The organism is Buttiauxella cochleicola (genome assembly GCF_021282405.1).
Taxonomy (GTDB): Bacteria; Pseudomonadota; Gammaproteobacteria; order Enterobacterales; family Enterobacteriaceae; genus Buttiauxella; species Buttiauxella massiliensis.
This window is the reverse complement of sequence record NZ_JAJSOU010000007.1, coordinates 171,155-227,244: the sequence shown is the minus strand read 5'-3', so window position 1 is coordinate 227,244 and position 56,090 is coordinate 171,155. Positions and strand designations below refer to the sequence as shown.

The 56,090-nt window shown below is 50.3% G+C and carries 58 protein-coding genes and 1 riboswitch (2 of these 59 running past the window's edge); of the genes, 33 read left to right on the top strand and 25 right to left on the bottom strand.

From position 1 onward, the window contains the following. The 4 genes from mgtE to modC form a co-directional block, all read left to right on the top strand. Positions 1-1,341, top strand: the 3' portion of a protein-coding gene (gene mgtE, locus LVQ79_RS12020) for a magnesium transporter (RefSeq protein ID WP_232865110.1). It extends 87 nt beyond the left edge of the window; the window shows 1,341 of its 1,428 coding nt (coding positions 88-1,428); its start codon lies off the left edge, out of view; its stop codon occupies positions 1,339-1,341. A 122-nt stretch (positions 1,342-1,463) separates the two neighbouring features. Further along, positions 1,464-2,240 carry a molybdate ABC transporter substrate-binding protein gene (gene modA, locus LVQ79_RS12015; RefSeq protein ID WP_232865109.1) on the top strand — a complete coding sequence of 259 codons (777 nt, stop codon included), beginning with the start codon at positions 1,464-1,466 and terminating at the stop codon, positions 2,238-2,240. Further along, complete coding sequence (modB, locus tag LVQ79_RS12010) at positions 2,237-2,929, top strand: molybdate ABC transporter permease subunit (RefSeq protein WP_232865108.1); 693 nt, start codon at positions 2,237-2,239, stop codon at positions 2,927-2,929. Before modA ends, modB begins: the two co-directional genes overlap by 4 nt. Continuing rightward, positions 2,929-3,987 carry a molybdenum ABC transporter ATP-binding protein ModC gene (modC, locus tag LVQ79_RS12005; protein ID WP_232865107.1) on the top strand — a complete coding sequence of 353 codons (1,059 nt, stop codon included), beginning with the start codon at positions 2,929-2,931 and terminating at the stop codon, positions 3,985-3,987. The genes modB and modC overlap by 1 nt, the downstream gene beginning before the upstream one ends. Before the next feature lie 48 nt (positions 3,988-4,035). On the opposite strand, the gene LVQ79_RS12000 is transcribed toward modC, so the two are convergent. Then, positions 4,036-4,854, bottom strand: coding sequence for a pyridoxal phosphatase (locus tag LVQ79_RS12000; RefSeq protein WP_151992824.1), 819 nt, complete (start codon positions 4,852-4,854; stop codon positions 4,036-4,038). A gap of 129 nt (positions 4,855-4,983) precedes the next feature. On the opposite strand from LVQ79_RS12000, the gene pgl reads away from it, so the two are divergent. Continuing rightward, positions 4,984-5,982 carry a 6-phosphogluconolactonase gene (gene pgl, locus LVQ79_RS11995; RefSeq protein WP_232865106.1) on the top strand — a complete coding sequence of 333 codons (999 nt, stop codon included), beginning with the start codon at positions 4,984-4,986 and terminating at the stop codon, positions 5,980-5,982. A gap of 65 nt (positions 5,983-6,047) precedes the next feature. Here the strand turns inward: pgl and LVQ79_RS11990 are convergent, their stop codons facing one another. The 4 genes from LVQ79_RS11990 to bioA form a co-directional block, all read right to left on the bottom strand. Then, positions 6,048-7,346 carry a putative acyl-CoA thioester hydrolase gene (locus LVQ79_RS11990; RefSeq protein ID WP_232865105.1) on the bottom strand — a complete coding sequence of 433 codons (1,299 nt, stop codon included), beginning with the start codon at positions 7,344-7,346 and terminating at the stop codon, positions 6,048-6,050. A 237-nt stretch (positions 7,347-7,583) separates the two neighbouring features. Continuing rightward, positions 7,584-8,060, bottom strand: coding sequence for a kinase inhibitor (locus LVQ79_RS11985; protein ID WP_232865104.1), 477 nt, complete (start codon positions 8,058-8,060; stop codon positions 7,584-7,586). A gap of 15 nt (positions 8,061-8,075) precedes the next feature. After that, a complete protein-coding gene (locus tag LVQ79_RS11980; RefSeq protein WP_232865103.1) occupies positions 8,076-8,756 on the bottom strand; it encodes a type 1 glutamine amidotransferase domain-containing protein in 681 nt (226 codons plus the stop codon). A gap of 70 nt (positions 8,757-8,826) precedes the next feature. Then, entirely contained in the window at positions 8,827-10,116 is a 1,290-nt protein-coding gene (bioA, locus tag LVQ79_RS11975) for an adenosylmethionine--8-amino-7-oxononanoate transaminase (protein WP_232865102.1), read from the bottom strand. Positions 10,117-10,205: 89 nt separating this feature from the next. On the opposite strand from bioA, the gene bioB reads away from it, so the two are divergent. From bioB to LVQ79_RS11945, 6 genes are all read left to right on the top strand, one after another. Then, a complete protein-coding gene (bioB, locus tag LVQ79_RS11970; RefSeq protein ID WP_064517189.1) occupies positions 10,206-11,246 on the top strand; it encodes a biotin synthase BioB in 1,041 nt (346 codons plus the stop codon). Continuing rightward, positions 11,243-12,394, top strand: coding sequence for an 8-amino-7-oxononanoate synthase (gene bioF / locus LVQ79_RS11965; protein ID WP_232865101.1), 1,152 nt, complete (start codon positions 11,243-11,245; stop codon positions 12,392-12,394). Before bioB ends, bioF begins: the two co-directional genes overlap by 4 nt. Beyond that, positions 12,378-13,136, top strand: coding sequence for a malonyl-ACP O-methyltransferase BioC (gene bioC / locus LVQ79_RS11960; protein WP_232865100.1), 759 nt, complete (start codon positions 12,378-12,380; stop codon positions 13,134-13,136). Before bioF ends, bioC begins: the two co-directional genes overlap by 17 nt. Further along, positions 13,129-13,812, top strand: coding sequence for a dethiobiotin synthase (bioD, locus tag LVQ79_RS11955; RefSeq protein WP_232865099.1), 684 nt, complete (start codon positions 13,129-13,131; stop codon positions 13,810-13,812). Before bioC ends, bioD begins: the two co-directional genes overlap by 8 nt. Positions 13,813-13,984: 172 nt before the next feature. Beyond that, positions 13,985-14,248, top strand: a complete 264-nt coding sequence (locus LVQ79_RS11950) for a hypothetical protein (protein ID WP_151992814.1) — start codon at positions 13,985-13,987, stop codon at positions 14,246-14,248. 17 nt (positions 14,249-14,265) lie between these two features. Next, entirely contained in the window at positions 14,266-14,784 is a 519-nt protein-coding gene (locus LVQ79_RS11945) for a helix-turn-helix transcriptional regulator (RefSeq protein WP_232865098.1), read from the top strand. Positions 14,785-14,828: 44 nt separating this feature from the next. Here LVQ79_RS11945 and LVQ79_RS11940 read toward each other — a convergent pair whose 3' ends face one another. Continuing rightward, positions 14,829-15,539, bottom strand: a complete 711-nt coding sequence (locus LVQ79_RS11940) for an ABC transporter ATP-binding protein (RefSeq protein ID WP_232865097.1) — start codon at positions 15,537-15,539, stop codon at positions 14,829-14,831. An 814-nt stretch (positions 15,540-16,353) separates the two neighbouring features. Between LVQ79_RS11940 and uvrB the strand changes: the two genes are divergently transcribed. After that, positions 16,354-18,369, top strand: a complete 2,016-nt coding sequence (gene uvrB / locus LVQ79_RS11935) for an excinuclease ABC subunit UvrB (protein WP_151992811.1) — start codon at positions 16,354-16,356, stop codon at positions 18,367-18,369. A 30-nt stretch (positions 18,370-18,399) separates the two neighbouring features. On the opposite strand, the gene yvcK is transcribed toward uvrB, so the two are convergent. After that, a complete protein-coding gene (gene yvcK / locus LVQ79_RS11930) occupies positions 18,400-19,308 on the bottom strand; it encodes a uridine diphosphate-N-acetylglucosamine-binding protein YvcK (RefSeq protein WP_232865096.1) in 909 nt (302 codons plus the stop codon). 209 nt (positions 19,309-19,517) lie between these two features. Beyond that, positions 19,518-19,649, top strand: a riboswitch (molybdenum cofactor riboswitch). Between yvcK and moaA the strand changes: the two genes are divergently transcribed. From moaA to LVQ79_RS11900, 6 genes are all read left to right on the top strand, one after another. Then, on the top strand, positions 19,637-20,626 hold the full coding sequence (moaA, locus tag LVQ79_RS11925; RefSeq protein ID WP_232865095.1) for a GTP 3',8-cyclase MoaA: 990 nt from the start codon (positions 19,637-19,639) through the stop codon (positions 20,624-20,626). Its footprint overlaps the riboswitch before it by 13 nt. A 46-nt stretch (positions 20,627-20,672) precedes the next feature. After that, positions 20,673-21,185: a molybdenum cofactor biosynthesis protein B gene (gene moaB / locus LVQ79_RS11920; protein ID WP_232865094.1), complete on the top strand. Its 513-nt coding sequence runs from the start codon at positions 20,673-20,675 to the stop codon at positions 21,183-21,185. 3 nt (positions 21,186-21,188) lie between these two features. Next, positions 21,189-21,674 carry a cyclic pyranopterin monophosphate synthase MoaC gene (moaC, locus tag LVQ79_RS11915; protein WP_232865093.1) on the top strand — a complete coding sequence of 162 codons (486 nt, stop codon included), beginning with the start codon at positions 21,189-21,191 and terminating at the stop codon, positions 21,672-21,674. Beyond that, entirely contained in the window at positions 21,667-21,912 is a 246-nt protein-coding gene (gene moaD, locus LVQ79_RS11910; protein WP_232865092.1) for a molybdopterin synthase sulfur carrier subunit, read from the top strand. The genes moaC and moaD overlap by 8 nt, the downstream gene beginning before the upstream one ends. A gap of 1 nt (position 21,913) precedes the next feature. Further along, entirely contained in the window at positions 21,914-22,366 is a 453-nt protein-coding gene (gene moaE / locus LVQ79_RS11905; RefSeq protein ID WP_151992805.1) for a molybdopterin synthase catalytic subunit MoaE, read from the top strand. A gap of 87 nt (positions 22,367-22,453) precedes the next feature. Further along, complete coding sequence (locus tag LVQ79_RS11900; protein WP_034456535.1) at positions 22,454-23,164, top strand: Bax inhibitor-1/YccA family protein; 711 nt, start codon at positions 22,454-22,456, stop codon at positions 23,162-23,164. 51 nt (positions 23,165-23,215) lie between these two features. Here LVQ79_RS11900 and LVQ79_RS11895 read toward each other — a convergent pair whose 3' ends face one another. The 3 genes from LVQ79_RS11895 to LVQ79_RS11885 are packed head-to-tail and all read right to left on the bottom strand — an operon-like array spanning position 23,216 to position 26,183. Then, positions 23,216-24,184, bottom strand: coding sequence for a lysylphosphatidylglycerol synthase domain-containing protein (locus LVQ79_RS11895; protein WP_232865091.1), 969 nt, complete (start codon positions 24,182-24,184; stop codon positions 23,216-23,218). Further along, positions 24,184-25,428 carry a cardiolipin synthase ClsB gene (clsB, locus tag LVQ79_RS11890; protein ID WP_232865090.1) on the bottom strand — a complete coding sequence of 415 codons (1,245 nt, stop codon included), beginning with the start codon at positions 25,426-25,428 and terminating at the stop codon, positions 24,184-24,186. The genes LVQ79_RS11895 and clsB overlap by 1 nt, the downstream gene beginning before the upstream one ends. Next, entirely contained in the window at positions 25,425-26,183 is a 759-nt protein-coding gene (locus LVQ79_RS11885; protein WP_232865089.1) for an endonuclease/exonuclease/phosphatase family protein, read from the bottom strand. Before LVQ79_RS11885 ends, clsB begins: the two co-directional genes overlap by 4 nt. Positions 26,184-26,315: 132 nt before the next feature. On the opposite strand from LVQ79_RS11885, the gene LVQ79_RS11880 reads away from it, so the two are divergent. Further along, positions 26,316-26,726, top strand: a complete 411-nt coding sequence (locus LVQ79_RS11880; protein ID WP_232865088.1) for a YbhQ family protein — start codon at positions 26,316-26,318, stop codon at positions 26,724-26,726. Here the strand turns inward: LVQ79_RS11880 and LVQ79_RS11875 are convergent. Genes LVQ79_RS11875 through cecR form a run of 5 tightly spaced genes read right to left on the bottom strand, consistent with a single transcriptional unit; the run spans position 26,688 to position 32,354 of the window. After that, entirely contained in the window at positions 26,688-27,794 is a 1,107-nt protein-coding gene (locus LVQ79_RS11875) for an ABC transporter permease (protein ID WP_232865087.1), read from the bottom strand. The genes LVQ79_RS11880 and LVQ79_RS11875 overlap by 39 nt on opposite strands. Before the next feature lie 9 nt (positions 27,795-27,803). After that, a complete protein-coding gene (locus LVQ79_RS11870) occupies positions 27,804-28,943 on the bottom strand; it encodes an ABC transporter permease (protein WP_232865086.1) in 1,140 nt (379 codons plus the stop codon). Beyond that, positions 28,930-30,678, bottom strand: a complete 1,749-nt coding sequence (locus tag LVQ79_RS11865) for an ATP-binding cassette domain-containing protein (RefSeq protein ID WP_232865085.1) — start codon at positions 30,676-30,678, stop codon at positions 28,930-28,932. The genes LVQ79_RS11870 and LVQ79_RS11865 overlap by 14 nt, the downstream gene beginning before the upstream one ends. Further along, positions 30,671-31,657, bottom strand: a complete 987-nt coding sequence (gene hlyD, locus LVQ79_RS11860; RefSeq protein WP_370639849.1) for a secretion protein HlyD — start codon at positions 31,655-31,657, stop codon at positions 30,671-30,673. Before hlyD ends, LVQ79_RS11865 begins: the two co-directional genes overlap by 8 nt. A gap of 1 nt (position 31,658) precedes the next feature. Continuing rightward, positions 31,659-32,354, bottom strand: a complete 696-nt coding sequence (gene cecR / locus LVQ79_RS11855; RefSeq protein WP_232865083.1) for a transcriptional regulator CecR — start codon at positions 32,352-32,354, stop codon at positions 31,659-31,661. 253 nt (positions 32,355-32,607) lie between these two features. On the opposite strand from cecR, the gene rhlE reads away from it, so the two are divergent. Further along, entirely contained in the window at positions 32,608-33,975 is a 1,368-nt protein-coding gene (gene rhlE / locus LVQ79_RS11850; protein ID WP_232865082.1) for an ATP-dependent RNA helicase RhlE, read from the top strand. Between the two features lie 68 nt (positions 33,976-34,043). Then, a complete protein-coding gene (gene dusC / locus LVQ79_RS11845; protein WP_232865081.1) occupies positions 34,044-34,976 on the top strand; it encodes a tRNA dihydrouridine(16) synthase DusC in 933 nt (310 codons plus the stop codon). Positions 34,977-35,080: 104 nt separating this feature from the next. On the opposite strand, the gene hpdC is transcribed toward dusC, so the two are convergent. The 3 genes from hpdC to LVQ79_RS11840 form a co-directional block, all read right to left on the bottom strand. Beyond that, on the bottom strand, positions 35,081-35,335 hold the full coding sequence (hpdC, locus tag LVQ79_RS22575) for a 4-hydroxyphenylacetate decarboxylase small subunit (protein ID WP_166671953.1): 255 nt from the start codon (positions 35,333-35,335) through the stop codon (positions 35,081-35,083). 461 nt (positions 35,336-35,796) lie between these two features. Next, positions 35,797-36,006 carry a multiple antibiotic resistance regulatory protein MarB gene (marB, locus tag LVQ79_RS22570; protein WP_370639847.1) on the bottom strand — a complete coding sequence of 70 codons (210 nt, stop codon included), beginning with the start codon at positions 36,004-36,006 and terminating at the stop codon, positions 35,797-35,799. Between the two features lie 22 nt (positions 36,007-36,028). Further along, entirely contained in the window at positions 36,029-36,424 is a 396-nt protein-coding gene (locus LVQ79_RS11840) for a helix-turn-helix domain-containing protein (RefSeq protein ID WP_232865080.1), read from the bottom strand. A 317-nt stretch (positions 36,425-36,741) separates the two neighbouring features. Here LVQ79_RS11840 and licT point away from each other — a divergent pair, with 317 nt between their 5' ends. The 3 genes from licT to LVQ79_RS11825 all read left to right on the top strand — a co-directional run bounded on the left by licT (position 36,742) and on the right by LVQ79_RS11825 (position 40,978). Further along, the gene (gene licT, locus LVQ79_RS11835; protein WP_232865079.1) at positions 36,742-37,584 is read left to right on the top strand and encodes a BglG family transcription antiterminator LicT; all 843 of its coding nucleotides are present in this window, start codon (positions 36,742-36,744) and stop codon (positions 37,582-37,584) included. A 144-nt stretch (positions 37,585-37,728) separates the two neighbouring features. Then, positions 37,729-39,576, top strand: a complete 1,848-nt coding sequence (gene bglF, locus LVQ79_RS11830; protein WP_232865078.1) for a PTS beta-glucoside transporter subunit IIABC — start codon at positions 37,729-37,731, stop codon at positions 39,574-39,576. Positions 39,577-39,586: 10 nt separating this feature from the next. Then, the gene (locus LVQ79_RS11825; RefSeq protein WP_232865077.1) at positions 39,587-40,978 is read left to right on the top strand and encodes a glycoside hydrolase family 1 protein; all 1,392 of its coding nucleotides are present in this window, start codon (positions 39,587-39,589) and stop codon (positions 40,976-40,978) included. A gap of 57 nt (positions 40,979-41,035) precedes the next feature. Here the strand turns inward: LVQ79_RS11825 and LVQ79_RS11820 are convergent, their stop codons facing one another. The 4 genes from LVQ79_RS11820 to LVQ79_RS11805 all read right to left on the bottom strand — a co-directional run bounded on the left by LVQ79_RS11820 (position 41,036) and on the right by LVQ79_RS11805 (position 44,277). After that, the gene (locus LVQ79_RS11820) at positions 41,036-41,950 is read right to left on the bottom strand and encodes a LysR family transcriptional regulator (protein ID WP_232865076.1); all 915 of its coding nucleotides are present in this window, start codon (positions 41,948-41,950) and stop codon (positions 41,036-41,038) included. Between the two features lie 120 nt (positions 41,951-42,070). Next, positions 42,071-42,154 carry a small membrane protein YohP gene (gene yohP, locus LVQ79_RS11815; protein ID WP_072009412.1) on the bottom strand — a complete coding sequence of 28 codons (84 nt, stop codon included), beginning with the start codon at positions 42,152-42,154 and terminating at the stop codon, positions 42,071-42,073. Positions 42,155-42,260: 106 nt separating this feature from the next. Then, on the bottom strand, positions 42,261-42,998 hold the full coding sequence (locus LVQ79_RS11810) for a class I SAM-dependent methyltransferase (protein ID WP_232865075.1): 738 nt from the start codon (positions 42,996-42,998) through the stop codon (positions 42,261-42,263). Between the two features lie 130 nt (positions 42,999-43,128). Further along, positions 43,129-44,277: an MFS transporter gene (locus LVQ79_RS11805; protein ID WP_232865152.1), complete on the bottom strand. Its 1,149-nt coding sequence runs from the start codon at positions 44,275-44,277 to the stop codon at positions 43,129-43,131. A 242-nt stretch (positions 44,278-44,519) separates the two neighbouring features. On the opposite strand from LVQ79_RS11805, the gene LVQ79_RS11800 reads away from it, so the two are divergent. From LVQ79_RS11800 to LVQ79_RS11790, 3 genes are all read left to right on the top strand, one after another. Further along, positions 44,520-44,984 carry a winged helix-turn-helix transcriptional regulator gene (locus LVQ79_RS11800; RefSeq protein ID WP_232865074.1) on the top strand — a complete coding sequence of 155 codons (465 nt, stop codon included), beginning with the start codon at positions 44,520-44,522 and terminating at the stop codon, positions 44,982-44,984. A gap of 165 nt (positions 44,985-45,149) precedes the next feature. Further along, positions 45,150-46,595 (top strand): multidrug resistance outer membrane protein MdtQ, encoded by a 1,446-nt coding sequence (gene mdtQ, locus LVQ79_RS11795; protein ID WP_232865073.1) that lies wholly within the window; start codon positions 45,150-45,152, stop codon positions 46,593-46,595. Between the two features lie 65 nt (positions 46,596-46,660). Beyond that, a complete protein-coding gene (locus tag LVQ79_RS11790) occupies positions 46,661-47,434 on the top strand; it encodes an SDR family oxidoreductase (RefSeq protein WP_232865072.1) in 774 nt (257 codons plus the stop codon). On the opposite strand, the gene LVQ79_RS11785 is transcribed toward LVQ79_RS11790, so the two are convergent. Continuing rightward, positions 47,431-48,000 (bottom strand): DedA family protein, encoded by a 570-nt coding sequence (locus tag LVQ79_RS11785; protein ID WP_232865071.1) that lies wholly within the window; start codon positions 47,998-48,000, stop codon positions 47,431-47,433. The two genes, LVQ79_RS11790 and LVQ79_RS11785, sit on opposite strands and share 4 nt — an antisense overlap. A 230-nt stretch (positions 48,001-48,230) precedes the next feature. Here LVQ79_RS11785 and LVQ79_RS11780 point away from each other — a divergent pair, with 230 nt between their 5' ends. The 5 genes from LVQ79_RS11780 to pbpG all read left to right on the top strand — a co-directional run bounded on the left by LVQ79_RS11780 (position 48,231) and on the right by pbpG (position 53,081). Further along, on the top strand, positions 48,231-49,220 hold the full coding sequence (locus tag LVQ79_RS11780) for a TRAP transporter substrate-binding protein (protein WP_232865070.1): 990 nt from the start codon (positions 48,231-48,233) through the stop codon (positions 49,218-49,220). Between the two features lie 98 nt (positions 49,221-49,318). Further along, positions 49,319-49,828: a TRAP transporter small permease gene (locus tag LVQ79_RS11775; RefSeq protein WP_232865069.1), complete on the top strand. Its 510-nt coding sequence runs from the start codon at positions 49,319-49,321 to the stop codon at positions 49,826-49,828. 15 nt (positions 49,829-49,843) lie between these two features. After that, positions 49,844-51,130, top strand: a complete 1,287-nt coding sequence (locus tag LVQ79_RS11770; protein WP_232865068.1) for a TRAP transporter large permease — start codon at positions 49,844-49,846, stop codon at positions 51,128-51,130. 289 nt (positions 51,131-51,419) lie between these two features. Next, positions 51,420-52,007 carry a Yip1 family protein gene (locus LVQ79_RS11765; RefSeq protein ID WP_064517294.1) on the top strand — a complete coding sequence of 196 codons (588 nt, stop codon included), beginning with the start codon at positions 51,420-51,422 and terminating at the stop codon, positions 52,005-52,007. Positions 52,008-52,139: 132 nt separating this feature from the next. After that, a complete protein-coding gene (gene pbpG, locus LVQ79_RS11760; protein WP_232865067.1) occupies positions 52,140-53,081 on the top strand; it encodes a D-alanyl-D-alanine endopeptidase in 942 nt (313 codons plus the stop codon). A 137-nt stretch (positions 53,082-53,218) separates the two neighbouring features. Here the strand turns inward: pbpG and LVQ79_RS11755 are convergent, their stop codons facing one another. Both LVQ79_RS11755 and dld read right to left on the bottom strand, forming a co-directional pair. Then, positions 53,219-53,770, bottom strand: coding sequence for a GNAT family N-acetyltransferase (locus LVQ79_RS11755; RefSeq protein WP_232865066.1), 552 nt, complete (start codon positions 53,768-53,770; stop codon positions 53,219-53,221). A gap of 118 nt (positions 53,771-53,888) precedes the next feature. After that, on the bottom strand, positions 53,889-55,634 hold the full coding sequence (dld, locus tag LVQ79_RS11750) for a D-lactate dehydrogenase (RefSeq protein ID WP_232865065.1): 1,746 nt from the start codon (positions 55,632-55,634) through the stop codon (positions 53,889-53,891). 193 nt (positions 55,635-55,827) lie between these two features. Here dld and bglX point away from each other — a divergent pair, with 193 nt between their 5' ends. Beyond that, on the top strand, positions 55,828-56,090 hold the beginning of the coding sequence (gene bglX, locus LVQ79_RS11745; protein ID WP_232865151.1) for a beta-glucosidase BglX. The gene runs 2,035 nt beyond the window's last position; only the first 263 of its 2,298 coding nucleotides appear in the window; it begins with the start codon at positions 55,828-55,830; the stop codon falls past the right edge of the window.

The window sequence follows — 56,090 nt, the reverse complement described above, 5'->3', positions numbered from 1 at the left end:
GCCACAGGCATTCTGGGCAGGTTGCCACAACCTGATGCTCATACTCCCGAACAGGATATTTCAGAGGTAGCCACGCTTGTGGCAAGACTGCCCGCGGCCGATCTTGCTGACGTACTGGAAGCTCTTCCGACGGAAGAGCGCCATGCGTTATGGCGTCTGATCAAAGACGATCAGCGCGGCAAGATATTAATTGAAGCCTCGGAAACTGTTTGGGATGACCTGATTGAAGGGATGAGCGATAAAGCGCTGCTCAATATCATTCGCCCGTTGGATATAGACGACCAAATTTACCTTGCGCAATATCTGCCTCGCGACTTGATGGGGCGGTTGCTGGCGAGCATGCCGCAGGAACAACGCGCCCGTGTCAGGCAAGTGCTGCACTACGAAAAGCACAGTGTTGGCGCGATTATGGATTTCGAGGTGATCACCGTGCGGGCAGATGTCACGCTCGCCGTGGTGCAACGTTTCCTGCGTTTGCGCGGCAAAGTGCCGCAAAACACCGACAAAGTTTTTGTTACCACGCGCGATAAAACACTGATTGGCGAACTGGGTTTGACCACCATTTTGCTGCATGCTCCGCAGACGTTGGTCATGAGCGTGATGGATGACAATCCAACCTGCTTTGCTCCCGAAGACAACGACGAAGTTGCCGCGCGTACCTTTGAACGTGATGACTTAGTCAGTGCGGCGGTTATCGATAGCAGCGGCAAACTGATTGGCCGCCTGACGATTGATGAGATCGTTGATGTGGTTTACGAAGAAACCGACAACGATTTGCGCCGTATGGGTGGCCTGAGCGCGGAAGAAGATGTGTTCGCCCCGGTGAGTAAAGCGGTTAAAGCGCGTTGGGCGTGGCTGGCAATAAATTTGTGTACCGCGTTTGTCGCCTCACGCGTTATCGGTCTGTTTGAACACACCATTTCTCAACTGGTGGCACTGGCTTCTTTGATGCCGATTGTTGCAGGTATCGGCGGTAATACCGGTAACCAAACCATCACCATGATTGTGCGGGCGCTGGCGCTGCAACATATCCAGCCGGGGAACTTCTCCTTTTTAGTGTTGCGTGAACTGGGCGTTGCCTTATTTAACGGGATTATCTGGGGTGGTGTAATGGGGTGCGTGACATGGCTGCTCTACGACGACATGGCGTTGGGCGGCGTGATGACGCTGGCGATGGTACTCAATCTGCTGGTGGCATCGCTAATGGGCGTGCTGATCCCGATGATCATGATGCGTCTGGGCAAAGATCCGGCTGTCGGTTCAAGCGTGTTGATTACCGCTATCACCGACACCGGTGGTTTCTTTATATTCCTGGGGCTGGCGACCATATTTTTGTTGTAGCCACAGCCACTTGAACTTCTCCTGTGGGTAAACTTTCCGCCCGTATTGCCGATAAGATCTGTAAATTCCGCCTTAGCATCGTTATATTATGAGCTACATAACGAAACCAAGTGGAGTAACAAATGGCTAAGCAATGGGTACGTCTGGCATTAGGTGCCGCATTGAGCGTCACAATGGCAGGGCAGGCATTTGCCGATAACAGCAAAATTACCGTTTTCGCCGCGGCATCCTTAACCAACGCGATGCAGGATATTGCTACGCAATACCAGAAAGGCAAGACTGTTGAAATCGCATCTTCTTTCGCCTCATCTTCAACGCTTGCGCGCCAGATTGAAGCGGGTGCTCCTGCTGATTTATTCATTTCTGCTGACCAGAAATGGATGGATTACGCAGTAAGCAAAGATGCTATCAAAACTGACACCCGCGAAACGCTGCTCGGCAACAGCCTTGTGGTCGTTGCACCGAAAGCCAGTAAAATTGGTGATGTGGCCATTAATGCGAAAACTGATTGGGCTTCATTACTCAACGGTGGCCGTCTTGCTGTTGGCGATCCTGACCATGTTCCTGCTGGCATTTACGCTAAAGAAGCGCTGCAAAAGTTAGGCGCGTGGGATACCCTATCGCCAAAATTAGCTCCGGCAGAAGATGTTCGTGGCGCACTGGCTCTGGTTGAACGTGATGAAGCACCACTTGGTATCGTCTATGGTTCTGATGCGGTTGCCAGCAAAGGCGTGAAAGTAGTGGGCACCTTCCCGGAAGATTCCCACAAGAAAGTGGAATACCCAATTGCCATTGTGAAAGGCCACGACAACCCAACAGTTAGCGCGTTTTACACCTATCTGAAAGGACCGGAAGCGGGCGCTATCTTCCAACATTACGGATTTACGACTATCAAATGATATTGACCGATCCCGAATGGCAGGCGGTACTGCTGAGCCTGAAAGTCTCTACCCTTGCGGTGCTATTTAGCCTTCCTTTTGGGATCTTCTTTGCCTGGGTGCTGGTGCGATGCCGGTTCCCGGGTAAAGCTTTGCTCGACAGTATTATCCATCTCCCATTAGTTCTCCCCCCCGTAGTCGTTGGTTACTTATTACTGATTGCGATGGGTCGACGTGGCGTGATTGGCGCCTGGATTTACGATATTTTCGGTATCACCTTCGCGTTTAGTTGGCGTGGTGCGGTGCTTGCCGCGGCGGTAATGTCGTTCCCGCTGATGGTGCGAGCGATTCGCCTTGCGCTCGAAGGTGTGGATATGAAACTCGAGCAGGCTGCGCGCACATTAGGTGCCGGGCGCTGGCGAGTGTTCTGCACCATTACGCTCCCTCTGACTTTACCTGGCATTATTGCCGGAACGGTGCTGGCTTTTGCGCGTTCGCTCGGTGAATTCGGTGCCACTATAACCTTCGTTTCCAATATTCCAGGTGAAACCCGTACCATTCCTTCGGCAATGTATACCCTGATTCAAACGCCCGGTGGCGAAAGTGCAGCCGCACGATTGTGCGTGATTTCTATCGTGCTGGCTCTGGTGTCTTTGCTGGTGGCCGAAGGGTTAGCGCGCCAGAGCCGTAAACGGATAGGGGCACTTTAATGCTGGAGCTAAATTTTGTTCAGACGTTGGGCGACCATCGCCTGGCGATTAACGAAACCTTGCCGGGGCAGGGGATTACTGCGGTATTTGGCGTTTCAGGTGCAGGAAAGACCTCGCTAATTAACGCGATAAGTGGCCTGACTCGCCCGCAAGAGGGACGAATCGTTCTTAATGACCGCGTGTTAAGTGATGCTGAAAACAAGCGTTTCCTGGCTCCTGAAAAACGCCGTATCGGTTACGTGTTCCAGGATGCGCGGCTGTTCCCGCACTACCGTGTGCGCGGCAATTTGAAATACGGTATGCCGCGATCCGCCGCCGGGCAGTTTGAAAAGTTAGTCGCTTTACTGGGTATTGAACCTTTACTGGAGCGCTTTCCGTGGAGTTTGTCTGGTGGGGAAAAACAGCGTGTAGCGATTGGCCGCGCTCTGCTGACGTCGCCAGAGTTGCTGTTGCTGGATGAACCGCTCGCCTCGCTGGATATCCCGCGTAAGCGTGAATTGCTGCCGTATCTGCAACGCCTGGCGCGTGAAATTAACATTCCGATGCTATATGTCAGCCACTCGCTGGAAGAGATCCTACATCTGGCGGATAAAGTGCTGGTGCTCGATGGCGGTGAAGTGAAAGCGTTTGGCAATCTGGAGGAGGTATGGGGTAGCAGCGTTATGCACCCATGGTTGCCAAAAGAGCAGCAAAGCAGCGTGCTGAAAGTGACGGTGTTAGAACATCATCCGCATTACGCGATGACCGCGCTGGCGCTGGGAGACCAGCATTTATGGGTGAATAAACTGGAAAGCCCATTGCAGTCAACATTGCGCATTCGCATTCAGGCGTCAGATGTTTCATTAATTCTCCAGCCGCCGGTCAACAGCAGTATTCGTAACGTGTTACGTGCCAGGGTTGCACAGTGCTACGACGATGAAGGGCAGGTTGAAGTGCAGTTGGAAGTGGGTTCAAGAACACTTTGGGCGCGAATTAGCCCGTGGGCGCGGGATGAGTTAATGATTAAGCCGGGCCAGTGGTTGTACGCACAAATTAAGAGTGTTTCGATAACCGCGTGATTTTTGTCGGGTGGATAAGCGAAAGCGTCATCCACCATTTTCATAAAACTAAATCAAATGCTTATAAATCGTCTCGGCAATGCCTGTTTCCAGGTTAGTACCAATCACCAAATCCGCGCGTGCTTTAATCGCGTCATCAGCGTTACCCATCGCCACACCCAGACCTGCGCTTTCCAGCATGCTCAGGTCGTTAAAGTTGTCACCAAACGCCATCACCTGGCTCATTGATAAACCTTGTGATTCAACCCATTTCGCCAGGCGATTGCCTTTACTGTTACCGTTTTGCGCCACATCGACTTGATCATGCCATGACCATTCGCATGTCAGTCCAAGTTGTTGCTCAACAACCTGGGTAAAGTTTTGCAGTTTCACCGTGTCTTCATCGGTAAGAGCAAATTTCCAGATTGCATCAACGTCATAAGCAGCTTCACGCAGTGAATTCACATGGCGGAACACAGGACGTTGCGATTCAGGTAAAGATTTTGCCCAGTTTTCAGCACGTAAAACGTGGCCGGTAGGCTCTTGATACAGCATGGCATCATCAACATACATCAGCCCATGAACGTTGTGGGCATCCAGTAAGTCAATTAACTGATTGGCCTGCTGCGGTTGTAAAGGATCGGACTCAAGAACCTTTTTCGCATGATAATCATACAAATAAGTGCCATTACAGCAAATTGCAGGTGTATCCAGGGTCAGTGCCTGATAAAAAGGATGGATGGCAACGTGATGACGGCCCGTCACGATGACAACTTTCACGCCAGCGTCACGTGCGCGTTGTAAAGCTGTCAGTGATTCAGGAAGAATGGTTTTTTGCGGTGTCAGCAATGTACCGTCAAGATCAAGGGCGATTACGCGATAAGTCATTTAGGGTTCCAGTCAAATTCAGAATCATAAGGCCTGTGCCGATGTTACACCGCTTGCCGCGTTGTTCAAAATGGCAACACGCACTACCCTTGTGACAATAACTCAATATGTTGGGAGGAGAGAGATTTCATGAAACAAACAGTCTATACCGCCAGCCCGGAAAGCCAGCAAATTCACGTCTGGCAGCTTAACCCAGGTGGTGAGCTTACGCTTGTGCAGGTCGTTGATGTCCCAGGCCAGGTTCAGCCAATGGTTATCAGCCCTGACAAACGTTACCTGTATGTGGGTGTGCGCCCTGAGTTTCGCGTTATCGCCTACCGTATTACGCCAGATGACGGCTCGCTCACCGAGGCGGGTGTCACTGCCATTCCTGGCAGCCCAACGCACATTTCTACCGACCATCAGGGCCGCTACCTGTTCAGCGCTTCTTATAATTCAGGCAGCGTAAGCGTTGTTAGTCTTGCCAACGATGGCCTGCCAGGTGAAGTTGTTGATGTGGTGGAAGGGCTGGAAGGTTGCCACTCAGCCAATATCACCCCGGATAACCGCACACTTTGGGTTCCGGCACTGAAACAAGATCGCATTTGCCAGTTTACCCTTTCTGACGATGGCCATCTGGTGGCGCAGACCCCGGCAGAAGTCACCACCGTTGAGGGCGCAGGCCCGCGCCACATGGCGTTCCACCCGAATCAACAATACGGTTACTGCGTGAACGAGCTCAATGGTTCTGTTGATGTCTGGGAACTGAAAAATGCTAACGGCAAAATTGAATGCGTGCAGACGCTGGACATGATGCCTCCGGGCTTCTCAGATACTCGCTGGGGCGCAGATATCCACATTACACCTGATGGTCGCCATCTCTACACCTGCGACCGTACTGCCAGCATCATCACGGTATTTAGCGTGTCTGAAGATGGTAGCGTTCTTGCAGTGGAAGGCTATCAGCCGACTGAAACGCAACCGCGTGGCTTCAATGTTGATCACAGTGGTAAATATCTGATTGCAGCAGGCCAGAAATCGCATCACATCGCGGTTTATCAAATTACCGGTGAACAAGGTTTACTGGAAGAGAAAGGCCGTTATGCAGTAGGGCAAGGGCCGATGTGGGTTGTAATAAACGCTAAGTAATTTCTGATTTAGTGATAAAAAACCTCGCGATTGCGAGGTTTTTAGTTTTATGCGGATACTTAATTTTACTCAGCAACTACCGGGCTACCCACGCCACGGTTGTTGAACTCCCATAGACGGTTAGCATTCGCATCATTCAAATCGCGTTGGATTTCGCCTTTCTCGCCTTTAGTACCGATATTGCCAGCGAATGGACGCTTAGAACCAGCGGCATCGCCCCAAGGTTTTGCACTGTTAAAACCTTCGTTAATCACGCTGTCACGGATAACAACCTGACCGTTAGAGGTCTGGCCTGCGGTATAACCATTTTCACTTGCTTCAACATCCCAGGCGCGGCCCAGTTGCGCGACGTTATCGCCTGCTGCAGTGAAGCGGCTGTTGATGGCCAGGAAACCGTAATAAATATTCGGCAGTGTAGCTGGCGCAAACACGGTGCCTTCTTTTGTGCGGCTGTTAACCAGACGGAAGTCGGTATTTTCGAACACCACAGCACCACGACCAGCAACCACATCCACATCACCTTCAATGTAGCTGTTAGTCACTAATGTGCGTGTCTGGCGGTCATTTAACAGGCGGTTTTGCACATCGCTGTTAGTGACGAAGAAGGTATTCTGGCGGCCCAACAGGTGAACATTGTTCAACTGTACTTTATCGCCATCAGTGCGCAGTGCTACAGCCTGATGATTACCGGCATCTACGCTGTCACCCAGAGTGTTAGCGATAGTCAGGTTTTGCATCTGCAAGCCGCTGTTCTGCGACCAGACAGCAGCAGAACACATAATACCTACGGTGGCATTACGCTTGTTCTGGCAGCTATCAAACATGTACCAGGCTGGTTTACCCGGCATATATTTACCACCTGGGTTAACTGCACGACGCCAGGTATTCGCATCGATTTCAGAATCCAATGGCATAGTGATTTTCACATCACTTGCATTATCAGTGGTGCCGTACAGCGTTACGCTGCCAGAAGCGGCCGGAATATAAACTGTGCCGACATACTCACCTGGCTGAATAGCGATGTATTGATGGGTGTTGCTATGTTTCATGATGGCTGCATCAACGGCAGCCTGGACAGACGTGTGGGTCACACCTTCGCCACCGGCTGCACCAACAACAAAGTCAGGCTGCTGCGGAATACGAATAGATGATGGCGCCCAAGGGGCTTCATTTTTATTTTTAGATGAGAAGTAACGTGCCTGAACAAAGTTCTGGGCTTCATCGGACGATAAAACTGGACGAGATTGGGTGCCTGGTGCCACTTGCGTGGACGGTTTATCTTCTGGCGGTGTAGAGCTACAAGCCGATAGCGCCACAGCAAAAGCGAGCACAGCTGCCCGACGAGAAACAAAGAAGGTGTTCAAGGGTTGCTCCTTGCAGTGCAAATTTAAAAGGGGATCTGAAAGCCTGCTTTTTTATACTAAGTTGGGGGAAACTGGAAGCCGATTGTGCAAATCGGCTTCATATACCCGTCATTCTTCGAGTTGCAGGGTTGTTGGCTACGCTCAATCGCCCGAATCACTTACTCAAGTAAGCTCATCGGGACCCTTTCTCTTGCCGCTCACCTGCAACACGAATTATTTGGGTATAAAAAGATAGGGTTAATTAAACTTCGCGGTGATTGAAGCGCTGCCTAATGAATGGAAATGGACGTTGTAGCCCACCATTGCCCCGGATGCATTTTCCGTCACATCTAGCTTTTCAACATCAAGCGCGTGAACTGTGAAAATATAGCGGTGTACTTCACCTTTCGGTGGCGCTGCACCACCATAACCCGGTTTACCAAAGTCGGTGAGTGTCTCCACGGCAGGTTCTGGCAGTTCAGCCAGGCCTGAACCTGCACCTTGCGGCAGGACGCGTGTATTGGCTGGCAGATTGATTACCACCCAATGCCACCAACCAGAACCAGTTGGTGCGTCAGGATCGTAGCTGGTCACGACAAAGCTTTTGGTTCCCGTAGGAACATCATCCCACGCTAGATGAGGCGAAATATTATCGCCATCGTAACCCATTCCATTAAGTACCTGACGCCAGGGGAGTTTATCCCCATCTTTGAAATCCTGACTGACCAGTTTCATCTCAACTCCTCGCGCTTAGAGATTCAGTAACTTCAGCAGTTCTTCAGCCGCAATCGCTGAAGATGCCGGGTTTTGCCCGGTAACTAAGTGCCCGTCAACTACAGCATACTCGCCCCAGTCATCGGTGCGCTCAAACAAGCCACCTGCTTTTTTCAGCTCATCTTCTACCAGGAAGGGCACCACTGCGGTTAAACCCACAGCTTCTTCTTCGCTATTGGTAAAGCCGGTGACCCTTTTGCCTTTGACCAACGGTGAGCCGTCGGGTTTTGTCACTTTGCGCAAAACACCGGGGGCATGGCACACCGCAGCAACTGGTTTGCCAGCGGCCCAAAATTGCTCAATCAGTTTGATTGAGTATGTGTCTTCCGCGAGATCCCACAACGGCCCGTGGCCGCCTGGGTAAAACACCGCGTCAAAATCATCGGCCTTGATGCCCTCGAGTTTTTCGGTATTGGCTAATAACTTTTGCGCGGTAGCATCGCCACGGAAACGACGGGTATCGTCGGTTTGCGCGTCCGGCTCGTCGCTTACGGGATCGAGCGGCGGCTGCCCGCCTTTTGGTGACGCGAGCGTGATTTTCAACCCGGCATCGTGAAAGACATAATACGGCGCGGCAAACTCCTCAAGCCAAAAGCCTGTGGGTTTGCCGGTGTTGCCGAGCTGATTGTGCGAGGTTAAAACCATGAGGATTTTCATCTGAATCTCCCTGTGTGGGACGTGAAAAGATCCTCGAAGTGTAGTGCATAGCCGTAGGGCTTGCTGGCTCTCAGCTTCTGAAAAATGCCGGATTTTGTACCGCACACGCCACGGCTTGAATCAATTTATCCAGTTGCTCAGGGTTGATAACGTAAGGTGGCATCAGGTAAATCAGCCGGCCAAACGGGCGAATCCAGACACCTTGCCCGACAAAGAACGCCTGAAGTGCTGCCATATCCACCGGCTTGTGCGTTTCGACAACGCCAATTGCGCCAAGCACGCGTACATCGGCCACTAGCTCACATTCCAATAACGGTTTCAGTCCTTCCGACAACTGCTCCTCCAGCGCCTGCACTTGCTGCTGCCAGTGGCCTTCTTCGAGCAACGCAAGGCTTTCGGTCGCAACAGCACACGCCAGCGGGTTGCCCATAAACGTTGGGCCATGCATAAAGCATCCGGCCTCACCATCGCTGATGGTTTCTGCGACCAGGCGAGTGGTGAGAGTTGCAGAAAGTGTCATTGTGCCGCCCGTCAGCGCTTTGCCGAGGCACATAATATCCGGTGAAATTTCAGCGTGTTCACAGGCAAACAGCTTGCCTGTACGACCAAAGCCGGTCGCAATCTCATCGGCAATCAGCAAAATCCCTTCGCGGTCGCACATGCGGCGAATACGCTTTAGCCATTCCGGGTGATAGAACCGCATACCGCCAGCCCCCTGAACAATCGGCTCAAGGATCACTGCTGCAATTTCGTGGCGATGAGCAGCCATTAAACGTGCGAATGGCACGATGTCCATCTCATCCCATTCATCGTCAAAACGGCAATTTGGCGCGGGAGCAAACAGGTGTTCAGGCAGGTAACCTTGCCACAGGCTGTGCATTGAATTATCCGGATCGCACACCGACATGGCACCAAAAGTATCGCCGTGATAACCGTTGCGGAAAGTGAGGAAGCGCTGGCGAGGTTCGCCTTTGGCGTGCCAGTACTGCAATGCCATTTTCATTGCGACTTCTACGGCGACAGAACCGGAGTCTGCAAGAAATACGCATTCGAGATTTTCCGGCGTCATGGCGACCAGTTTACAACACAGCGCCACTGCGGGTGGGTGCGTGATCCCGCCAAACATGACGTGCGACATCTGGTCAATCTGGTCTTTCATTGCCTGATTTAAGCGCGGGTGATTGTAGCCATGAATTGCCGCCCACCAGGACGACATCCCATCAACAAGGGCTTTACCATCAGCAAGTTTTAGTTCGCAGCCTGTTGCCGCCACAACCGGATAAACCGGTAACGGTTTAGTCATGGAAGTGTAAGGGTGCCAGATATGTTGTTGGTCGAACGCTAAATCAGCAGGGGTCATAGGGTGACTTGTAAACCATTTGAAAAAGATTTAGGTTTACAAGTATAACGTCAATCAATGGCTAACAACACCCTTTTTGGAGATGCCCCATGGCTCACCACGCACGCTGGTCAATGTCGCAGGTCACTGCTTTATTTGAAAAACCTTTCCTCGAACTAATGTTTGAAGCACAAACGGTGCATCGTCAGCACTTCGATCCCCGCCACGTTCAGGTCAGTACGCTGCTGTCGATTAAAACTGGGGCGTGCCCGGAAGACTGCAAATATTGCCCGCAAAGTGCGCGCTACAAAACCGGGCTGGCTTCCGAGCGCTTGATGGAAGTTGAGCAAGTGTTGGACTCCGCACGTAAAGCGTTAAATGCGGGGTCTACTCGTTTCTGCATGGGCGCTGCCTGGAAAAACCCGAACGATCGCGATATGCCGTACCTTGAACAAATGGTGCAAGGCGTGCGCGAAATGGGGCTTGAAACCTGTATGACGCTCGGCACCTTAACCGATACGCAGGCACATCGCCTGGCGGCAGCAGGGCTTGATTACTACAACCATAACCTCGACACCTCGCCAGAATTCTACGGCAATATCATCACTACGCGTACTTATCAGGAACGTCTTGATACGCTCGATAAAGTGCGTGATGCCGGGATTAAAGTCTGCTCTGGCGGCATTGTCGGTCTGGGTGAAACGGTAACCGATCGTGCCGGGTTGCTGCTGCAACTAGCGAATTTACCAACCCCACCAGAAAGCGTGCCAATCAACATGCTGGTGAAGGTAAAAGGCACCCCGATGGCAGATAACGAAGACGTCGATGCGTTTGATTTTATTCGCACTATTGCTGTCGCGCGTATCATGATGCCGACCTCTTTCGTACGGCTTTCTGCCGGGCGCGAGCAGATGAGTGAGCAAACTCAGGCCATGTGCTTCATGGCTGGCGCAAACTCGATTTTCTATGGCTGCAAATTACTGACTACGCCAAACCCGGAAGAAGACAAAGACCTGCAATTGTTCCGCAAGCTTGGGCTTAATCCGCAGCAAACAACCACTCATGCAGGCGACAATGAGCAGCAACAACAACTAACCGATCAATTGCTCAATGCGGATACGGAGAATTACTACAACGCGGCGGCAGTATGACCTGGCAGCAACGCATCGATAATGCGCTTGCCAGGCGGCGCGAAAGCGACAGTTTTCGCACCAGGCAGGCCAACCAACAAGGTAGCGGGCGCTACCTTGTTCAAAACGATACCCGTTATCTAAATTTTTCCAGTAACGATTATCTGGGAATTAGTCACCATGCTGAAGTGGTTAATGCCTGGCAGCAGGGTGCTGAGATTTACGGTATTGGGAGTGGTGGTTCCGGACATGTCACCGGGTATCACGAAGCCCATCAGCGATTTGAACAGCAGTTAGCTGACTGGCTGGGTTATCCGCGCGCATTACTGTTTATTTCAGGTTTCGCGGCTAACCAGGCGCTTATCGCTGCACTGACTGAAAAATCAGACCGGATTGTTGCCGATAAACTTAGTCATGCTTCACTTCTGGAAGCCGCAATGCACAGTCCAGCGCAGTTACGGCGTTTTGCCCATAACGATATCGCATCGTTGCAAACGCTGTTGGCCTCGCAAACTGATGGTCAACAACTGGTTATTACCGAAGGTATTTTCAGTATGGACGGAGATGCCGCTCCGTTGGCTGAAATCGCGCAAGCTACCCGGGAAGCACGGGGTTTATTGATGGTTGACGATGCCCATGGTATTGGCGTGATAGGTGAAGAAGGACGGGGTAGCTGCTATCAGCAACACGTCAAACCAGACTTGCTGGTCGTAACGTTCGGCAAGGCATTTGGTGCGAGTGGGGCCGCAGTTCTGTGTAGTGAATCGATGGCTGATTATCTGCTGCAATCCGCCCGGCATCTTATTTACAGCACCTCTATGCCACCTGCACAGGCGTGTGCGTTATCAGCAGCGTTGAATGTTATCCGCCGTGAGGATTCCCGGCGTGCCCTATTACACGCCAATATTGCCCATTTCCGCGCGGGAGCCGCACAACTACCGCTGCAATTAATGGCCTCACAAACTGCCATCCAGCCGTTGATCGTGGGGGAAAATCAGCCTGCGGTGAACCTTGCCGCTACTTTACGTGAACGCGGATTCTGGCTAACAGCGATTCGTCCACCAACCGTGCCACTTGGTACGGCGCGGCTGCGTGTGACGCTTACTGCAAGCCACACCAGCGAAGATATCAACAAGCTTTTGGAGGCGCTGTATGACGCGACTCGTTGATAAAGCGGCTATTGCCGCAGCATTTGGCCGTGCGGCAAGCACCTACGACAGCCACGCCGAATTGCAACGCACCAGCGGGGACTTGCTGGTGGGAATGCTTGAAGGCCGTCAAATCAGCAACGTGTTGGATGCTGGATGCGGTACGGGTTGGTATAGCCGCGCCTGGCGCGAAAAAGGCTGCCATGTTACGGCACTGGATCTCTCACCCGCGATGCTGAACCACGCTGCACTTCAAGGTTCAGCTGATAACTATCTCGAAGGCGATATTGAAGCCATCAACCTTGCCGACCAGCAGGTGGATCTCGCATGGAGTAATCTCGCAGTGCAGTGGTGCAGCGATTTACGCAGTGGCTTAAGTGAGCTTTATCGTGTCACTCGCTCTGGCGGTTGCCTGGCATTTACTACGCTTGCTGCAGATTCACTTTGCGAACTGCATACCGCCTGGCAGGTGGTGGATGAAAGGTCTCATGCCAACCGATTTATGACGTTTGAGCAGATTCAGGGCGCGTGCGAAGGATGGCGCTACACTCTAAAAATTCATGAAATCAGCCAGTCTTACGATAGCGTATTGAGTGCCATGCAATCGCTAAAAGGTATTGGTGCGACACATCTTCATGATGGGCGTAAAGCATCGCTGATGACCCGCCAACAATTACAAAAATTAAGTCTCGCCTGGCCACAGAAACAGGGGCAATTCCCTCTGACCTGGCAACTCGTTTGTGGAGTGATTGAACGTGATTAAAAAATGGTTTGTAACCGGAACGGATACGGAAGTGGGTAAAACCATTGCCAGCTGTGCTTTGCTGCAGGCCGCAGGAGATGCGGGTTACCGTACTGCAGGATATAAGCCGGTTGCCTCTGGTAGTGAAATGACTGCTCAGGGTATTCGCAACGGTGATGCGCTTGCCTTACAGCGCTACAGTAACGTCAAATTAAGCTATGCACAGGTCAACCCGTTTGCGTTTTTGGAGCCTACATCGCCGCATATCGTTAGTGCAGAAGCATTGCAGCCTATCGAGTTTTCGCAGATGTCAGCAGGCCTTGAAGCACTTGCTTCTCAGGCCGACTGGTTACAGGTTGAAGGGGCGGGGGGCTGGTTTACACCACTTTCAGCAACAACCACTTTTGCAGACTGGGCAATACAAGAGCAGTTGCCTGTAATTTTGGTCGTAGGGGTAAAACTCGGCTGTATCAACCATGCCATGCTAACTGCGCATGCAGTGCAACATGCGGGTCTGCGCCTTGCGGGCTGGATTGCTAATGACGTTCAACCTACCGGCAAGCGCCATGCTGAGTATCTCGCAACGTTACGTGATGTTTTAAAAGCCCCCATGTTAGGTGAGATCCCATTCTATCCGCATATCGACGATGAAACTTCGCTCGGCCGTCACCTGGATATCTCCCTTCTTTCGCAGTAATTCGCAAATCCACTGCTCATTGTTGCAACGCCCGATAAATCTTGCGGGCGCTCTTCGATATACCGCTAATTTTCAAATCTTCTCCTTGAAGAAAAATACCTCGCAGGTAAATTGTTTCTCAATTTCAAGTTGTCACATGACAACTTATTTGCGAGTATGGACAGGAGGTTTTATGAAGCGGCGTATACACCCCAATAAGGACATTGAAGCAGCATTAAGTTATGCCGAATGTCAGGGCTGGCAAGTGCGGCCGGGTGGGGCACATTGTTGGGGGAAAATGTATTGTCCGTGGAACGACAAAGCCTGCCGCTGCGGTGAGTTTTGCATTAGCTGCATCTGGAGCACCCCGCGCAGTGCTTATAACCATGCAAGGCAGATACGTCGTGTCGTCGATAACTGTAGCCAGCAAGGCTCGCCACCTGCCATCAGACATTAATTTTCAAGGAGCAGAATATGTCAGAATTTAGCTTCACGTTGATTTTCACCCTGCCAGAAAATGGCCAGAATCCGGAGCAATGGGTTGAAGCTTTGGGTGCGCAAGGTTGCGATGACGCGCTGGTGGGTGTGGGTGTCACAGGGCGAATTGCACTGAATTTCATCCGCGAAGCATCGGATGCAAAACTAGCCGTTGTTTCAGCGATTCAGGATGTAAAACGCATTATTCCAGGTACTGCGTTGGTTGAAGTGATGCCAGATCTGGTCGGGCTAACAGATATTGCTGAGCTGCTTGGGTTTTCCCGGCAGTATATTCGCAAAGTAATGGTAAGCCGCGAGGCTTTTCCGCAACCAATACACGACGGTAAAACCGCTATCTGGCATTTGGAACCGGTGCTGCGTTGGATGCGCGAAGCTGGTGTTTCAAAAGTACCTTTACCATTGGTGGAATTATCTGCTGTAACCCGGCAATGCAACTTACAACGGGAGCTCGCCAGTCTCGATAGAAATATGCAGAAGCAACTTGGTAAGTTGTGACGGCAGAACCTGAGAGGCTGTTCATGCCGTCGTTTTACGCACCATCATGGATCTATCCAACTGGCTACCAGCTTATCATCCAGAAGTGCGACATTTCCCTGAGCAACATTCCGGCCCCGGTGTAGCAAGCAGAAACGGTCCGCCACGCGGCGAATGAACGATAAGCGTTGCTCTACCAGCAATATTGTCAGGCCAAAATCACGGCTCAGACGGCGGATAATATTGCCCAGCTCATTGATAAAACGTTGTCCGCTGCCAAAAGTGGGTTCATCAAGAATCAACAGTTTTGGTTCTGTCACCAGCGCTCTTGCCAATGCCAGTTGCTGCTGAAGATCGTTTGATAGCTCACCACCGCGCATGTGCCTTAAGCTGTACAGTTCAGGGAACAGTTCATAGATCATGCCTGGAATGCTACGGGAACGCACGCGGGCAGCCAATAGCGCGATTTGCAGGTTTTCCTCAACGCTTAGTTGGGAGAATATTCGCCGGTCCTGCGCGACATAACTCATTCCCAGAGCGACTCGGCCTTCTAGAGGTTGGGTGAGAAGATCCTGTGGTGGATGGCCTGCTTCAAGCCAGGTCATACTGCCACTTTGTACTGGCAAGTAACCAGTAATACAGTTTACCAGCGTTGTTTTCCCCATCCCTGGTGCGCCAAGAACACAGGTGCACTCTCCAGGCACCAGCTCAAGATCCAGATTCCACAGGATATGGCTTTCACCATAAAACTGATTAACAGCACGCAGGCTCAACATCGACATTTTCCTTCTGGCAGGGTTAACGACCCAGGCTGCTTGTGCAACACGAAGCAAGAGTTACAAACTTTGCAATTACCTTGCCATTAACCCGTTTAAAGACCAGAACAATGCAACTTTGAGAAAAGCCTCATGAAAATGGTTGAATAAACCTTAGGCTTCTACGACTCGAAAATCAGAATGCACTTTGTCGGTGCCTGGTCTTTGGTGTGTTTGGTGCAACATCAGACCACTGCTCCATACAAATGCGCAATTCGTGAGCAGGATCATAAGAAATGGCTGGCTTCAGGTAAGTCCAAAAAGGGTAAAAATAATGATGAAAAATATTTTTGGGCCCCGGCACAGAGAATTTAAGGTTTTTTGCGGTGTGCGCTGCAAAAGGGCTGAGAGCAGTTATCCACTATTCCTGTGGATAACCATGTGCATTAGAGTTAGAAAACTTGCGGTAAGCGAGAGCGGGCGCGGGTTGCGCATGAATTGGCGCGAAACCAGACTTTCTTAAATAACTTTTTTAAATCAATTAGTTGAATAAAATCAATCGTTGCAATAAAAGTGCCACAGATGTTCCTTACGCTTTTATGACACTGCTTGACAAATGTTAAAAGGTAAAAAAATCTGGGGATAACCATTTTGGTCAGCTGAAATATCTGCGAGTAGAGTATTTTACCGGCAAACCAGACGGTAAAGGGGGTAAGTATCATAAACGCGGTAGTGAGTAACTGGTTTTTCATCCAGTATTATTTTCTGGCAAAATTTTCTGTGCCGAGTAAAATTACCCTCCGGCCCGCTCGTTTCTTCATCAGGTAGCCTCTTCATGAGTAAAGCGTTCAAATTAAATTCAGCTTTTAAACCTTCTGGCGATCAGCCAGAGGCCATTCGTCGCCTTAAAGAAGGTCTGGAGGACGGGCTTGCCCATCAGACTTTATTGGGAGTGACGGGCTCTGGTAAAACCTTTACCGTGGCAAATGTGATTGCTGATTTACAACGCCCCACTATGGTGCTGGCTCCTAACAAAACGCTGGCCGCGCAGTTGTATGGTGAGATGAAAGAGTTCTTTCCGGATAACGCGGTGGAGTTCTTCGTCTCTTATTACGACTACTACCAGCCAGAAGCCTACGTCCCAAGTTCCGATACATTTATCGAGAAAGACTCTTCGGTTAACGAGCACATCGAGCAGATGCGTCTGTCGGCGACCAAAGCATTGCTTGAAAGACGTGATGTGATTGTGGTGGCGTCTGTGTCGGCAATTTACGGTCTGGGCGACCCGGATTTATATCTGAAGATGATGCTTCACCTGACCAAAGGGATGATCATCGATCAGCGCTCAATTATTCGCCGCCTGACTGAGCTGCAATATACCCGCAACGACCAGGCATTCCAGCGTGGTACTTTCCGCGTGCGCGGCGAAGTGGTTGATATCTTCCCGGCCGAATCAGACGATCTCGCATTACGCGTTGAGCTGTTCGATGAAGAAGTCGAACGGCTGTCGCTGTTTGACCCGCTGACCGGGCAAATTGACCAGGCTATCCAGCGTTTCACTGTCTACCCAAAATCGCACTACGTCACACCGCGTGAACGTATTCTGCAAGCCATGGAAGAGATCAAAGTTGAGCTGGCAGACCGCCGCAAAGTTCTCTTGGCAAACAATAAACTGCTTGAAGAGCAGCGCCTGACGCAACGTACTCAGTTCGACTTAGAGATGATGAATGAATTGGGTTACTGCTCAGGGGTAGAAAACTACTCGCGATTCCTCTCTGGGCGCGGTCCTGGCGAGCCACCTCCTACGCTTTTCGATTACTTGCCAGCAGATGGTTTGTTAATTGTTGACGAGTCCCACGTGACAATTCCGCAAATCGGCGGCATGTACAAAGGTGACCGTTCGCGCAAAGAAACACTCGTGGAGTATGGCTTCCGTTTGCCATCAGCACTTGATAACCGCCCGCTGAGATTTGAAGAGTTTGAAGCGCTGGCACCGCAAACCATTTATGTTTCGGCAACGCCTAGCAACTATGAGCTAGAAAAGTCTGGCGGCGATGTTGTCGACCAGGTTGTCAGGCCAACAGGTTTGCTGGACCCAATTATCGAAGTTCGCCCGGTTGGCACTCAGGTTGACGACCTGCTTTCTGAAATTCGCAAGCGCGTGGAGGTTAACGAACGCGTGCTGGTCACCACACTGACCAAGCGTATGGCAGAAGATCTAACCGAATACCTCGAAGAGCATGGCGAAAAGGTGCGTTATCTGCACTCAGATATCGACACCGTCGAGCGTATGGAAATCATCCGTGATTTGCGCCTTGGCGAGTTCGACGTGCTGGTGGGCATCAACTTGCTGCGTGAGGGGTTGGATATGCCTGAAGTGTCGCTGGTCGCGATTCTGGATGCCGATAAAGAGGGCTTCCTGCGTTCTGAGCGTTCGTTGATTCAGACCATTGGCCGTGCGGCACGTAACATCAACGGTAAAGCGATTCTGTACGGCGACAAGATCACAGCATCAATGGCTAAGGCTATCGGTGAAACTGAACGTCGCCGTGAAAAACAGCAGCGTTACAACGAAGAAAACGGTATTACGCCGCAAGGGCTGAACAAAAAAGTCGTGGATATCCTTCAGCTTGGTGAAGGCATGGCGAAAACCAAAGGCCGAATGAAGAGTAAAGCCCGCAGCGTGATTGAAGATGATGAAATCATCCTGACGCCAAAAGCTTTGCAGCAGAAAATTCACCAGTTGGAAGGGAAGATGCTGGAGCATGCGCAAAACCTGGAATTTGAAGAGGCCGCGCAGATCCGTGACCAGCTTCATCAGCTTCGGCAGTTGTTTATCGCAACGTCGTAATAATAACGCCTTCGTGAAGAAGGCGTTGTCTTATCCGAGTTGTTGAATCGCTTTTTCCAATGCCTGGCGTAGTAGATGCCGGTCGTGGCGATAACGAATATCAACTGCTTCCAGTGGCTCCTGAATGACTACACGGTCGGTAATTTCAGAAACGTCGGTCTGCGGGCCAACCACCACCGCATCAACAATACGTTTCCCGATGCGCTGTTCCATGATGTCCAGTGTCTGCCCAAGCGACAGGCTGGCGGCGGCGGTACTTAATTCTTTACCCAGATTGCCGATAAACACTACTGGAGCTGGAGTCCTGCGCAATGCTTGATCCATATCTTCCAGCAAAAGTATCGGCATTAAGCTTGTGTAAAAACTACCGGGCCCAATCAGAATAAGGTCTGCTTCAGAGATAGCCTGAACAGCTTCGCGGGTAGCATGCGCTTTTGGGTACAGCGATAGCTCCTGGGGCGGTGAAGAAAGCTGGTCAATATTTACTTCACCGTAAATAAAATGGCCATCTGCGTCTGTTGCCATCAAATCCACGGGGTGTTCAGACATCGGGATTAGAAATGCATCCACTTTTAGCAGGTTACGAATTAAATTGATGGCTTCTAAAGGCCTCACGCTCAGGTGATCCAATGCCTTTAACATCAAGTTTCCGAGGTTATGCCCGGAAAGTTCGCCATTACCGCCAAAACGGTACTCAAACATAGCAGAAGCAACGCTTTGTTCAGTAATTAACTGATTTAAACAGTTGCGCATATCGCCCCAGGCAATGCCTCCCTCAGAGCGCCTGATACGACCTGTCGAACCACCATTATCGGTTGTGGTAACAATGCCGGTTAAGCGTGAACCAAGAGAGGATAGGGATGACATAACCCTGCCCAGACCGTGCCCACCGCCAAGGGCGACCACCCGGTCTAAATCCGCAAACGTACGATTGCGCATAACTATTCCTTATGACGAACTATCGAAATAAGGTAGCGCAAAAGAGTACAGAATACGATTCAGGCTCAAGGGTTAATGATGTATATCAAAGCAAAAGTTCACTTTTCGCGTAGTCTGTGGCGAAATTGAACGATTAGTTCGTTATATATAGATTTATATAGCGAAAGCTGTTATGGCAGTTAACGCCGTCACGCGCTACTATCGCTTATCGCTCTAAAACACACTAAGCCTCTGGACCTAAGTCGAAAGATACGGTGCTTTGGCCGTGACCTTGAGTCACCAGGGTGCAGAAAGAAATGACTGCATCTCCCGTATTTGGAAGGTGTACATGGCTACTCAACTTACCGATGCATTCGCTCGTAAGTTTTTTTACCTGCGTCTGTCTATTACCGACGTTTGCAATTTCCGTTGCAACTATTGCCTGCCGGATGGCTACAAGCCTCATGGCGTGGCAAACAAAAGTTTCCTCAACGTCGCTGAAATTCGCCGTGTAACGCGCGCTTTTGCCGCCCTGGGTACTGAAAAAGTACGCCTGACAGGTGGTGAACCCTCTTTGCGTAAAGACTTCACTGACATTATCGCCGCTGTGCGTGAAAACCCTGGTATTCGCCAGATTGCCGTGACAACTAACGGCTATCGTCTTGCTCGCGATATCCAGCAGTGGCGCGATGCAGGGCTCACCGCAGTGAATGTTAGTGTTGATAGCCTCGATGCTCGCCAATTCCATGCTATTACCGGGCAGGATAAATTCCGCCAGGTGATGGATGGCATTGATGCCGCGTTTGCCGCAGGTTTTGAACGTGTAAAAGTGAACACAGTGCTGATGCGCGACGTAAACCACCACGAACTCGATACCTTCCTTGCGTGGATCAAACCCCGTCCAATCCAGCTACGCTTTATCGAGCTGATGGAAACCGGCGACGGCGGCGATTTGTTCCGCAAACACCACATTTCTGGCAAAACCATTCGCGACCAACTTCTGGCTCGCGGCTGGGTTCACCAGCTTCGCAGCCGCAGCGACGGCCCGGCGCAGGTCTTTTGCCACCCGGATTATCAAGGCGAAATTGGCCTGATCATGCCGTATGAAAAAGATTTCTGTGCCAGCTGCAACCGCCTGCGCGTGTCGTCAGTCGGCAACCTGCATCTGTGTTTGTTTGGTGAACAGGGCATTTCCCTGCGTGACCTGTTAGCTGATGACGGGCAAATCGACGAGCTTGAGGCGCGCATTGCTGAAGCCTTAACGCACAAAAAACAGACCCATTTCCTGCATGACGGTGATACCGGTATCACTCAAAACCTGTCTTATATCGGCGGCTAAAACCCGCTGGACCCCAATAATTTTGGGTATAAAAAGGAAGATAACAATGAGCCAGATAAGTAGCGAATTTGTCCCGGTAAATATTGCCATTCTGACCGTCTCAAGCCGCCGTGGCGAAGAAGACGACACCTCCGGCCATTATCTGCGTGAAGCGGCAACTGACGCGGGCCACCACATTGTTGCCAAAGCGATTGTGAAAGAAAACCGCTACGCAATTCGTGCCCACGTTTCCCAATGGATTGCTGATGATGAAGTTCAGGTGGTGTTGATTAACGGTGGCACCGGTTTTACCGATGGCGACCAGACCCCGGAAGCGCTTCTGCCGCTGTTTGACCGCGAAATCGAAGGTTTTGGTGAAGTGTTTCGCATGCTCTCTTTTGAAGAAATCGGCACATCAACGCTGCAATCGCGCGCGCTGGCAGGTATCGCGAACCGTACGCTGATCTTTGCTATGCCAGGTTCAACCAAAGCATGTCATACCGCGTGGGAAAATATCATTCAGCCACAGCTGGATGCCCGCGTGCGCCCTTGTAATTTCCACCCACATCTCAAGAAATAAACTATGTCGCAACTGACTCATATTAATGCGCAAGGCGAAGCGCACATGGTTGATGTTTCCGCCAAGGCAGAAACCGTGCGCGAGGCGCGTGCGGAAGCGTTTATCACCATGGAAGCTGCAACGCTCGCCATGATTATTGAAGGCAGTCACCACAAAGGTGATGTATTTGCCACGGCGCGTATTGCCGGGATTCAGGCTGCGAAGCGCACCTGGGATTTGATTCCGCTCTGCCACCCGCTAATGCTTAGCAAAGTCGAAGTCAATTTAGCCGCTGAGCCTGAACATAACCGCGTGCGTATTGAATCTGTATGCCGTTTGACGGGCAAAACGGGTGTTGAAATGGAAGCGTTGACCGCAGCATCTGTCGCCGCGTTAACCATCTACGATATGTGCAAAGCAGTGCAAAAAGACATGGTGATTGGCCCGGTGCGTTTGCTGGCAAAAAGTGGCGGTAAGTCTGGCGACTTTAAGGTTGAGAGCAATGATTAAAGTTCTGTTTTTTGCCCAGGTGCGTGAATTGGTCGATTGTGACCAACTGCAACTAGACGCCACTTTTAGCGATGTTGAACAGCTGCGAGAGAACCTTGCAACCAAAAGCGATCGTTGGGCGCTGGCATTAGAGTCCGGGAAATTACTGGCTGCCGTGAACCAGACGCTGGTGAGTTTCGACCATCCACTTACCGACGGTGATGAAGTTGCTTTCTTCCCACCGGTTACCGGAGGCTGAAATGGAGAACACCCGAATCCGCGTAAGCCATGAAAACTTCAACGTGGGTGATGAGTACCAGTGGCTCGCGCAGTGCGATGAAGACGGTGCGGTGGTGACCTTTACTGGCAAAGTGCGTAATCACAATCTTGGCGATAGCGTCAGCGCTTTAACGCTCGAACACTATCCCGGCATGACCGAAAAAGCGCTGGCGGAAATTATCGAAGAAGCGCGTAATCGCTGGCCGCTCCAACGTGTCAGTGTGATTCACCGTATTGGTGAGCTATGGCCGGGTGATGAAATCGTTTTTGTCGGGGTCACCGGCGCGCACCGTAGTTCGGCATTCGAGTCTGCGCAATTCATTATGGATTATCTGAAAACGCGTGCGCCGTTCTGGAAGCGCGAAGCCACTGCTGAAGGCGACCGTTGGGTCGAATCACGCGAAAGTGATAAGCAGGCGGCCAAACGCTGGTAACAGGCACCTTCGCGCAGTTGTGTTAATCTTAAAGTACAGGCTATCAAGCCTGAAATTCGGTCAACGTAATTCACTTAAGGAAGCATCATGGATCGATTCCCACGTTCCAATGACACCATCGTGCAGCAGGCCCGTACCGGCTTGCAGGCATATATGGCACAAGTTTATGGCTGGATGACCTGCGGCCTGTTACTGACGGCATTTGTCGCCTGGTATGCTGCGAATACGCCAGCAGTAATGGAATTCGTTTTTTCCAGTAAAATCACTTTCTTCGGGCTTATCATCGTTCAGTTGGGTTTAGTGTTTGTGCTCTCGGGCATGGTGCATAAGCTCAGCGCAGGTATGGCAACCAGCTTGTTTATGCTCTATTCGGCATTAACGGGTCTGACGCTTTCCAGCATTTTTATCGTCTACACCTACTCGTCTATCGCCAGCACCTTCGTCGTTGCAGGCGGCATGTTCGGGGCCATGAGCCTGTACGGTTACACCACTAAGCGTGATCTCAGCGGTTTTGGCAATATGCTGTTTATGGCGCTGATCGGTATTGTGTTGGCTTCACTAGTGAACATGTGGCTGAAAAGCACGGCGCTGATGTGGGCTGTAACATATATCGGCGTGATTGTGTTTGTGGGTCTGACGGCTTATGACACCCAGAAGCTGAAAAACATCGGTGAGCAAATTGATACCCGTGATACGCAAACTATGCGCAAATATTCAATTCTTGGCGCATTGACCCTGTATCTCGACTTCATCAACTTGTTCTTGATGTTGTTGCGTATTTTCGGCAACCGCCGTTAATTTCGATGATTATGTAGGGTGGATTAGCGTTAGCGACATCCACCCTAATTCTTACGAACTCTCCTGAATATTCTTCTCGTTCTTCACGCGCATCTTCTTCGCCCGACTCTCAAGCCCTAAATAGCAAACAATCGCCAGCAGCAGTGGGGCGATAAAATAGAGCATTCGATAGGCGATCAGGGCGGCAATAATAGTGCCGTTGCTAACATGCTCTCCTGCCAGTAGCGCGATAAACACCGCCTCTAGCACGCCGATCCCGGCAGGAATGTGCACAATCACCCCGGCAATACTGCTGACCAAGAGCACGCCTAACACGAAGAAGTAATTCACATCCTGACCCAGCAACAGCCAGATAATCGCGCCCATAACCATCCAGTTGGCGCCTGAAATTGCAAGTTGCAACAGAGCAAACTTGAACGATGGCAGCACCAGACGCTGGCCTTTTATCGTCATATGCCGATGTTTAGCAAAGGCGCAGAACCACAAATACACCGCGATAATCGCCAGCAGAACGGCACCTAAAATCCGTAATGTCGTCTCATCGATGTACCAGTGCTCCGGTAGTTGCACCACGCCGACGGTAAAAATCATGCCGGCCAGCAGAATATAGCCGAGCCAGTTAGTCGAAATACTTAACGAAAAAATACGCGTAATAGTGGCACTGGGCAGGCCAAGCCGTGAATAGAGCCGGTAGCGCATACCAATACCGCCAACCCAGGTACTCAGCGTTAAGTTAAAGGCATAACAGATAAACGACACTAACATCACCTGGCGCTTTGCCAGTTTGTGCCCGCAATACGACCGCGCCAGTAAATCGTAACAGCCGTAGATCAGGTAGCTCAAAATGACCAGGCCGACTGCGCTAAACAGTGCCAGACGGTTATAGTTACGAATAACCTTCCAGACCTCCTCCCAGTCAACCTTCGTTGCATACACCGTCAGCAGCACGATAACGGCGATGAAAAACAGCCAGGTGAGTATTTTCTTCGCTTTGCGCCATTTTGGATGCGAGTGCGACATCAGTATTTCACCCCTGGATTATCTGTCTCAACCCGATCCTGCGTTTCCATATGTGGCTGTGCGGGCGGCATCACTTGCGCAAGTTTTGGCGTATGCGCAGGTAACCAGCCGACCATCGCCGGGAAGTGGCGCAAGAAGTGGAATGCCAGCACGCTCTTACCCAAATTCCACCAGGTGCGTTTTGGCAGCATCGATTCGACAACCGGGTGGCAATCTTTGGCAATCAACCCGGTTAGATTGGCACGCAGCGTGTCATTGAATGTGCGGTCGTGAATAATCAAATTCGCTTCAAGATTTAGCGACAAACTCAACGGGTCAAGATTGCTGGAGCCGACTGTTGCCCAATGGTCATCCATGATGGCGACTTTGCCGTGTAGTGGGCGGCGGTGATATTCATAGATTTTCACTCCGGAACGCACTAAGTAGTTGTACAGCAGGCGTGCACCGACTTTGACAATCGGCATGTCAGGCTCGCCTTGCACAATCAATTTCACCGATACGCCACGGCGAGATGCAGTACGCATTGCATGGAGCAGCCGGTAGCCGGGGAAGAAATAGGCGTTGGCAATAATCACTTCACGCTTCGCTTTGCTGAGCATTTTCAGGTAATAACGCTCGATATCATCGCGGTGCTGGTTGTTATCTCGCCAGACAAACAATGCTTGTGCTTCACCGGGCGTCAGGTTTTCTTGCGCTGGGTTACGGCGGCGTCGCCACCAGTGGCGTTTATCGTCGTGACCGGGCAGGTTAGAAATCACGTACTGGTAAATATCATCCACCACCGGCCCTTCAACTTTGACCGAGTAATCTTGTTTAGCCTCCGGGCCGTAATCACTCATCTGTTCAGCGGAATAGTTAATACCGCCGACAAACGCCACCGTGCCGTCGACTACCACAATTTTGCGATGCATACGGCGGAACAGATTGGTCCGCATGCCAAACACTAACGGGCGCGGATCGTAGTAGCGGAACATCACACCGGCAGTGGTGAGTTGGCTAACAAATTCATCGCTTAAGTCCGGTGAACCGTAGCCATCAAGCAGAACTTCTACGCTCACGCCGCGACGGGCAGCATTAAGCAAAACTTCATGTAATTGCTTTCCAACATCATCTTCAAACCAGATGAATGTCTCGAGAATCACTTTGCTGCGGGCATGTTCTATGGCTTTAAATACAGCCGGGAAAAACTGGTCACCGTTTTCGAGTAATGTAATTCGGTTCCCGTCACGCCAGTTATTTTTCATATATGAATCTCCACGGCTAATGGCGCATGGTCGGAGAGATGCCGCCACTGCCGCAATGGCAGCGCCGTTGGTGCACTCGCGGACGCATTTTTCACATAAATTCTATCGAGGCGAAGCAGCGGAAAGCGAGCTGGGAAGGTGCGTGCCGGACGGCCGGTTGCACGGGTAAATACCTCATCCAATCCAGTTTGCTTTAATTGCCGGTTAGCGCGTTGCTGCCAGTCGTTAAAGTCGCCAGCCACAATTACTGGCTCGCCTTCTGGCAGTTCATTAACCAGTTGGCAGAGCATATTGAGCTGAGCCTGGCGGTGAGCGTCATGCAAACCGAGATGCACACAAATGACATGCGCACGAATATTGGCACCCGGTAGGTTTATCTGGCAGTGCAGCATGCCGCGTTTTTCGTGGCCTTCTACCGAAATATCGCGATTTTCATACTGGCTGATAGGGAAGCGAGATAACACGGCATTGCCGTGATGGCCTTCGGGATAAACCGCGTTGCGACCATAGGCAAAATCGCTCCACATTGTATCGGCGAGATATTCGTAGTGGCTGGTATCCGGCCAGTTATCAACATGCAGTGAGTGTGCTTCATGAGCACCCATCACCTCCTGCAAGCAGACAATGTCAGCAGAAACTGCACGTACTGCATCACGCAACTCAGGCAAAATAAAACGCCGGTTGAGTGCGGTGAAGCCTTTGTGTGTATTAATTGTGAGCACTTTAAAAGATAGGTGCTGAGCCTTATTACTCATGCTTCTCCCGGCATTGTTAACATCCTGATGAAAATAAAGTGTAGTCTCTGTCACAAATAGGTGCCGGGTTACGGAATTTTCCGCATACTGCGGTACTCTGAATGACAGGAAATAGCGGCCAGGAGAGAAATAATGAAATGGCAACAACGTGTACAAGTGACAACAGGCCTAAGCTGCTGGCAGATAATGCTGCATCTTTCTGTGCTTTGTTTACTGCTCGTTGGCTGGAAAACTGCCTCCCTCATACCGGTCGGGATTGGCTTATGTTTGCTGTATGCAGCAACAGTAATTTTAATGTTCGCCCTCCAGCGTGTACGCACCGGGCGGTTACGTGACATTGGTGATTTTCTTGAAGAGCTGACTACCACCTGGTATTTCGGCAATGCGATGATCGTGCTGTGGCTGTTGTCACGCGTGGTCGAAAACAAATTCCTGCTGGCAGGCGCAGGCCTGGCAATGATTGCCGGACCGATTATTTATTCGCTGCTGGTTAAAGATAAGGCATCAGGCGATTTTACGCCGAAACATCCAATACGCCGCTGAACCCGTTGTGGCTGCTATCACCAATAGTGGCCACACACTTCCCCACACAATGTCAAAACTCGCGTTCTTCAAATAAATCTGCTTAGTGATATCGGTGAAATGCCGTATCGGATTTACCCATGTCAGATTCTGCAACCACACTGGCATATTCTCGACAGGCGACACGTAACCCGACAGCAAAATCGCTGGCATCATAAAGACAAATACCCCGATAAATGCCTGCTGTTGTGTTGAACATAGCGATGAGATCAGCAAACCAAACCCCACCAACGACAAGCCATAAATCAGCATCGTGAAGTAAAACAGCAGCAGCGAGCCGGAAAATGGAATGTGATAACCCCATATCCCAACACCCAGCACGATGGTTGCCTGGCCAATCGCCACAATTTGCGCAGGCACTGCTTTGCCTACAAATATCTGCCAGGTCGCCAGTGGGGAAACCAGCAGTTGGTCGAGCGTGCCTTGTTCACGTTCGCGAGCCACGGAAAGCGAGGTAACAATCATCACGCCGATGGTAGTGATCATCGCAATCAGCGAAGGCACCACGAACCATTTGTAATCCAGATTTGGGTTGTACCAGTTGCGAACCACCAGTTCGCTGTTATTCGGTTTTGGCTGCCCGGAGACCAGTTCCTGTTGGTAATTCTTGACGATCTGTTGCAGGTAATTTGCCGCAATCTGTGCGCTATTGGAGTTACGCCCATCGAGAATAATTTGCAGTTTTGCCGGTTGCTGGCTGGCAATATCGCGTGAAAACTCTGCCGGGAAGCGAATCAGCAGCAGCGCTTTTTGGTTGTCGATTGTCGGCTGGATCTCCTGCGGGCTTTTTAGCAACAACACATGGCTAAACGCTTTAGCGCGCGCAAAACGCTGAGTCAATTCAACCGAGTGGCTGCCGTTATCTTCGTTATAAATCGCGATAGTAGCGTTGGTGACTTCAAGCGTTGCGGCAAACGGGAACAGTACGACCTGCAATACCACAGGCAAAATCAAGATCGCCCGCGTTTGCGGTTCGCGCAGTAGGGATTGCAGCTCTTTACGTATTAATGTCCATAACCGATAAATCATCGCTTTCCCCTAATCAAGACGGCGCTTGGTTTTAAGTGCCGTCAGGCCGATAAACATCACCGCCGAGGCAATCAAAAACAGTGTGTTGATAATCAAAACGGTCGAAATATTCCCCGCCAAAAACAGGCTTTGCAGCGTACTGACGAAATAGCGCGCCGGAATGATATAGGTCACCGCGCGGATAATCGCTGGCATGCTGTCAATCTGGAAGATAAAGCCCGACAGCATAATCGACGGTAGAAACGCGGCGTTTAACGCCACCTGGGCTGCATTAAACTGGTTGCGGGTGATCGTCGAAATTAACAGCCCCATGCCAAGCGTGCTGAGTAAAAACAGGCTGGTGATAAAGAACAGAATCAGCAGCGAACCGCGATAAGGCACGCCAAGAATAAACACCGACACCAACATGCATAGCAGCATCGCCAGCATACCCAGTACGTAATAAGGCAGCAGTTTGCACAGCAGCAACTCGGTGCGCGTCACCTGAGTTGAGAGCAACGCTTCCATAGTGCCGCGTTCCCATTCGCGCGCCACCACCAGCGAGGTCAGGATCGCGCCAATCACCGTCATGATGATGGTAATGGCTCCAGGAATAATAAAATGTTGGCTAATGGCTGCCGGGTTAAACCAATAACGTAGTTGCACATCAATTAACGGCTCAAACTTCTCGCCCCGATCTTCCGCTCGCTGTTGCTGCCAGATTTGCCAGATACCCTCCATGTAACCCTGCACAAAGTTGGCGGTGTTCGGCTCGCTACCGTCGGTAATCACCTGCACCGGGGCGGTGGCTCCGGCTCGCGCCATGTTCTGCGCAAAATCAGTAGGGATAACCACCAGCCCGCGAATTTTTCCTGCCTGCATCAGTTGAATCAGATGCTGGCGGTTATCGCTGATGGTGGGGGCGATATAGGGTGAGGCCGTAATGGTATGGGCGAAATCCAGTGCCTCCTCGCTTTGCTGCTCCAGCAAAACCCCGACGCGCAGGCGGCTGGAGTCGAGATTGATGCCGTAGCCAAAAATAAACAGCAACAACAGTGGGATAACCACCGCAATCAGCCAACTGCTTGGGTCGCGCACGATCTGGCGTGTTTCTTTCACGCACAGAGCGCGTACGCGCCGCCAGGAAACGGCTTGATTATGCTCGCGCATTTTCGTGCTCCTTATCCCACTGATGGATAAGCGTAATAAATGCCTGCTCCATCGTTGGGTCAGTTTGCTCGTCGTCGGCTGCTTGTTCTTTCAGGTCATCCGGTGTGCCGCTGGCTATCAACTTACCGCGATACACAAGGCCAATGCGGTCACAGTATTCGGCTTCATCCATAAAGTGCGTGGTCACCATAACGGTCACGCCTTTTTCCACCATGCTATTGATATGCAGCCAGAACTCACGGCGGGTGATCGGGTCAACGCCCGAGGTAGGTTCATCAAGAAACAAAATATCTGGCTCATGCATCAGCGAACAGGCCAGCGCCAGGCGCTGCTTAAAGCCCAGGGGTAGCGCATCTGTTGAGCTGTTCATGATGGGTTTTAGGCTGAACGCTTCACTCATTCGGTTAATTTTTTCCTCCTGAGCTTTGCCGCGCAGACCATACACACCGGAGAAAAATCGCAGGTTTTGTTCCACGGTAAGGTTGCCGTATAACGAAAATTTCTGTGCCATATAGCCAAGATGCTGGCGAGCTTTTCCAGAGCTGGTTTTCAAGTCCATATCCAGCACCAGCGCTTTGCCAGACGTTGGCACCAGCAGGCCGCACATCATTTTAAAAGTGGTGGATTTCCCGGCACCGTTTGGCCCTAACAGACCAAAAATTTCCCCGCGCTGAACGGTAAAGTCAACGTTATCAGTGGCAGCAAAATCACCGAATTTTTTGGTGAGCGATTCGGCTTTGATAACAGTTTCCCCCGGTTTCCCTTCCACGGTATGCAGAATTTTCCCCAGCGGAGATTCCTGGGTTGCCGCACCACCTAGCAGGTCGATAAACGCATCTTCAAAGCGTGGCTCGGTTTGTGAAATATTTTCTGGTGGCACATTCAGTGCCTGGGTGAGTTCTTCAACGGAGGCGTCTTTGGCGAGTATCAGGCGCACCGAACGGCCCTGAATCACGCCATCGCTGACCTGTGGTAATTTCAGCGCACGTTGCAGTAACTTGCGGTTGTTCTCGTCACTATGAGTCACCAGCAGCGAGCGCCCAGCCATTTGCTGCGTCAGTTCTTTAGGGGCACCGTGATACAACAGCTCGCCTTCGTTCATCAGTAGCACGTCGCGGCACTGTTCTGCTTCGTCGAGGTATGATGTACTCCATAGAATCAGCATGCCGTCGCCTGCCAGTTCATGCACCATTTGCCACAATTCGCGGCGAGAAATCGGGTCGACGCCAACGCCGGGTTCATCGAGCAGCAACACTTTTGGCTGGCCGACCAGCGTGCAGGCGAGGCCGAGTTTTTGTTTCATCCCGCCGGAGAGCTTCCCGGCAAGGCGAGTGGTAAACGGGCCGAGCGCGGTAAATTCCAGCAGCCGCTTAAAGGTTTTTTCGCGTTCCTCCCCGGTTACACCACGTAAATCGGCGTACAGCGTCAGGTTTTCCATCACGGTTAAATCTTCATACAGGCCAAACTTTTGCGGCATGTATCCCAGAACCGCATGTAACGCACGGTCATCTTCTATAGGATCGAGCCCGATTACGCTGGCATTCCCTTCGCTTGGTTTTAACAGCCCCGCCAGCATGCGCATCAGCGTGGTTTTCCCTGCACCATCCGGGCCGACGAGACCTGTCACTGAACCGGTATGAATCTCGCACTCAAGGCGTGCCACCGCTGGTTTTTCCTGGCCTGGGAACTGCTTCATTAGCCCTTGCAGGCGAATGATACCGTCCTGGCTACTCATGCGCTTTCTCGTCATTGAATTTCACGGTGACCGGCATTCCCTGGCGCAGCGCGTCGTCGGCATCGGTTACGATAATTCGCAGGCGATAAACCAGGTCGGTGCGTAAATCAGGTGTTTCAACAGTTTTCGGAGTGAATTCAGCCGTTGGGGAGACAAAGCCAATCTTTCCGTGATAAGGCTTATCCGGGCGACCATCGGTGTAAACCAGCAGTTCAGTGCCTGGTTTTGCCTGATTCAGACTCACCTCGTTGACGTAAGCTCGCACCCAAACCGGGCGGGTGAGGGAGAGGGTTAACACGGTGCTTCCGGCGTTCAACATGGTGCCAGGTTCAACCGCGCGGGTCAGCAGCGTACCGTCAGATGGCGCGATCAGCGTGGTGTCTTGCAAGTCCAGTTGCGCCTGAGCAAGCTGGGCTTTCGCCTGTTGCAGGCTGGCTTGTGCCTGGGCAATTTCCTGCGGGCGGTTACCGGTGCGATACTGGCTTAACTTATCGCGCGCGGCTTTCAGCGTCGCTTTTGCCTGGTCGCTCGATGAACGGGCATTTTCCAGTTCGTTGGCAGAAATAACCCGGCGCGCCCACAAACCTTGCTGGCGCTGATAAAAGTTCTGTGCGTAATCAAAAGCGGCCTGTGCCTGGTTTACCTGTGCTGCGGCCTGAGCGATTTCTTCGTCACGATAACCGGCGATGATCAAATCAAACTTTGCCTGCGCTGCTGCGACATTCGCCTGCGCTTGCAGCAATGAGTTTTGATAAGGCCCTTGATCCAACTCGCCCAGCGTTTCCCCGGCTTTGATTGCATCACCTTCGTCAACCTGCAGGGCCGCAAGTCGCCCGCCAACGCGAAAGCTCAAATTAACGGTGCGAATATCCACGTTTCCATAAAGAGTCAGGCCTTGGTCTTGCTGGCTTTTGTACCAGTACCAACCGCCAAGCCCCGCCGCGATAAGCGCCACCAGCGCCACGATAATTATTGGCATTTTACTTTTCATTGCTGGCATTTCCTCGTTCCATTGATAACCCCTGCAAAATGAAATCGATATGGCTGCGTACCACATCGCTGATTTGTTTCACGTTCTCTTTATCAAACGTCGGCCACCCAGCGCGCAGCAGAATGGTTTCGCGCCCGAGGCGAAACGCCAGAACCTGCCCGAGTAGCGCGTGAGTGTGCAAAATGGTGGCGGTGTCATCCGGGCTGCGTCCGGTGTAGCGCCCAACCAGCGTGGTGAGATGGGTGTGCATCGGTGCAATCACCTGCTCGTGAATCAGTTGATAAGCCGGGGTCGGTGAGAGCTGCTCGCGGGAGATAAACTTGCTTAGATTGAGCGTTTCATCGGCGGTCAGCAGGATGATCATATGCTCGCAAGCGGTATGAATAAGTTCGCGAATCTGCGGTTTATCGGGCTGCTGCTGGCTAAGGATCGCCTCGGCGCGTTCGACATGAGGCTTGAAATTTTGCGTGATAAAGTCGGCTATCCATTGCGCAGACGCCATATACAGCTCTTCTTTTGAGCCAAAATAGTAAGTGATAGCGGCAATGTTTTGCCCGGCAAGAGCCGCGATATCACGAGTCGTGGCGTGTAAACCGTATTCGCCAAATTGGGCAATGGCGGCGGTAATCAGCGTGTTTTTGGCCTGCTCGCCACGGGAGGTGACAGGCGTCGGTGTGGCATTCATACCGACCTCTTAAAAAAGTTAATCAATCGATTGACTAAGAGTAGGCTCCCGATTCAGTCGTGTCCAGTTGCAAACATTTATCTTGTGGATGCATGCAAAAATAGAATTTGTGCGCAAAGTCACAAAAGCTGCTACACTGCGCGGCTTACGGCACCGTGGTTTGTGCCCCTCTCTCGCGCCAGAATGACTGGCGTCATATGAACCCCTGGAAACTACACCGCACCTCGCGGTCAGGGCGATTCTGGAGTTCCAAATGTCTTTTGATTCTCTCGGCCTGAACGCCGATATTCTGCGTGCAGTGGAAGAGCAGGGCTATCGTGAGCCTACCCCTATTCAACGCCAGGCGATTCCGGTTGTTTTATCCGGCCGTGACCTGATGGCCAGTGCCCAAACCGGCACCGGTAAAACCGCTGGCTTTACCTTGCCGCTCTTGCAGCGCCTGGTAGACAAACAGCCTCATGCCAAAGGTCGTCGTCCGGTTCGTGCGCTCATCCTGACGCCAACTCGTGAGCTTGCCGCTCAGATTGGCGAAAACGTGAGTGACTACAGCAAGTATTTAGATATCCGTTCGCTGGTGGTTTTCGGTGGCGTGAGCATTAACCCGCAGATGATGAAACTGCGTAGCGGTGTCGATGTGCTGGTGGCAACACCTGGCCGTCTGTTAGATCTGGAACACCAGAACGCCGTGAAACTCGATCAGGTCGAAATCCTGGTGCTGGATGAAGCTGACCGCATGCTGGACATGGGTTTTATCCACGATATCCGTCGTGTGCTGGCTAAATTGCCTGCGCGTCGTCAGAACTTGCTGTTCTCCGCAACCTTCTCTGATGAGATTAAAGGCCTCGCTGAAAAGCTGCTGCATAATCCGGAAGAAGTTTCTGTTGCGCGTCGTAACACCGCATCCGAGCAAGTCACTCAGTACGTTCATTTCGTCGATAAGAAACGTAAAAGAGAACTGCTGTCACAGATGATTGGTGAAGGTAACTGGCAGCAAGTGCTGGTGTTTACCCGTACCAAACACGGTGCGAACCACCTGGCAGAACAGCTGGGTAAAGACGGTATTACCGCAGCGGCGATTCACGGTAACAAGAGCCAGGGTGCGCGTACTCGCGCATTGGCTGATTTCAAAAACGGTGGTATTCGTGTGCTGGTGGCAACAGACATCGCCGCGCGTGGTCTTGATATCGAAGAACTGCCGCACGTTGTGAACTACGAACTGCCAAACGTTCCGGAAGATTACGTACACCGTATTGGCCGTACAGGCCGTGCGGCGGCAACTGGTCAAGCGCTGTCACTGGTTTGTGTTGATGAACACAAACTGCTGCGTGACATCGAACGTGTGCTTAAACGTGAAGTGCCGCGTATGGCGCTGCCAGGTTACGAAGTTGACCCATCAATTCCTGCTGAGCCGATTGTTAATGGTCGTCAACAGCAGCGTGGTGGCGGTCGTGGTAATGGCGGCGGTCAGGGCCAGGGCCAACGTCGTGGTGGCAATGGTGGCGCATCTTCTGAGCGCAGCAATGCACCGCGTCGTCCATCTCGCCCACAAGGTGATGGTGCTGCGAAACCGGCTGGGGCGAACGCTCGTCGTCGTCCGGCGCGTAAGCCTGCATCCGCATAATTAATTAGGCTTTGCCAACTCAAATAGAGGCGCTAACATAGCGCCTCTTTTTTTACCGGAAAAACGCTATGCGTGTACTGCTTGCGCCAATGGAAGGGGTTCTCGACTCGTTGGTTCGTGAACTGCTGACAGAGGTCAATGACTACGACTTGTGTATCACCGAATTCTTGCGCGTGGTCGACCAGCTTTTACCGGCAAAATCCTTCCATAAACTTTGCCCCGAACTGCATCAGGCGAGCCGTACATCATCCGGTACGTTAGTCCGAATTCAACTCCTGGGGCAACATCCGCAATGGCTGGCTGAAAACGCTGCGCGCGCGGTGGAGCTAGGTTCCTGGGGTGTTGATCTTAACTGCGGCTGCCCATCTAAACTGGTGAATGGTAGCGGCGGCGGTGCCACACTGCTCAAAGATCCCGATCTGATTTACCGCGGCGCGAAAGCGATGCGTGAAGCCGTGCCTGCGCACTTACCCGTAACCGTTAAAATTCGACTCGGTTGGGACAGTGATGCGCGGCAGTTTGAAATTGCTGATGCGGTGCAGCAGGCAGGCGCCACTGAACTTGTCGTTCACGGGCGTACCAAAGAAGACGGCTATAAAGCCGAGCGCATTAACTGGGCTGCGATTGGTGAAATCCGCAAACGGTTATCGATCCCGGTGATTGCCAACGGTGAAATCTGGGATTGGCAAAGTGCGCAGGATTGTATGGCGGCAACGGGCTGTGATGCAGTGATGATCGGCCGTGGCGCGTTGAACATCCCCAATCTCAGCCGCGTGATTAAATACAACGAGCCGCGTATGCCATGGCCGGATGTAGTAAAACTTCTGCAAAAATATAGCCAGCTCGAAAAGCAGGGCGATACCGGTATGTATCACGTTGCGCGCATCAAGCAGTGGCTGGGGTATTTGCGTAAAGAATATGTTGAAGCGACGGATGTTTTTGCTGAAATTCGCACATTGAAAACATCGAAAGATATTGCATCATCTATTCAACGGCTTTGATTTGTATTTGAAGTATCCAGCATAATTGTGACTAGCATTGCAGACCCTGGAAAACGAAATGTTTATGGCATTAACGCTTTGGTGTCATCACCAGAATTAATCGGCTAATAAGGTTTAAAGGCATTGCATTGTTCGGCATGGGTGTCGGCATCGACTATGCTCAGTTTTGTTAGACCTGAGCATAGTGCGGGTACTGTTGCATCACAAAAATGGTAGCAATGTCTACAGCACAATCTCTCGCTGAAGTTTCTGCAACGCGGATCGTTATTCATGATGATATTTCCGCTTAGTTGGCATTGACCTTTTGTTCCATCAATCGGGCAAAAGTGATTGCAGTGGGTATGGTTAAGCTTGCTCATGGTTAATACCTTTATTTGCAATGAATTTGCCATGCAGCAATATAATCAAGGTCATACAGCATGAAATTTCCTATAGCCTGGGAGAGTTGGTTAGCTCTTAGTGATGAATATAAATTAAGGGTTTTCATAATCAATAATTCTGCATATTAAAAACGGAATTATCCCGGTGCATAAAACTATTACGTTCGCTATGAAAACTTCTGTAAGAACATTGAAATCGCGAATGACTCCATACTGCACACCCATCAACAATAATATTCTGTTACCGGTTAATATAGTTCACACCAACGCTAAAGGGTTCGGGTAAGTCATAACCTTTAACTCGCGTATTACCACCACAAATAGGTAAAAATTCAGCGGATTTATTTGTAGAGAGTGAGTTGTGAATAAATACAGGGAGAGAAATCTTACCCCAGGGATTAATACTAAACATGCTGGGTTTTTCTTTATCAATGAAAGTATTAAATAATGTTGTCATTATAATAAGGTGAAGAGAGTGATTCTGATTTATCACTATAATTATGGAGCGCATTGATATCGTAAGGATCATCAGTGTGCGGAATAACCATTTCTCCCTCGTTACTTTGGGAGGCGTTAAAGTTATTGGGTTGTTCCGCCAGAATGTTATTCGATGTCAGTAGAAGAATGACAAACAAAACAAAAATTTTCATAACCCCTCGTTCTATCTACCGCTTAAGCGATGGAATGCATTGAATGTGGTATGCGGAGGAAATACATTTCCTCTGCGCGTTCTACGTGCGCAACACGGTATCTGTGCGGTGGTACGGAAAAAAAGTTTTTGAAGGCGCGCGTGAGAGATTGTTGTGATTCAAACCCATAAAGATAGGCTAAATGGATAATTGACCCATCGTTTTGTTTGAGTCTGCGGGCTATCTCCGTCAGTTTACGGTTGCGGATGTATTGGCCTAATGAATAGCCAGTCTCTTTTTTAAACATCCTTTGCAAGTGCCACTTCGAATAGCCTGAACGATCTGAAACCCTTTCAATTGACATTGAAGCTTCCAGGTTCTCTTCTATCCAATCCAAAATGCAATCAATTGTCATTGCATCGTTGTTTCGTCTGGACATCACTACAACTCCAATCAAGCTAAAAATCGGTTTTCAATTTGATTAGCCAGCTTCTAATTTGATAATGATATTATTACCACGCTAACCATTTGTCAATGTTATGAATGCTCTGACGAAAACAAAGCTTAAGATCTGATATACCGTGTTCCTACAGGGAGGCATTAAGCCGCGATCTTCGTCACGATTTTCAATACATTCATTTGAGTGATATTTCGAAGCTGATAGAGTGTCCCAGTTGGATTGTTACTGCTGCGGCAGGCAAAACCTGATTTTCTGGCTCCTGCCGGATGTCAGGTTTTTTTGTTTCTGGGGTACTGATGAAAATCGCCAAAATACTCAATAACAATGTAGTGGTGATTCTTGACGAACACGGACGTGAACAAGTGGTTATGGGGCGTGGCCTTGGCTTTCAGAAGCATATTGGCGACACCCTGGAAAACGACAAGATCGAGAAAGTGTTTGCCCTGAAAAGTGATGAGCTGGTAGCGCGTTTAGGTGAGCTGTTGAGCCAAATCCCGCTGGAAGTGATGACTACCTGCGATCGTATTATCGAGCTTTCTCGCCAGAAGTTGGGGAAGTTACAAGATAGTCTCTACATCACGTTGACCGACCACTGCCATTTTGCCATCGAGCGGCAAAAGAAGGGGGTGGCAATCCGTAACGTGCTGCTTTGGGAAATTAAGCGCCTTTACCCTAAAGAGTTTCTGCTGGGTCAGGAAGCCGTAGAGCTGATTGGAAAACGGCTTAATGTGCAGCTCGCTGAAGACGAGGCCGGGTTTATCGCGCTGCATCTGGTCACCGCGCAGTTAAACAGCGAAATGCCGGAAGTGATGCATGTTACCCGGGTGATGCAGGAGATTTTGCAAATCGTAAAGTACCAGCTACGGTTTGAGTATGATGAAGATAGTTTGAGTTATCAGCGCTTTGTTACCCATCTTAAGTTTTTCGCCCAGCGGATGCTAAGTCGTAATGTGGTGGCAGATGATGACTTAACGCTCCATGCGGCGGTGAAAGATAATTATCCCCACGCATGGCGCTGTGCTGAAAAAATTAGTCGTCATTTGGTGAGTGAATACCAGCGTGAACTGACGACGGAAGAGATTATGTTTCTCGCTATTCACATTGAGCGAGTGCGTAAAGAGAGTCTTAAAGCTTCATAAATGCGCGTCGTAAGACGTGTGATAAAAACGGATTGTTACTGCTGCGGCAGGCAAAACCTGAGCACTGGCTTCCCTTCACGGGAGGCTGGTCTCAGGTTTTTTTTTACTCAAGACACACATGCCGAAAGGTGGAAGGAAAGCATTATGGGATATCAAGAGGTTGCCAGAGACATTCTGACCCATGTTGGTGGGCGCGAGAATATAGCAAGCCTGGTGCATTGCGCTACACGGCTGCGTTTTAAGTTAAAAGACCCGAAAAAAGCCGCAGCGGAGACGCTCAAAAAAAATCCGGGCGTCATTATGGTGGTGGAAAGCGGCGGTCAATTCCAGGTGGTGATTGGTAACCACGTCCATGATGTTTACAACGCCGTTTGTGCTGAAGCGGGGATTACGGAAGATACAGCCCAACAAGAACAGGAATCAGGTGAAAAAGTCAGTCTGCTCAGCCGATTGATTGATATTGTCTCGGCAGTTTTCACCCCTTTTATTGGTGTGATGGCGGCCTCGGGTATTCTCAAAGGCTTACTGGCTATGGCGGTGGTGTTCGGCTGGCTGGCGACCGATAGCGGTACTTACAAGCTATGGTTTGCGGCAAGTGACGCACTGTTTTATTTCTTCCCGCTGGTGCTCGGTTATACGGCAGGCAAGAAATTTGGTGGAAACCCATTTATTACCATGGCCATTGGTGGAGCGTTAACCCACCCGGTGGTGATGCAGGCATTAGATGCGGGCGCTGCGACTGAATATTTCCTCGGCATACCCATTACTTTTATTAACTACAGCTCATCGGTTATCCCCATTATTTTTGCTGCATGGGTAAGTTGTTGGGTGGAAAAGCAGGGCAACAAGCTGCTGCCTTCTGCGGTGCGTAATTTCTTTACCCCACTGTTTTGCCTCGCGATTACCGTACCGTTGACTTTCCTTTTGATTGGCCCGGCGGCAACGTGGCTTAGCCAGATGCTGGCGCATGGATATCAGGCGATTTACACCTTTGCACCCTGGCTTGCAGGTGCCGTGATGGGTGCTATCTGGCAGGTGTGCGTTATCTTCGGCCTGCACTGGGGCATGGTGCCGCTGATGATTAACAATTTATCGGTATTTGGGCACGACACACTGTTGCCGCTGCTGCTTCCGGCGATTATGGGGCAGGTTGGTGCCTGTCTCGGGGTCTTCCTGCGAACTCGTGATACACGCTTGAAAATGCTGGCAGGGTCGGCGGTGAGTGCCGGGATCTTTGGTATCACTGAACCCGCCGTTTATGGCGTCACATTACCAAATCGTCGTCCGTTTATTTTCGGATGTGTAGCAGGGGCGTTTGGTGGTGCCATCGTGGGGTTCAGCCACAGTAACGTTTATTCATTTGGCTTTGCCAATATCTTCACCATCGCGCAAATGATTCCGCCAGGCGGTATTGATGCCAGCGTGTGGGGCGCGGTAATTGGGATGGTTCTGGCTTTGGTACTGGCTTGCGCGCTGACCTATATCGCGGGATTACCTCGCAGCGAAGCCACAGAGAATGTCGCGACGAACACGAGTGAAAACGACATTCTTGCACCAATGAGCGGCACCGTTCTGGCGATGGATCAGGTCCCTGATTCCACATTCGCCAGTGGTTTGCTCGGTGAGGGGGCGGCAATCATTCCACTCACTGGCAAGGTTATCGCACCTTTCTATGGCGAAGTAGCCTCGTTATTCCAGACACGCCATGCCATTGGTTTACTTAGCAATAGCGGCATTGAAGTACTCATTCACATCGGTATTGATACGGTAAAACTGAATGGTCAGCACTTCACGACCCATGTGAAGGTGGGGGACAAAATTAAGCCAGGTGACCTGCTCATTGAATTCGACAGGCAGGCCATCCTGGATGCTGGATACGACCTGGCGACGCCGGTGATTATCAGCAATAGCGATGAATACACAGCAGTGACACGTATGACTAATAGCCATTCCATTGATTCGGGCATGCCGTTCCTGACGGTTCAACATTAAGGAGAAGTAGATGAAAGCATTTCCTGAGAAGTTTCTGTGGGGCGGCGCGATTGCCGCAAATCAGGTAGAAGGCGCGTGGCAGGAAGACGGAAAGGGGATTTCTACGTCCGACGTTCAGCCGCATGGCGTATTTGGTGATGTCGCCGAACGCAAACCAGGTGATTTTGGCATTAAAGACGTCGCCATTGATTTCTACCACCGCTATCCAGAGGATATCGCGCTGTTTGCAGAAATGGGCTTTAGCTGCCTGCGCGTCTCAATTGCCTGGACGCGTATTTTCCCGCAAGGGGACGAAACTCAGCCAAATGAAGTGGGCCTTGCCTATTACGACCGTTTGTTTGATGAATTGGCGAAACATAACATCACGCCAATGGTGACGCTGTCCCACTACGAAATGCCGTGGGGACTGGTGAAAAATTATGGCGGTTGGGGCAATCGTGAAGTCATCACATTCTTTGAGCGTTACGCCCGCACCGTGTTCACGCGATATAAAAACAAAGTGAAACTGTGGCTGACCTTTAACGAAATCAACATGTCGCTGCATGCGCCAATGACGGGTGTTGGGCTAAGTGAGAGCAGCAGCAAAGCAGAAATTTATCAGGCGATTCACCATCAGCTGGTCGCCAGTGCGTTGGCCGTGAAAGTCTGCCACGAAATCATTCCCGATGCGCGTATCGGTAACATGCTGCTTGGTGGCCTGGTTTATCCGCTCAGCTGTAAGCCAGAAGACGTGCTGGAAACCATGCAGGAAAACCGTAACTGGTTGTTCTTTGGTGATGTGCAGTGTCGGGGCGAGTACCCGGGCTATATGCTGCGTTACTTCCGCGACAATGGCATTAAGCTTGAGATCTCAGATAGCGACCGCGAAGCGCTGAAAACCACAATCGACTTTATTTCGTTCAGCTATTACATGACGGGTTGCGTCACTTCTGATGAAGCTCTGAATGAGAAGGCGCGTGGCAATATCCTCAATATGGTGCCAAACCCGCACCTGCCGAGTTCTGAGTGGGGCTGGCAGATTGACCCAGTAGGCCTGCGTATTTTGCTCAACAAGCTGTGGGATCGTTATCAGAAACCACTGTTTATTGTTGAAAACGGTCTTGGTGCTAAAGACAAGCTCGAAGCCGATGGCACAGTGCATGACGACTACCGCATTAGCTACCTCAACGACCACCTGGTGCAGGTGCGCGAAGCGATTGAAGATGGCGTGGAAGTGCTGGGCTACACCTGCTGGGGGCCAATTGACCTGGTGAGCGCATCGAAAGCTGAGTTATCTAAGCGCTACGGCTTTATCTATGTCGATCGCGACGACCAGGGCAACGGTACCCTTGAGCGCCGCCGTAAGAAAAGCTTCAACTGGTATAAAGAAGTGATTGCCAGTAATGGGGCGAGTCTGAAGTAGGCCGGATAAGCTTGCGCCATCCGACATTTGGCGGATGGCATTTTATTTTAAATAAGCTTAACCCACCAGGCGCTTAATAAAACCACGAACCCACATTAGCGCCGCGTCACTGTTATGGCGCTGATGCCATAGCAATGCCACATCAAACGGGGCCATCTCCAGCGGAACAGGGCTGCTGCGTAATCCCCATGTTTTCTGCCAACTCTCACAAAGCCCCTGCGGCACGGTCGCAAGCACAGGCATCATGCTTAATAAACCCGGTAAAGCGGAGAAATGCGGCGTGGTGTAGCTAATCTCACGTTTTAGACCCTGCCTGGCTAACAATGTGTCGATGTGGCTACTGGAGGCCTCACGGTAGCTCACCAGGATATGTTGCTGCGCGGCATACGTCTCTGCGTTAAGCGGTGCCTCAAGCTGTAGCTGAGTGGGATTCCAGAGAGTAACAAACTCCATTGCACTCAACTGTTCACGCTCCATCCAGCGCGCTGACTGATTCGCCACGCTGATGATCATATCCAGTTCGCCACCTTCCAGACGCTGCGCATCAGTGAAAGGATCGCTTGCCACTACGTTAAGGCGCACGCCAGGGGCATGTTCACGCAACGCAGGAACCAGTTGCGGCATCAGCCACATCTCTACCCAATCGTTCATGCCGATGGTAACTGTTGCTTTCGCATGCGCAGGGTTGAACTCTGCCTGTTGGAACAGTGCGCTCTGCAATTGCTCAAGCAGCGGCATCAGTTCGCCATGCAGTTCTGATGCCCGTGCGGTAGGCTGCATACGATGCCCGCTACGAATAAACAGTGGGTCGTCAAACATCTCCCGTAGACGAGCGAGCGAGCCGCTCACCGCAGGCTGCCCCAGATGCAGCTTATCAGCCGCCAGCGAGACGCTTTGTTCGCGAAATAAAACTGCAAAGGCAATCAGCAGGTTGAGGTCAATTTTGCGAAAATCACTTTCTTTGATAGTCATTATTTCTCCAATCAATTGGAGTGATAATAATGCTTCGCCACCAGGGTTCGCAAGTGTAGGGGATTTAAATTGAAGGAAGGGATAAGCAAAGGGGTGCCACCATGGTGGCACCCGCAGATATCAGAAAATCATTTTAAACACGCCAGTCACGACCAGTAAGCCAATAATAAAGATAATCAAAACTGCCCATAGAATAATTTTCATCAATGCTTCCTATTTTATGACTAGTGTTTAAAGAGTATAGGCAAGGATGGAAAACGCGGGGGGAGTGACCTCCCCTTGGGCAGAAAATGAGAATAGTTGAAGGCAATTAGATAAGTGGTTTACGCGCCGCCAGCAGGAAAATCATTGGGCGTTCTTTTTCTTCATCAAGCGCTGGGTTTTGCGCGATTTGCTCGGCACTCGGGCCCCACTCATCAAGTTTCTCGATGACAAACCCACTAGCAATGAGTGCGTTTATCCAGCTTGAAAGCTTGCGATGCTGCTTTTTAACACCGTCGGCAAACCAGTTACTGATGCGCTCGCCCTCTTGCTGATAGTGATTCACTGGCCAGGATTTTTGTCCGTTCTGGTCAGATAGCCAACCCTGCTGTAGCGGTGCGGTATAAATCGGATGTTCTGCAGAGAACACCAGCATACCGCCAGGTACCAGTGTCTGATAAAGCGTGGCAAAAAGCGCAGGAATATTTTCCAGATAATGCAGCGCCAGCGAGCTGTAAAACAGATCAACGCTTTGTGGCTCAAGCTGCAATTGCTCGAGATCTTCACGGCGAAAAACAATATCTTCGCCAGTTGTCATCTCCCGAGCCTTCTCCAGCATTTTTACTGAGACATCCAGCCCTAGTACATTTGCTGCACCCTGGTCATGTGCGTAACGGCAAAACCAGCCGTAACCGCAGCCTAAATCTACTACTGTTTTTCCCTGTAGCGCAGGAAGTAGCTTTTGCATGCTTGGCCATTCAGGTGCGCCATCCAACCCTTTAATCGAGCGGTCTAGCGTGGCGTATCCTTCAAAAAATGCGGGGTTATCGTAGATATTTTGTGTCATTGCAACTCCTGTTCGCAAAGCCGTAATTGGCAGGCTATCAGCAGGTAGAAATCTGCGTTGCTGAGCTGATAGTGAGACATTGAACTGCTCAAAGTATACCTTTAGAAAATCCATGCCTCTGGCTGTAATTTCATTCTTTCTGTAACCATAACCAGAAAAGCAAAGCTGCCGCACTGATTCCTGCACCTAACGCGCATACTGCGTACCAACCCCAAAGTGAGTAAAACTGGGTTGAGGCGATGGCGCCCAGTGCGCTACCCAAAGAATAAAAGCACATATAGGCCCCGACCAGGCTGCTGTGTGCATTAGGTCTTGCGGAAAATATAAGGCTCTGGTTTGTCACGTGTACCGCTTGTACGGCGAAATCCAGCACTATGACACCAACAATTAGTAACAGGAGGGATCTTTCGGCGAATGCAATGGGTAACCAGGAAAGCAGCAATAAGGTCAGTGATAACCCCGTAGTACGTTGTCCCATGCCCCGATCGGCCCACTTCCCGGCTTTTGACGCAGCTAATGCCCCAGCAATACCTGCCAGGCCAAACATACCTATTTGAGTATGTGAGAGCGATTGCGCGCTTAGCGGTAATACCATGGATGTCCACAATACGCTGAAAGCGGCAAAAATAAGCAGGGCAAATATCCCTCTGGCTCTTAGCGTTGGTTCAGTTATAAAAAGCATAAATACTGACTTTATCAGCACCCAATAAGAACTCTTAACCCGTGGCTGTGGCAAGGAGGGGATTGCTTTGTAAAGTACGCCAGCCATCATCAGCATGAGGCAGGCAGAGCTCAAATACACGGCACGCCACCCCGCAAGGTCGGCAATGACACCTGATGCAAAACGAGCCAGGAGAATGCCCAGTACCACTCCACTTGTCACAGCACCGACGGCTTTTCCTCTCTGATGTGCTGCCGCCAGCGAAGCCGTATAGACCACCACAATCTGAACGACTACTGCCATTAGTCCGACAAAAACCATCGCCCCCAGAAATGTTGCCCAGTTTTGAGAGAAACCAGCAATGAACAATGCTGTCGCTAAAAGCACCATCTGGGTAATGACGAGATATTTACGATTAACGATATCGCCAAGGGGAACGATAAAAAGTAGGCCAGCCCCATATCCGACCTGAGTCATTGTCACAACCATACCGATCGCAGCGGACTGTACGCTGAAGCTTTTTGCCATAGATTCGAGGAGAGGCTGCGCAAAATAAACATTCGCGACGGCAAGCGCAGACGTCAATGAAAAGAGAAGTGTTAGAGCTGGTGTTAACAAAGGAGCAGCCTGCGCGTGGTGTTGACTATTATTTTCTGTTTTAGAAACAGTACTGCCGGCTGTTATTTCTGTTTTAACGACTGATACGACTGGTTTCATATTCATAACTCATTTCCAGTGACATTGTGGTTGCTTTTAGCAACCAGATTATTTGTTTTTATCAGTGGTGGTTTTATTTTGCAACCAGTTTGTTATGCGATTATGCTCTCGAAATATAAGTACGCGATTAAAAGGAAGCTCAAATGGCTAAACAGGAATCACTCACAGGCAGCGAATGCCCTGTCGCAAGGACTTTAGAGGCGATTGGCGAGCGATGGTGTTTGATGATAATTCGCGAGGCATTTGACGATGTTCGCCGGTTCAGCGAGTTTCAGAAAAACCTGGGTCTGGCAAAAAATATTCTGGCTGTGCGGTTGAAGCAGTTGGTCGAACTTGGGGTGCTTGAGATACGTCCAGCTTCAGATGGTAGTGCCTATAAAGAATATGTGCTCACAGAATGCGGACGTTCCGTCTTTCCTATCGTTGTTGCTATGCGCCAGTGGGGCGAGCGCTACATGTTCGAAAAAGGAGAGACGCACTCTGTGTTGCTGGATAACGAGCTTGAACAAACCATTTTGCCACTAGAAGTGCGTTCCGCTCGGGGTAAAAAACTCGAGCCCGGAGACTGCCACAGACGCCTGGTGGTCAAAACCGAAAACAGCGCCTAAAGAATATGTAGTAACTATGATTATATTTAGCATGGTAATAATAATTGATGTAAATCAATTTCAAATTGTATCCCTTATTAACCTTATGTGTATTGCCACTGATACCTAAACTTTTCAGTCCCGGAATGCGTAACCTGAGCCCTTTCTATTATTCTGTGGCTAATTATGACTTCCTCACGTTTCCCTCTCGCGGCGACTGGCGTCGCGTTAATGCTCGTTTTGTCTGGCTGCGCGCCAATGCATGATGACGATGCACCTCTCGCTCAAAAAACGCCTCCACAACAGCTTGATACCAAACTTCCGCCTGAGTTGGCACACGGTTGGCCGGGCAGTGATTGGTGGCGTGGTTACCACGATAGCCAAATTGACAGGTTGGTAGAACGCTCGCTCAAAGACTCACCAGACCTCGCCGTCGTGCAACAGCGTATTAAGCTTGCCCAGGCTCAGACGCAAATGCAGGAGGCAAGCGACGGTCCGCAGATGGATTTCTCAGCTAACATTGAGCGTCAGAAAATGTCCCAGGAGGGGGTGATGGGGCCCTTTGCTCTGACTGATCCAGCCGCAGGTACTACAGGCCCGTACTACACCAACGGTAACTTTGGGCTGACCGCCAGTTGGGATCTGGACTTGTGGGGTAAAAACCGCTCGGAAGTGGAAGCTAAAGTGGGTGTCATGAGGGCGAAGCAGGCGGAGTTGGCCCAGGCAAAACAGGTTATTTCGGCAAATGTCGTGCGTTTGTATTGGGATATGCAGACCCTGTTGGCATTAAAAGATTTGAAACAACAAACACTTGCTGCGCAGAAGAAGATAGTTGATGTAGAGACAAGCCTGTATGCCGAAGGGATTAACTCATCGGTGGACGGCGTAGAACCCAATATCGATTTCGTGAAAACTCAGCAGCAGATTGATGAAATAGATGGGCGTATCAACATGGCTAAAGCGCAGCTCGCCGCAATTACCGGTGACGCCCATGCCGCATCAAATATTAAACGTGTACCGCTGCCTAGCGTGAAAAGCCAGGTACCTGATCATATGGGTTATGAACTGTTGGCTCGTCGCCCAGATCTTCAGGAGGCGCACTGGTACATCGAATCCTCACTGAGCAGTGTTGATGCCGCAAAAGCCGCTTTCTACCCGGATGTAAACCTGAGTGCCTTCTTGCAAAATGATGCTCTGCACTTGAGTGATTTGTTCCGCGGTTCCGCTCAGCAAATGGGCGTGATTGGGGGCTTTACGCTGCCCATCTTCGACAGCGGCCGACTCAATGCCAATCTCGATATCGTGCGCGCGGAAAGTAATTTGTCGATTGCCAGCTACAACAAAGCTGTTGTTGGAGCGGTAAATGATGTGGAGAAAGCAGCAAGCCAATTGAATGCTATTGCGGCTGAAAACCAGCACCAGGTTACCGTTTTGCAAGGCACGCAAAAACTCAAGACGCTTGCCCAAGCTCGTTATAAAGCCGGTATTATTTCCGGTGCGAAGATGAGTGCCGCGTTGCTGCCAGATCTCTCCGAGCAGGCCAAAGCCATTCAGCTCCACGGCCAGTGGCTGAACGCTGATGTGCAGTTAGTCTCTGCATTAGGTGGGGGTTATCGGGCAGGAAAAGCGTAACGAACACGGATTTTTCTCCACCTCCTATAATTACGTACAGGTCAAAATGTACTCTGGAGGTGGTGATGTCTGGGGCTAATAAAGTCGTTATCGTCACGGCGTCGGATTCAGGAATTGGCAAAAAATGCGCGCTGCTTCTCGCGCAGCAAGGCTATGACGTGGGTATCACCTGGCATTCCGATGAACAGGGTGCGCAAGAAACAGCAGACCAGGTCAGGGGGTACGGGCGACGAGCCGAAACTGTACAGCTTGATTTAGCCAACCTGCCTGACGGAGCCGCAGGTATTGATGAACTGATTAGCCGTTTCGGACGTGTCGACGCGCTGGTGAATAATGCGGGTGCGATGAGCAAAAATCCTTTCCTTGATGTCACTCTCGAAGAGTGGCGTAAGCTTTTTACTGTCGATGTAGACGGCGCATTTCTCTGCTCGCAAAAAGTGGCACGGGCGATGATTTCGCAAGGTGAGGGGGGGCGAATCGTGAATATCACCTCTGTTCACGAGCACACGCCGCTTCCTGAAGCCTGCGCGTACACGGCGGCAAAACACGCGTTGGGTGGGTTAACTAAATCAATGGCAATGGAGCTGGTGCACCATAAAATCCTGGTCAATGCCGTGGCTCCTGGGGCTGTCGCCACGCCGATGAACGACATGAAAGAAGGCGACGGTGCGGGGAGCAAAATACCGGAAATCCCACTAGGGAGAGCGGGGGATACCGAGGAAATAGCCAGCCTGGTTGCATGGCTTTGTTCAGAAAGTGCCAGCTACACCACCGGACAATCGTTTATCGTCGACGGTGGTTTTATGTTTGCCAACCCGCATTTCAAACCGAAAGGTTAGTCTTGCTGATTATTCTCGCGGTGTTTAAACCACAATCGCACCAGCCACACTAAGGCGACCACGCCGAGCAACCAAATCCAGTGCTTAACATGTTGGTCCAGGTTATGCAGCCATGGGCCAACGACTTCACCGCCCACATATCCGAGCGTGGTGAAAAGCGTTGCCCAAATTAATGCGCCAACGATGTTAAGAGGGAGGAATATTTTCGGGGGTAGGCGGCTGGCACCGATCAAAATCGGCCCAATCACCCGAAAACCGTACATAAAGCGTGAACCAATTACAAACCAGTAAGGGTGGCGGTTAATCAGCTTCTGCGCCTTAGTGATCTTCTTCTGATGCCTTTTAAAACGCTCTGAAATCGTGCCACCAAAACGCCTGCCAACCAGATACAGCAGTTGGTCGCCAATCATGCCGCCGAGCGCGACAGACAGCACCACAAGCGGGAATTTGAGCAACCCCTGGTGTGCTACAACGCCGCCTAGCAGTGTAATTGTTTCCCCTTCCGCCATGCTACCCACAACCAGTGCGGCATAGCCGTAATGCTCAATCAGATTATTAATATCCACAATGATGAATCTAACTCCTTGTTCTTTTACAACAATAGTATAGCGGTTGTTACGACACTTCTGTGTTTTGGCGTGGTGCAAGTCACAAAAGCACTACAAATAACAGGGGTTAAGTTGTTTATGTGAACTCATTCAAATTCTATTAATAACAATTGGTTTAATTTCAATTCGCAAAAATAAAACGATGGTTTAATTAATAAAGTACATTATTTCACAAGAAAGGATGCCTAATGTCTAAAAAATTGCTCCCTTTGGTTACGGGTTTATGTATCACCGGTGCCGCAATATTGTTTACTCCTTCTGTTTTAGCACAAGTTATTAAAGCAGCTGATGTTCACCCGGCAGGTTACCCGAATGTTGTTGCAGTAGAGAAAATGGGTGAAAAGCTTAAGCAACAAACGAACGGTAATCTGGAAATTAAAATGTTCCCTGGCGGTGTACTGGGTGATGAAAAACAGATGATTGAACAGGCACAAATGGGGGCAATTGACATGATTCGTGTATCAATGGCACCTGTGGCAGCCATTCTCCCGGAAATAGAGGTTTTTACCCTACCGTATATTTTTGAAAATGAAGATCACATGCATAAAGTGGTTGATGGAAATATAGGTAAAGAAATCGGTGATAAAATTACCAATAACCCTAAATCAAAATTAGTATTCCTCGGCTGGATGGATTCCGGTACGCGTAATTTAATAACTAAAAAACCTGTTGTAACGCCAGAAGACTTAAAAGGCATGAAAATTCGTGTCCAGGGTAGCCCGGTCGCATTGGCGACGTTAAAAGCGATGGGGGCAAACTCTGTTTCTATGGGCGTGAGTGAAGTGTTTAGTGGCATGCAGACCGGTGTAATAGACGGTGCTGAAAATAACCCACCAACATTTGTGGCGCACAACTATATGCCAGTATCGAAAAACTACACTCTGAGCGGCCACTTTATTACCCCTGAAGTATTCCTCTATTCCAAAATAAGATGGGACAAACTCAAGCCGGAAGATCAACAAAAAATCCTGACCCTCGCCCGTGAAGCGCAGTTTGAGCAGCGTAAGCTGTGGCAGGACTACACCCAGAAAGCAGTTGATAAAATGAAGGCAGGTGGGGTGACCTTCCATGAAATTGATCGCTCTTACTTCATTAAAGCCACGGAGCCTGTACGCCAACAATATGGTGAAAAACATCAGGCGTTAATACAGGCGATTGCCGATGCAAACAAGTCTTAGTTTTTAAACTTGACCTAATTAATTACTCTTAATTTATACACTCATCAGTACCCTGCCGGAAATATTCTGGCAGGTGCTGAGTTTTGTGAAGGTGGCGTATGGCTCGTTATTATTTACCATGGATGGATCGGCTTTATTTAACGGCAATGGCAGTTTCGGGTATTGCATTATTAACTATGACAATCATTATCCCCATCGGTATATTCTCGCGTTATGTCCTTAATCGTGGGGAGTCCTGGCCTGAGCCAGTCGCAATTATTTGCATGGTGACATTTACCTTTATTGGTGCCGCAGTTAGTTATCGTGCAGGTTCCCATATTGCGGTAACGATGATGACGGACAGGCTTCCAGACTTTATGAAAAAACTCTGCGCACGTCTGGTGGATATTTGCATGCTCTGTATGACCTTGACCATGCTTTATTACAGCTTTTTCCTATGTCTGGATTTATGGGACCAACCGGTCGCTGAATTCCCTATTGTTACCTCAGGGCAAACCTATTTACCTTTGCCTATTGGCGCATTTGTTTTATTGCTGTTTATTATCGAGCGGCTGGCATTTGGCTCTCAGGAGCAGCGCCCGGTGGTATTAATTGGTAACCACGGTTAATAACAAGGAGTCATTATGGACGCATTTATTTTATTAGCCTCTCTGGGAATATTACTGGCAATCGGTGTGCCAGTTGCCTTTGCCGTAGGTTTAAGTGCTATTGCCGGGGCATTATGGATTGATTTACCTTTAGAAGCGTTAATGATTCAAATAACCAGCGGGGTAAATAAATTTACTTTGTTGGCGATCCCTTTCTTTATTCTTGCCGGGGCGATAATGGCAGAAGGCGGTATTGCTCGTCGTCTGGTTAATTTTGCCTACGTATTCGTTGGCTTTATTCGTGGCGGGCTGTCGCTGGTTAACATCGTTGCTTCAACTTTCTTCGGTGCAATTTCAGGATCTTCTGTGGCAGATACCGCATCAATCGGTACGGTAATGATCCCTGAGATGGAGAAAAAAGGTTACCCGCGAGCTTATGCCGCTGCCGTGACAGCGAGTGGGTCGGTGCAGGCGATTTTGGTTCCACCAAGCCATAACTCGGTGATTTATTCACTTGCTGCGGGCGGTACGGTGTCGATTGCCACACTTTTTATTGCAGGTATTGTACCCGGCTTGTTGCTAGGCCTTTCGTTGATGCTGATGTGCTTGTTCTTTGCTCATCGTCGCGGTTATCCGAAAGGTGAACGTATTCCGATGAAGCAGGCATTTAAAATTCTGCTGGATGCGTGTTGGGGCCTGATGACTGTGGTCATTATTCTGGGGGGCATTTTATCTGGTGTTTTCACTGCTACTGAATCTGCGGCTGTTGCCTGTCTTTGGGCATTCTTTGTGACCATGTTTATCTATCGTGACTACAAATGGAGCGAGTTACCAAAACTTATGTTCCGCACGGTAAAAACGGTCACTATCGTAATGATACTTATCGGTTTTGCATCCGCTTTTGGCGCAGTAATGACCTACATGCAGTTGCCAGCGCGTATCACTGAATTCTTCACCTCAATTTCTGATAACAAATACGTCATTCTTATTTATATCAATATCATGCTGTTGCTGATTGGCACGCTGATGGATATGGCACCAATTATCCTGATTTTAACACCTGTGCTTCTGCCAGTGACAAATGCGCTGGGTATCGACCCGGTACACTTTGGGATGATCATGATGGTTAACCTGGGGATCGGTTTAATTACGCCACCTGTCGGTTCAGTGCTGTTTGTCGCCAGTGCGGTGAGTAAGCAGAAGATAGAAGAAGTGGTGAAATCGATGCTGCCGTTCTATGCCATTCTGGTGCTGGTATTGCTGTTGGTAACTTATGTTCCGGCTATTTCACTGTGGTTGCCACGTTTCATGGGGATGATGTAATCACCTGAGAAAGCACACCGCCAGCATGGGCGGCGTGCTTTCTTGCTTATTGCTGCTCAGGTCGGAAATTTACCGACTTTTGTTTAAGCCAACGCTCACCTAAAGACAGTATCACTATCAATACAAACCCCGCTCCGCTGAATAAATGTAGTGAATACACCACTTTTGAGAACAGATGAGCCATAAAAATGAACGCCAGATATTTTCAGGTGATTAAAAAACAATCAAGCCGCTGTGCATTATACTTTGACTGTGCTCAATCGATTTTTTTGGCATGTCAGGAGGCGTTATGAGTCATGTCTGGGGGCTTTTTTCCCACCCTAATCGTGAAATGCAGGACATAAAACGCGAGAACGAAACGGTAACGCATCACTACACTCACCATGTATTAATCATGGCGGCCATTCCGGTTATCTGTGCGTTTATTGGCACAACCCAAATTGGCTGGAATTTTGGTGATGGTACCTTCGTTCAATTATCGATGTTTAACGGATTCTATTTAGGCGTACTGTTTTATGCCCTGATGCTGGCTGGTGTGGCCGTCATGGGGCGAGTCATCTGGTGGATGGCGCGTAACTACCCGCATCGCCCGTCGCTTGCTCGTTGCATGGTGTTTGCAGGTTACGTAGCAACTCCGCTGTTTATCAGCGGTTTAGTCGCATTGTATCCATTGGTGTGGTTATGCGTGCTGGTAGGGGCCGCAGCCCTTATTTACACCGGATACCTGTTGTATGTGGGTGTACCTGAGTTTCTTGGCATCAACAAAGAAGAGGGGATGAGTTTTTCCAGCTCAACACTCGCCATCGGCGTGCTGGTGCTTGAGGTACTGTTAGCCCTGAGTGTTATTCTTTGGGGTTATGGTTATCGTCTATTCTGATAATTGTTACGAATCAATAGTGGCAGGTTTCAGGGGCGTCAGCGTATTATGCTGGCGCCTCATCTATTCATACGCGCTGTGAAGAGATTCGAAGGGCACATTATTTTTTTGAATACTTACAGAAGTGTCACCATGCCGACAAAAATTCGTCTTTCGTTGCTCAGCCTTGCGCTGATGATTGCCGTACCATTCGCTTCCCAGGCTGCGAATAAAACCGCCGTACAACAGGTCAGTGCCGGGCAAGAGATCGCCTCTGGTAGTGCCATGATCGTCGATCTGCAAACCAATAAAGTTCTCTATTCCAGCCATCCTGATCTGGTACGCCCGATTGCCTCAATTACCAAATTGATGACAGCAATGGTGGTGCTTGATGCGAAGTTACCGATGGATGAAATGCTGAGTGTCGATATTAGCCAAACGCCGGAAATGAAAGGAATTTATTCCCGCGTACGCCTGAATAGTAAAATCGACCGTAAAGACATGATGCTGTTGGCATTAATGTCTTCAGAAAACCGTGCGGCAGCGAGCCTGGCACACCATTATCCTGGTGGCTATAACGCATTTATTCGCGCCATGAATGCGAAAGCAAAATCTCTTGGAATGACCCATACGCGTTATGTTGAACCGACCGGGCTTTCGATTCACAACGTCTCTACAGCGCGCGACTTGTCTAAGCTGCTGATTGCCTCTAAACAATATCCGATGCTCGGTCAGCTGAGTACCACCAAAGAAGATATGGCGACCTTTGCCAACCCGCCGTATACGCTGCCGTTCCGTAACACCAACCATTTGGTTTATAACAACAAGTGGAATATTCAACTGACTAAAACCGGCTTTACTAACAATGCCGGACATTGTTTAGTGATGCGCACCATGATTAACAATCGACCGGTGGCATTGGTGGTGTTGGATGCGTTCGGGAAATACACCCACTTTGCGGATGCAAACCGTCTGCGCAACTATCTGGAAACCGGCAAGGTGACGCCAGTTCCGGGCTCGGCCCTGGCTTATAAAAAGCAAAAAGCTGCGCAAATGGCGAGCAATAGTACGCAGAGTAATGCGCTTGACGATTAAGGCAAATCAAACGATACCCTAAATAATTCGAGTTACAGCAAGGCGGCAAGTGAATGAGTCCCGATTAGCTTAGTGAACTAAGTGATTCGGGCGAATGAGCGTAGCCAACAAAGCTGCAACTTGAAGTATGACGTGTATCAGGGCAGCGTCCGATCTCCATCATTGAGCGGACGCTGCATAATCAACGTATCGCGCCATGCGCCGAGCTTGAACCCCACACTTCGCAACAACCCGGCCACTTCAAAACCCAACTGCTTATGCAGATGACACGAACCCGTGTTGTTTTCACCATCGCCAATAATCGCCACCATTTGCCGCCACGGGCCTTGCTCACAGCGCTCTATCAACATAGTCAATAACTCACGCCCTACACCTTGCCCTGTCATGCTGGCGTCGATATAAACAGAATCTTCAAGCGTGAAACGGTAAGCAGGGCGCGGACGATAAACCGTCGCGTAGCAATAACCCACCACAATGCCGCTATGCAAAGCCACCAACCACGGCAACTCCTGAGCGCGAACGGCTTGCATCCGTTCAGCCATTTGAGCTTGTGTCGGGGGGATTTCCTCAAAAGAACCCCGGCCATGCAGTACATGCCATTCATAAATAGCAGTGATGGATGGGATATCATCGTTAGTGGCATCACGAACCTGTATCCGAGCGGACGGCATTGTTTCGAGGACTGACATTTCTCGCTCCTGTACGTAAAAAATCAAAGTGGCATGAGCTCACACCACTTTTCGCATTTTAATTTAGTACGAAAAACAAGCAAAAAACAGCCCGGGTTCTGGCAGTTGACAGTTTCACTTAATGGGGATCGTGGTGATGCGTATGGCTACAAGCCTGCTCTTCCCACCATTTTCGCTTTGTGGTCTTACCAATCCCAGGGTTCATGCTGTTGGTTGGGTCATTGGCCTTATAAAACTGTTTTAAGCTGTCCGGCGCTTCGTACAAATGCCCAACGTTATGCTCTGCCGGATATTGCGCACCGCGCGTGCGCAGCAACTCAAGCATCTGCTCCTTCAATGCATGTGCATCAACCCCTTTCTTAACAATGTAATCCTGATGGAAAACATGGCACATAAAGTGGCCGTAATAGAGGCTGTGGCTAATCTGGCTGCTGATTTCTGGCGGTAGTTGCTCAAACCATTCCTGGTCGTTACGACGCAGGGCAATATCGAGTGCCAGAATATCCTCCACTTCGTTGGCATGTACGGCGTGATAACGTACTGCTGCACCGGCCGCTGCAAAACGGTGTAAAAAGGCTTTCGCCCCTTCGGTTGGTGTGCAGACGAAAAAGCCGCCTTCAGCCTGCTCGAAATAGCTCTCCAGCCAGTTACGGGCCTCGCTAATACCTTCGCCAGACATCTTCAATAACAGGTGGTGTTCATATTTACCGCGCCACTCTTTCATCCGTGGTGGTAAGTGGCTTGGGCTCCAGCCGCTCAGGCGTTGCAATACGCGGTCAGTGAAGTGGGGTTTTATAAACGGGACTTTTTCAATCCACGCATCGGTGCGACCTTTCAAGGTAAAGAACAGCGGCATTTTATCGGTGCCGAGTTTATCGATCATCATGAAGGTGTCTTTGCCATACACTTCGGCAATATCGTAAATATCGCGGTGCATGTATTCGCCCGCCACCGGCAGGTTTTCAAAATTAGCCAGGATGTGGCGACGGATTTCAGTCAGCACTTCCGGTTTATTGGTACCGATGTAGAACACTTCGTTTTGTTTTTCTGCCACAAAAGTATCGAGGCGCACAGCAAATACTGCGAGCTTTCCAGCGCAGCCAGAGGCTTCAAACAGGCGGCTTGGGTCGGCGTTAAAGCGTGATGGTGTGTCAGCATCCACATCACGCACGCGCTCGGCGTAATCTTTATCGGATGCCTGGCGCTGGTCATGGAGCACATTTTCAGGCTTCACACGCTCGTCATCGAGCTTGCCAAGGATCTGTTCAGGCGTAACACCCAGATCGATACCCAGATGGTTCACCAGCGTTAATTTGCCTTGTTCATCAATACGGGCGTATAGCGCCATTTCGGTATATGCCGGGCCACGTTTAACCAAAGAGCCGCCGGAGTTATTACAAATCCCGCCAATCACCGACGCACCAATGCACGATGAACCAATCACTGAATGCGGCTCACGGCCCAGCGGTTTAAGGGCTTTTTCCAGCTGATATAGCGTACTTCCAGGGAAGGCCAGCACCTGCTTTCCGCCATCTAACAGCTGCAATTTATCCAGACGCAGGGTGCTGATAATGACAATTTCGCGGTCGTAATCGTTGCCATTTGGCGTTGAGCCTTCCGTCAGACCGGTATTTGCGGCCTGCATCAGAATAATTTTGTCGGTGCTTACGCAAATGCTCAGAACACGCCATAACTCAAGCAATGTGCCAGGGAAAACGACCGCTAGCGCATCGCCCTGGCCGGAACGAAAACCTTTACGATAGCGCGCCGTTTTTGCCGCATCGGTTAACACATGTTGGCTGCCCACCAGACGGTTCAGCTCATTTATGAATGTTTGTTTTTGGGATGGTGTAGGGTTAGACATTTATCCGCTCCTTGGGAAAATATTGACGACTACAAGCATAGCTCGCAAATCGATAATGAATCGTCTTAAACGTCCGGAAAATCAGCAGATAACACCGAGGCGACACTTCTTACAGCAGTAACCTTGTGGCACACTGCACGTCTTATCACTTCGTGCGGCCCTCTGTGGCGGCTTGAGCAAGAGAGTAATGTCGATGAAATGGCTCTGTTCTGTAAGTATTGCAGTTAGCCTTGCGCTGCAACCCGCGCTGGCTAATGAAATGTTTGGTCCACACCCGTTAACCCCGGAAGCGCGTGACGCATTCGTCACTGATTTGCTGAAGAAAATGACCACCGACGAGAAAATCGGCCAGTTACGATTGATCAGTGTTGGGCCAGATAACCCGAAAGAAGCCATTCGCGAGATGATCAAAGATGGGCAAGTCGGGGCGATTTTCAATACCGTGACTCGTCATGA

Bases quoted from the DNA above. Each gene is read 5' to 3' on its own strand.
- modA (WP_232865109.1), top strand. From the start codon at position 1,464: ATGGCTAAGCAATGGGTACGTCTGGCATTAGGTGCCGCATTGAGCGTC.
- modB (WP_232865108.1), top strand. From the start codon at position 2,237: ATGATATTGACCGATCCCGAATGGCAGGCGGTACTGCTGAGCCTGAAA.
- modC (WP_232865107.1), top strand. From the start codon at position 2,929: ATGCTGGAGCTAAATTTTGTTCAGACGTTGGGCGACCATCGCCTGGCG.
- LVQ79_RS12000 (WP_151992824.1), bottom strand. From the start codon at position 4,854: ATGACTTATCGCGTAATCGCCCTTGATCTTGACGGTACATTGCTGACA.
- pgl (WP_232865106.1), top strand. From the start codon at position 4,984: ATGAAACAAACAGTCTATACCGCCAGCCCGGAAAGCCAGCAAATTCAC.
- LVQ79_RS11985 (WP_232865104.1), bottom strand. From the start codon at position 8,060: ATGAAACTGGTCAGTCAGGATTTCAAAGATGGGGATAAACTCCCCTGG.
- LVQ79_RS11980 (WP_232865103.1), bottom strand. From the start codon at position 8,756: ATGAAAATCCTCATGGTTTTAACCTCGCACAATCAGCTCGGCAACACC.
- bioA (WP_232865102.1), bottom strand. From the start codon at position 10,116: ATGACCCCTGCTGATTTAGCGTTCGACCAACAACATATCTGGCACCCT.
- bioB (WP_064517189.1), top strand. From the start codon at position 10,206: ATGGCTCACCACGCACGCTGGTCAATGTCGCAGGTCACTGCTTTATTT.
- bioF (WP_232865101.1), top strand. From the start codon at position 11,243: ATGACCTGGCAGCAACGCATCGATAATGCGCTTGCCAGGCGGCGCGAA.
- bioC (WP_232865100.1), top strand. From the start codon at position 12,378: ATGACGCGACTCGTTGATAAAGCGGCTATTGCCGCAGCATTTGGCCGT.
- LVQ79_RS11950 (WP_151992814.1), top strand. From the start codon at position 13,985: ATGAAGCGGCGTATACACCCCAATAAGGACATTGAAGCAGCATTAAGT.
- LVQ79_RS11945 (WP_232865098.1), top strand. From the start codon at position 14,266: ATGTCAGAATTTAGCTTCACGTTGATTTTCACCCTGCCAGAAAATGGC.
- LVQ79_RS11940 (WP_232865097.1), bottom strand. From the start codon at position 15,539: ATGTTGAGCCTGCGTGCTGTTAATCAGTTTTATGGTGAAAGCCATATC.
- uvrB (WP_151992811.1), top strand. From the start codon at position 16,354: ATGAGTAAAGCGTTCAAATTAAATTCAGCTTTTAAACCTTCTGGCGAT.
- yvcK (WP_232865096.1), bottom strand. From the start codon at position 19,308: ATGCGCAATCGTACGTTTGCGGATTTAGACCGGGTGGTCGCCCTTGGC.
- moaA (WP_232865095.1), top strand. From the start codon at position 19,637: ATGGCTACTCAACTTACCGATGCATTCGCTCGTAAGTTTTTTTACCTG.
- moaB (WP_232865094.1), top strand. From the start codon at position 20,673: ATGAGCCAGATAAGTAGCGAATTTGTCCCGGTAAATATTGCCATTCTG.
- moaC (WP_232865093.1), top strand. From the start codon at position 21,189: ATGTCGCAACTGACTCATATTAATGCGCAAGGCGAAGCGCACATGGTT.
- moaD (WP_232865092.1), top strand. From the start codon at position 21,667: ATGATTAAAGTTCTGTTTTTTGCCCAGGTGCGTGAATTGGTCGATTGT.
- moaE (WP_151992805.1), top strand. From the start codon at position 21,914: ATGGAGAACACCCGAATCCGCGTAAGCCATGAAAACTTCAACGTGGGT.
- LVQ79_RS11900 (WP_034456535.1), top strand. From the start codon at position 22,454: ATGGATCGATTCCCACGTTCCAATGACACCATCGTGCAGCAGGCCCGT.
- LVQ79_RS11895 (WP_232865091.1), bottom strand. From the start codon at position 24,184: ATGTCGCACTCGCATCCAAAATGGCGCAAAGCGAAGAAAATACTCACC.
- clsB (WP_232865090.1), bottom strand. From the start codon at position 25,428: ATGAAAAATAACTGGCGTGACGGGAACCGAATTACATTACTCGAAAAC.
- LVQ79_RS11885 (WP_232865089.1), bottom strand. From the start codon at position 26,183: ATGAGTAATAAGGCTCAGCACCTATCTTTTAAAGTGCTCACAATTAAT.
- LVQ79_RS11880 (WP_232865088.1), top strand. From the start codon at position 26,316: ATGAAATGGCAACAACGTGTACAAGTGACAACAGGCCTAAGCTGCTGG.
- LVQ79_RS11875 (WP_232865087.1), bottom strand. From the start codon at position 27,794: ATGATTTATCGGTTATGGACATTAATACGTAAAGAGCTGCAATCCCTA.
- LVQ79_RS11870 (WP_232865086.1), bottom strand. From the start codon at position 28,943: ATGCGCGAGCATAATCAAGCCGTTTCCTGGCGGCGCGTACGCGCTCTG.
- LVQ79_RS11865 (WP_232865085.1), bottom strand. From the start codon at position 30,678: ATGAGTAGCCAGGACGGTATCATTCGCCTGCAAGGGCTAATGAAGCAG.
- hlyD (WP_370639849.1), bottom strand. From the start codon at position 31,657: ATGCCAATAATTATCGTGGCGCTGGTGGCGCTTATCGCGGCGGGGCTT.
- cecR (WP_232865083.1), bottom strand. From the start codon at position 32,354: ATGAATGCCACACCGACGCCTGTCACCTCCCGTGGCGAGCAGGCCAAA.
- rhlE (WP_232865082.1), top strand. From the start codon at position 32,608: ATGTCTTTTGATTCTCTCGGCCTGAACGCCGATATTCTGCGTGCAGTG.
- dusC (WP_232865081.1), top strand. From the start codon at position 34,044: ATGCGTGTACTGCTTGCGCCAATGGAAGGGGTTCTCGACTCGTTGGTT.
- hpdC (WP_166671953.1), bottom strand. From the start codon at position 35,335: ATGAGCAAGCTTAACCATACCCACTGCAATCACTTTTGCCCGATTGAT.
- marB (WP_370639847.1), bottom strand. From the start codon at position 36,006: ATGAAAATTTTTGTTTTGTTTGTCATTCTTCTACTGACATCGAATAAC.
- LVQ79_RS11840 (WP_232865080.1), bottom strand. From the start codon at position 36,424: ATGTCCAGACGAAACAACGATGCAATGACAATTGATTGCATTTTGGAT.
- licT (WP_232865079.1), top strand. From the start codon at position 36,742: ATGAAAATCGCCAAAATACTCAATAACAATGTAGTGGTGATTCTTGAC.
- bglF (WP_232865078.1), top strand. From the start codon at position 37,729: ATGGGATATCAAGAGGTTGCCAGAGACATTCTGACCCATGTTGGTGGG.
- LVQ79_RS11825 (WP_232865077.1), top strand. From the start codon at position 39,587: ATGAAAGCATTTCCTGAGAAGTTTCTGTGGGGCGGCGCGATTGCCGCA.
- LVQ79_RS11820 (WP_232865076.1), bottom strand. From the start codon at position 41,950: ATGACTATCAAAGAAAGTGATTTTCGCAAAATTGACCTCAACCTGCTG.
- yohP (WP_072009412.1), bottom strand. From the start codon at position 42,154: ATGAAAATTATTCTATGGGCAGTTTTGATTATCTTTATTATTGGCTTA.
- LVQ79_RS11810 (WP_232865075.1), bottom strand. From the start codon at position 42,998: ATGACACAAAATATCTACGATAACCCCGCATTTTTTGAAGGATACGCC.
- LVQ79_RS11800 (WP_232865074.1), top strand. From the start codon at position 44,520: ATGGCTAAACAGGAATCACTCACAGGCAGCGAATGCCCTGTCGCAAGG.
- mdtQ (WP_232865073.1), top strand. From the start codon at position 45,150: ATGACTTCCTCACGTTTCCCTCTCGCGGCGACTGGCGTCGCGTTAATG.
- LVQ79_RS11790 (WP_232865072.1), top strand. From the start codon at position 46,661: ATGTCTGGGGCTAATAAAGTCGTTATCGTCACGGCGTCGGATTCAGGA.
- LVQ79_RS11780 (WP_232865070.1), top strand. From the start codon at position 48,231: ATGTCTAAAAAATTGCTCCCTTTGGTTACGGGTTTATGTATCACCGGT.
- LVQ79_RS11775 (WP_232865069.1), top strand. From the start codon at position 49,319: ATGGCTCGTTATTATTTACCATGGATGGATCGGCTTTATTTAACGGCA.
- LVQ79_RS11770 (WP_232865068.1), top strand. From the start codon at position 49,844: ATGGACGCATTTATTTTATTAGCCTCTCTGGGAATATTACTGGCAATC.
- LVQ79_RS11765 (WP_064517294.1), top strand. From the start codon at position 51,420: ATGAGTCATGTCTGGGGGCTTTTTTCCCACCCTAATCGTGAAATGCAG.
- pbpG (WP_232865067.1), top strand. From the start codon at position 52,140: ATGCCGACAAAAATTCGTCTTTCGTTGCTCAGCCTTGCGCTGATGATT.
- LVQ79_RS11755 (WP_232865066.1), bottom strand. From the start codon at position 53,770: ATGTCAGTCCTCGAAACAATGCCGTCCGCTCGGATACAGGTTCGTGAT.
- dld (WP_232865065.1), bottom strand. From the start codon at position 55,634: ATGTCTAACCCTACACCATCCCAAAAACAAACATTCATAAATGAGCTG.